64 protein-coding genes and 1 other annotated feature (2 of these 65 running past the window's edge) are annotated in these 57,039 nt (G+C 40.9%); of the genes, 48 read left to right on the top strand and 16 right to left on the bottom strand.

The genetic code is table 11. The features are described from left to right. From AC3ISB_RS21810 to AC3ISB_RS21775, 8 genes are all read left to right on the top strand, one after another. Window positions 1–904: the final stretch of an efflux RND transporter permease subunit gene (locus tag AC3ISB_RS21810; RefSeq protein WP_489274265.1), read on the top strand. The gene continues 2,132 nt to the left of window position 1, outside the view; 904 of the gene's 3,036 nt are visible here — the last part of the coding sequence; its start codon lies off the left edge, out of view; the stop codon is at window positions 902–904. Between the two features lie 253 nt (window positions 905–1,157). Beyond that, window positions 1,158–1,808: a DsbA family oxidoreductase gene (locus AC3ISB_RS21805; RefSeq protein WP_141994526.1), complete on the top strand. Its 651-nt coding sequence runs from the start codon at window positions 1,158–1,160 to the stop codon at window positions 1,806–1,808. A gap of 54 nt (window positions 1,809–1,862) precedes the next feature. Continuing rightward, window positions 1,863–2,465 carry a nitroreductase family protein gene (locus AC3ISB_RS21800; RefSeq protein ID WP_144549017.1) on the top strand — a complete coding sequence of 201 codons (603 nt, stop codon included), beginning with the start codon at window positions 1,863–1,865 and terminating at the stop codon, window positions 2,463–2,465. Between the two features lie 249 nt (window positions 2,466–2,714). Then, window positions 2,715–3,326, top strand: a complete 612-nt coding sequence (locus AC3ISB_RS21795) for a flavodoxin domain-containing protein (protein ID WP_144549019.1) — start codon at window positions 2,715–2,717, stop codon at window positions 3,324–3,326. Beyond that, the gene (gene fbpA / locus AC3ISB_RS21790; RefSeq protein WP_489276993.1) at window positions 3,295–3,375 is read left to right on the top strand and encodes a Fur-regulated basic protein FbpA; all 81 of its coding nucleotides are present in this window, start codon (window positions 3,295–3,297) and stop codon (window positions 3,373–3,375) included. Before AC3ISB_RS21795 ends, fbpA begins: the two co-directional genes overlap by 32 nt. A 31-nt stretch (window positions 3,376–3,406) precedes the next feature. Continuing rightward, entirely contained in the window at window positions 3,407–3,556 is a 150-nt protein-coding gene (locus AC3ISB_RS21785; RefSeq protein ID WP_098372439.1) for an FbpB family small basic protein, read from the top strand. Between the two features lie 161 nt (window positions 3,557–3,717). Further along, window positions 3,718–3,996, top strand: a complete 279-nt coding sequence (locus tag AC3ISB_RS21780; RefSeq protein WP_489274262.1) for a hypothetical protein — start codon at window positions 3,718–3,720, stop codon at window positions 3,994–3,996. 226 nt (window positions 3,997–4,222) lie between these two features. Then, on the top strand, window positions 4,223–4,468 hold the full coding sequence (locus AC3ISB_RS21775) for a hypothetical protein (protein WP_489274260.1): 246 nt from the start codon (window positions 4,223–4,225) through the stop codon (window positions 4,466–4,468). A 38-nt stretch (window positions 4,469–4,506) separates the two neighbouring features. Here the strand turns inward: AC3ISB_RS21775 and AC3ISB_RS21770 are convergent, their stop codons facing one another. After that, the gene (locus AC3ISB_RS21770) at window positions 4,507–5,139 is read right to left on the bottom strand and encodes a DUF2238 domain-containing protein (protein WP_489274258.1); all 633 of its coding nucleotides are present in this window, start codon (window positions 5,137–5,139) and stop codon (window positions 4,507–4,509) included. A gap of 89 nt (window positions 5,140–5,228) precedes the next feature. Then, entirely contained in the window at window positions 5,229–6,002 is a 774-nt protein-coding gene (locus tag AC3ISB_RS21765) for an alpha/beta fold hydrolase (protein ID WP_489274257.1), read from the bottom strand. A gap of 219 nt (window positions 6,003–6,221) precedes the next feature. On the opposite strand from AC3ISB_RS21765, the gene AC3ISB_RS21760 reads away from it, so the two are divergent. Both AC3ISB_RS21760 and AC3ISB_RS21755 read left to right on the top strand, forming a co-directional pair. Then, a complete protein-coding gene (locus AC3ISB_RS21760) occupies window positions 6,222–6,389 on the top strand; it encodes a hypothetical protein (RefSeq protein WP_489274255.1) in 168 nt (55 codons plus the stop codon). 227 nt (window positions 6,390–6,616) lie between these two features. Further along, entirely contained in the window at window positions 6,617–7,165 is a 549-nt protein-coding gene (locus AC3ISB_RS21755; protein WP_480339728.1) for a peptidoglycan-binding domain-containing protein, read from the top strand. A 566-nt stretch (window positions 7,166–7,731) separates the two neighbouring features. Here AC3ISB_RS21755 and AC3ISB_RS21750 read toward each other — a convergent pair. Further along, window positions 7,732–8,178 carry a hypothetical protein gene (locus AC3ISB_RS21750; RefSeq protein WP_480339729.1) on the bottom strand — a complete coding sequence of 149 codons (447 nt, stop codon included), beginning with the start codon at window positions 8,176–8,178 and terminating at the stop codon, window positions 7,732–7,734. A gap of 212 nt (window positions 8,179–8,390) precedes the next feature. Here AC3ISB_RS21750 and AC3ISB_RS21745 point away from each other — a divergent pair, with 212 nt between their 5' ends. Next, on the top strand, window positions 8,391–9,818 hold the full coding sequence (locus AC3ISB_RS21745) for a phospholipase D-like domain-containing protein (RefSeq protein WP_480339730.1): 1,428 nt from the start codon (window positions 8,391–8,393) through the stop codon (window positions 9,816–9,818). A gap of 132 nt (window positions 9,819–9,950) precedes the next feature. Continuing rightward, a complete protein-coding gene (locus AC3ISB_RS21740) occupies window positions 9,951–10,802 on the top strand; it encodes an MBL fold metallo-hydrolase (protein ID WP_141994515.1) in 852 nt (283 codons plus the stop codon). Window positions 10,803–10,889: 87 nt separating this feature from the next. On the opposite strand, the gene AC3ISB_RS21735 is transcribed toward AC3ISB_RS21740, so the two are convergent. The 6 genes from AC3ISB_RS21735 to kynU all read right to left on the bottom strand — a co-directional run bounded on the left by AC3ISB_RS21735 (window position 10,890) and on the right by kynU (window position 16,528). Continuing rightward, a complete protein-coding gene (locus AC3ISB_RS21735; protein ID WP_489274252.1) occupies window positions 10,890–11,252 on the bottom strand; it encodes a hypothetical protein in 363 nt (120 codons plus the stop codon). A gap of 157 nt (window positions 11,253–11,409) precedes the next feature. Further along, a complete protein-coding gene (locus tag AC3ISB_RS21730; protein ID WP_141994514.1) occupies window positions 11,410–12,042 on the bottom strand; it encodes a LysE family translocator in 633 nt (210 codons plus the stop codon). Window positions 12,043–12,204: 162 nt separating this feature from the next. Beyond that, window positions 12,205–12,831, bottom strand: coding sequence for an arylformamidase (gene kynB / locus AC3ISB_RS21725; protein WP_489274250.1), 627 nt, complete (start codon window positions 12,829–12,831; stop codon window positions 12,205–12,207). A gap of 40 nt (window positions 12,832–12,871) precedes the next feature. Next, entirely contained in the window at window positions 12,872–13,717 is an 846-nt protein-coding gene (gene kynA / locus AC3ISB_RS21720; protein ID WP_141994559.1) for a tryptophan 2,3-dioxygenase, read from the bottom strand. A 58-nt stretch (window positions 13,718–13,775) separates the two neighbouring features. Continuing rightward, window positions 13,776–15,197: an amino acid permease gene (locus AC3ISB_RS21715; protein ID WP_489274248.1), complete on the bottom strand. Its 1,422-nt coding sequence runs from the start codon at window positions 15,195–15,197 to the stop codon at window positions 13,776–13,778. Between the two features lie 89 nt (window positions 15,198–15,286). Next, window positions 15,287–16,528, bottom strand: coding sequence for a kynureninase (gene kynU / locus AC3ISB_RS21710; RefSeq protein ID WP_377408668.1), 1,242 nt, complete (start codon window positions 16,526–16,528; stop codon window positions 15,287–15,289). A 209-nt stretch (window positions 16,529–16,737) separates the two neighbouring features. Here kynU and AC3ISB_RS21705 point away from each other — a divergent pair, with 209 nt between their 5' ends. Further along, the gene (locus AC3ISB_RS21705) at window positions 16,738–17,352 is read left to right on the top strand and encodes a TetR/AcrR family transcriptional regulator (protein WP_141994511.1); all 615 of its coding nucleotides are present in this window, start codon (window positions 16,738–16,740) and stop codon (window positions 17,350–17,352) included. After that, a complete protein-coding gene (locus tag AC3ISB_RS21700; RefSeq protein ID WP_489274246.1) occupies window positions 17,352–17,603 on the top strand; it encodes a hypothetical protein in 252 nt (83 codons plus the stop codon). Before AC3ISB_RS21705 ends, AC3ISB_RS21700 begins: the two co-directional genes overlap by 1 nt. On the opposite strand, the gene AC3ISB_RS21695 is transcribed toward AC3ISB_RS21700, so the two are convergent. After that, entirely contained in the window at window positions 17,575–18,009 is a 435-nt protein-coding gene (locus tag AC3ISB_RS21695) for a hypothetical protein (protein ID WP_489274244.1), read from the bottom strand. The two genes, AC3ISB_RS21700 and AC3ISB_RS21695, sit on opposite strands and share 29 nt — an antisense overlap. A 135-nt stretch (window positions 18,010–18,144) precedes the next feature. Here AC3ISB_RS21695 and AC3ISB_RS21690 point away from each other — a divergent pair, with 135 nt between their 5' ends. From AC3ISB_RS21690 to AC3ISB_RS21665, 6 genes are all read left to right on the top strand, one after another. Next, a complete protein-coding gene (locus AC3ISB_RS21690) occupies window positions 18,145–18,492 on the top strand; it encodes a lmo0954 family membrane protein (protein WP_098373729.1) in 348 nt (115 codons plus the stop codon). 19 nt (window positions 18,493–18,511) lie between these two features. Beyond that, on the top strand, window positions 18,512–19,147 hold the full coding sequence (locus AC3ISB_RS21685) for a PspA/IM30 family protein (RefSeq protein ID WP_098373728.1): 636 nt from the start codon (window positions 18,512–18,514) through the stop codon (window positions 19,145–19,147). A 157-nt stretch (window positions 19,148–19,304) separates the two neighbouring features. Next, window positions 19,305–20,051 carry a cell wall-active antibiotics response protein LiaF gene (liaF, locus tag AC3ISB_RS21680; protein ID WP_480339737.1) on the top strand — a complete coding sequence of 249 codons (747 nt, stop codon included), beginning with the start codon at window positions 19,305–19,307 and terminating at the stop codon, window positions 20,049–20,051. Beyond that, entirely contained in the window at window positions 20,048–21,094 is a 1,047-nt protein-coding gene (locus tag AC3ISB_RS21675; RefSeq protein WP_098373726.1) for a sensor histidine kinase, read from the top strand. The genes liaF and AC3ISB_RS21675 overlap by 4 nt, the downstream gene beginning before the upstream one ends. Then, window positions 21,087–21,728, top strand: coding sequence for a response regulator transcription factor (locus AC3ISB_RS21670; RefSeq protein WP_144528334.1), 642 nt, complete (start codon window positions 21,087–21,089; stop codon window positions 21,726–21,728). The genes AC3ISB_RS21675 and AC3ISB_RS21670 overlap by 8 nt, the downstream gene beginning before the upstream one ends. 98 nt (window positions 21,729–21,826) lie before the next feature. Further along, window positions 21,827–22,156, top strand: a complete 330-nt coding sequence (locus tag AC3ISB_RS21665) for a hypothetical protein (protein ID WP_352925267.1) — start codon at window positions 21,827–21,829, stop codon at window positions 22,154–22,156. A 60-nt stretch (window positions 22,157–22,216) separates the two neighbouring features. On the opposite strand, the gene AC3ISB_RS21660 is transcribed toward AC3ISB_RS21665, so the two are convergent. Continuing rightward, a complete protein-coding gene (locus tag AC3ISB_RS21660) occupies window positions 22,217–23,380 on the bottom strand; it encodes an MFS transporter (RefSeq protein ID WP_144528205.1) in 1,164 nt (387 codons plus the stop codon). 204 nt (window positions 23,381–23,584) lie between these two features. Here AC3ISB_RS21660 and AC3ISB_RS21655 point away from each other — a divergent pair, with 204 nt between their 5' ends. The 4 genes from AC3ISB_RS21655 to AC3ISB_RS21640 all read left to right on the top strand — a co-directional run bounded on the left by AC3ISB_RS21655 (window position 23,585) and on the right by AC3ISB_RS21640 (window position 28,015). Continuing rightward, window positions 23,585–23,815, top strand: coding sequence for a hypothetical protein (locus AC3ISB_RS21655; protein WP_480339738.1), 231 nt, complete (start codon window positions 23,585–23,587; stop codon window positions 23,813–23,815). A gap of 317 nt (window positions 23,816–24,132) precedes the next feature. Continuing rightward, window positions 24,133–24,369, top strand: a binding site (T-box leader). Between the two features lie 59 nt (window positions 24,370–24,428). Next, window positions 24,429–25,778 carry an amino acid permease gene (locus tag AC3ISB_RS21650; RefSeq protein ID WP_141994023.1) on the top strand — a complete coding sequence of 450 codons (1,350 nt, stop codon included), beginning with the start codon at window positions 24,429–24,431 and terminating at the stop codon, window positions 25,776–25,778. 229 nt (window positions 25,779–26,007) lie between these two features. Beyond that, on the top strand, window positions 26,008–26,664 hold the full coding sequence (locus AC3ISB_RS21645; protein WP_098373721.1) for a phosphatase PAP2 family protein: 657 nt from the start codon (window positions 26,008–26,010) through the stop codon (window positions 26,662–26,664). Between the two features lie 148 nt (window positions 26,665–26,812). Further along, the gene (locus AC3ISB_RS21640) at window positions 26,813–28,015 is read left to right on the top strand and encodes a hypothetical protein (RefSeq protein ID WP_489274239.1); all 1,203 of its coding nucleotides are present in this window, start codon (window positions 26,813–26,815) and stop codon (window positions 28,013–28,015) included. Window positions 28,016–28,151: 136 nt separating this feature from the next. On the opposite strand, the gene AC3ISB_RS21635 is transcribed toward AC3ISB_RS21640, so the two are convergent. Beyond that, a complete protein-coding gene (locus tag AC3ISB_RS21635; RefSeq protein WP_144528202.1) occupies window positions 28,152–29,540 on the bottom strand; it encodes an L-cystine transporter in 1,389 nt (462 codons plus the stop codon). Window positions 29,541–29,836: 296 nt separating this feature from the next. Here AC3ISB_RS21635 and AC3ISB_RS21630 point away from each other — a divergent pair, with 296 nt between their 5' ends. The 5 genes from AC3ISB_RS21630 to AC3ISB_RS21610 all read left to right on the top strand — a co-directional run bounded on the left by AC3ISB_RS21630 (window position 29,837) and on the right by AC3ISB_RS21610 (window position 33,927). Next, complete coding sequence (locus tag AC3ISB_RS21630; RefSeq protein WP_489276990.1) at window positions 29,837–30,346, top strand: GNAT family N-acetyltransferase; 510 nt, start codon at window positions 29,837–29,839, stop codon at window positions 30,344–30,346. Window positions 30,347–30,468: 122 nt separating this feature from the next. Further along, a complete protein-coding gene (locus tag AC3ISB_RS21625) occupies window positions 30,469–30,948 on the top strand; it encodes a VOC family protein (protein WP_144549048.1) in 480 nt (159 codons plus the stop codon). A gap of 42 nt (window positions 30,949–30,990) precedes the next feature. Then, window positions 30,991–31,845, top strand: a complete 855-nt coding sequence (locus AC3ISB_RS21620; RefSeq protein WP_489274236.1) for a pentapeptide repeat-containing protein — start codon at window positions 30,991–30,993, stop codon at window positions 31,843–31,845. A gap of 352 nt (window positions 31,846–32,197) precedes the next feature. Next, complete coding sequence (locus AC3ISB_RS21615) at window positions 32,198–32,935, top strand: MerR family transcriptional regulator (RefSeq protein WP_489274235.1); 738 nt, start codon at window positions 32,198–32,200, stop codon at window positions 32,933–32,935. Window positions 32,936–33,072: 137 nt separating this feature from the next. Beyond that, entirely contained in the window at window positions 33,073–33,927 is an 855-nt protein-coding gene (locus AC3ISB_RS21610; protein ID WP_339200635.1) for a putative protein N(5)-glutamine methyltransferase, read from the top strand. Window positions 33,928–34,076: 149 nt separating this feature from the next. On the opposite strand, the gene AC3ISB_RS21605 is transcribed toward AC3ISB_RS21610, so the two are convergent. Continuing rightward, window positions 34,077–34,757 (bottom strand): copper homeostasis protein CutC, encoded by a 681-nt coding sequence (locus AC3ISB_RS21605; RefSeq protein ID WP_489274233.1) that lies wholly within the window; start codon window positions 34,755–34,757, stop codon window positions 34,077–34,079. Between the two features lie 287 nt (window positions 34,758–35,044). On the opposite strand from AC3ISB_RS21605, the gene AC3ISB_RS21600 reads away from it, so the two are divergent. The 5 genes from AC3ISB_RS21600 (at window position 35,045) to AC3ISB_RS21580 (ending at window position 37,286) form a co-directional block, all read left to right on the top strand. Continuing rightward, window positions 35,045–35,311 (top strand): transporter suffix domain-containing protein, encoded by a 267-nt coding sequence (locus tag AC3ISB_RS21600; protein WP_309487140.1) that lies wholly within the window; start codon window positions 35,045–35,047, stop codon window positions 35,309–35,311. A gap of 156 nt (window positions 35,312–35,467) precedes the next feature. Next, complete coding sequence (locus AC3ISB_RS21595) at window positions 35,468–35,680, top strand: NUDIX hydrolase (protein ID WP_489274231.1); 213 nt, start codon at window positions 35,468–35,470, stop codon at window positions 35,678–35,680. Window positions 35,681–35,732: 52 nt separating this feature from the next. Beyond that, window positions 35,733–35,867, top strand: coding sequence for a hypothetical protein (locus AC3ISB_RS21590; RefSeq protein WP_489274229.1), 135 nt, complete (start codon window positions 35,733–35,735; stop codon window positions 35,865–35,867). Window positions 35,868–36,284: 417 nt separating this feature from the next. Further along, window positions 36,285–36,758, top strand: coding sequence for a YjfA family protein (locus tag AC3ISB_RS21585; protein ID WP_141994032.1), 474 nt, complete (start codon window positions 36,285–36,287; stop codon window positions 36,756–36,758). A gap of 84 nt (window positions 36,759–36,842) precedes the next feature. Further along, window positions 36,843–37,286, top strand: a complete 444-nt coding sequence (locus AC3ISB_RS21580) for a DUF2690 domain-containing protein (RefSeq protein ID WP_181762279.1) — start codon at window positions 36,843–36,845, stop codon at window positions 37,284–37,286. Between the two features lie 60 nt (window positions 37,287–37,346). Here AC3ISB_RS21580 and AC3ISB_RS21575 read toward each other — a convergent pair whose 3' ends face one another. Both AC3ISB_RS21575 and AC3ISB_RS21570 read right to left on the bottom strand, forming a co-directional pair. Next, a complete protein-coding gene (locus AC3ISB_RS21575; RefSeq protein WP_144549054.1) occupies window positions 37,347–37,871 on the bottom strand; it encodes a methylated-DNA--[protein]-cysteine S-methyltransferase in 525 nt (174 codons plus the stop codon). Further along, complete coding sequence (locus AC3ISB_RS21570; RefSeq protein ID WP_489276988.1) at window positions 37,861–38,457, bottom strand: bifunctional transcriptional activator/DNA repair enzyme AdaA; 597 nt, start codon at window positions 38,455–38,457, stop codon at window positions 37,861–37,863. Before AC3ISB_RS21570 ends, AC3ISB_RS21575 begins: the two co-directional genes overlap by 11 nt. 218 nt (window positions 38,458–38,675) lie before the next feature. Between AC3ISB_RS21570 and AC3ISB_RS21565 the strand changes: the two genes are divergently transcribed. Together AC3ISB_RS21565 and AC3ISB_RS21560 are read left to right on the top strand one after the other, a co-directional pair. Further along, window positions 38,676–39,584 (top strand): DNA-3-methyladenine glycosylase family protein, encoded by a 909-nt coding sequence (locus AC3ISB_RS21565; RefSeq protein WP_489274227.1) that lies wholly within the window; start codon window positions 38,676–38,678, stop codon window positions 39,582–39,584. Window positions 39,585–40,539: 955 nt separating this feature from the next. Further along, window positions 40,540–40,959 (top strand): collagen-like protein, encoded by a 420-nt coding sequence (locus tag AC3ISB_RS21560; protein ID WP_489274225.1) that lies wholly within the window; start codon window positions 40,540–40,542, stop codon window positions 40,957–40,959. On the opposite strand, the gene AC3ISB_RS21555 is transcribed toward AC3ISB_RS21560, so the two are convergent. After that, complete coding sequence (locus tag AC3ISB_RS21555; RefSeq protein ID WP_489274223.1) at window positions 40,946–41,359, bottom strand: hypothetical protein; 414 nt, start codon at window positions 41,357–41,359, stop codon at window positions 40,946–40,948. The two genes, AC3ISB_RS21560 and AC3ISB_RS21555, sit on opposite strands and share 14 nt — an antisense overlap. A gap of 172 nt (window positions 41,360–41,531) precedes the next feature. Here AC3ISB_RS21555 and AC3ISB_RS21550 point away from each other — a divergent pair, with 172 nt between their 5' ends. The 12 genes from AC3ISB_RS21550 to AC3ISB_RS21495 all read left to right on the top strand — a co-directional run. After that, window positions 41,532–43,109, top strand: a complete 1,578-nt coding sequence (locus tag AC3ISB_RS21550) for an ATP-binding protein (protein ID WP_489274221.1) — start codon at window positions 41,532–41,534, stop codon at window positions 43,107–43,109. 11 nt (window positions 43,110–43,120) lie between these two features. Beyond that, on the top strand, window positions 43,121–43,810 hold the full coding sequence (locus tag AC3ISB_RS21545; RefSeq protein ID WP_489274219.1) for a response regulator: 690 nt from the start codon (window positions 43,121–43,123) through the stop codon (window positions 43,808–43,810). A gap of 135 nt (window positions 43,811–43,945) precedes the next feature. Continuing rightward, on the top strand, window positions 43,946–44,827 hold the full coding sequence (locus tag AC3ISB_RS21540; RefSeq protein WP_489274217.1) for a helix-turn-helix transcriptional regulator: 882 nt from the start codon (window positions 43,946–43,948) through the stop codon (window positions 44,825–44,827). Between the two features lie 249 nt (window positions 44,828–45,076). Then, window positions 45,077–46,369 carry a CitMHS family transporter gene (locus tag AC3ISB_RS21535; protein ID WP_098373766.1) on the top strand — a complete coding sequence of 431 codons (1,293 nt, stop codon included), beginning with the start codon at window positions 45,077–45,079 and terminating at the stop codon, window positions 46,367–46,369. A gap of 201 nt (window positions 46,370–46,570) precedes the next feature. Beyond that, window positions 46,571–48,514, top strand: coding sequence for a PTS mannitol transporter subunit IICBA (locus tag AC3ISB_RS21530; RefSeq protein ID WP_489274214.1), 1,944 nt, complete (start codon window positions 46,571–46,573; stop codon window positions 48,512–48,514). A gap of 86 nt (window positions 48,515–48,600) precedes the next feature. Further along, complete coding sequence (locus AC3ISB_RS21525; RefSeq protein ID WP_489274212.1) at window positions 48,601–50,691, top strand: BglG family transcription antiterminator; 2,091 nt, start codon at window positions 48,601–48,603, stop codon at window positions 50,689–50,691. Window positions 50,692–50,696: 5 nt separating this feature from the next. Then, window positions 50,697–51,839, top strand: a complete 1,143-nt coding sequence (locus AC3ISB_RS21520) for a mannitol-1-phosphate 5-dehydrogenase (protein WP_489274210.1) — start codon at window positions 50,697–50,699, stop codon at window positions 51,837–51,839. Window positions 51,840–52,724: 885 nt separating this feature from the next. Beyond that, window positions 52,725–54,254, top strand: coding sequence for a nickel ABC transporter substrate-binding protein (nikA, locus tag AC3ISB_RS21515; protein ID WP_489274208.1), 1,530 nt, complete (start codon window positions 52,725–52,727; stop codon window positions 54,252–54,254). Next, entirely contained in the window at window positions 54,255–55,208 is a 954-nt protein-coding gene (gene nikB, locus AC3ISB_RS21510; protein ID WP_144549074.1) for a nickel ABC transporter permease, read from the top strand. Then, a complete protein-coding gene (gene nikC / locus AC3ISB_RS21505) occupies window positions 55,199–56,038 on the top strand; it encodes a nickel transporter permease (protein ID WP_098373596.1) in 840 nt (279 codons plus the stop codon). The genes nikB and nikC overlap by 10 nt, the downstream gene beginning before the upstream one ends. Continuing rightward, window positions 56,035–56,832, top strand: a complete 798-nt coding sequence (locus tag AC3ISB_RS21500) for an ABC transporter ATP-binding protein (RefSeq protein WP_489274205.1) — start codon at window positions 56,035–56,037, stop codon at window positions 56,830–56,832. Before nikC ends, AC3ISB_RS21500 begins: the two co-directional genes overlap by 4 nt. Then, window positions 56,829–57,039: the 5' end (the start) of an ABC transporter ATP-binding protein gene (locus AC3ISB_RS21495; protein WP_141994847.1), read on the top strand. It continues 554 nt past the right edge of the window; only the first 211 of its 765 coding nucleotides appear in the window; it begins with the start codon at window positions 56,829–56,831; its stop codon lies beyond the right edge, outside the window. The genes AC3ISB_RS21500 and AC3ISB_RS21495 overlap by 4 nt, the downstream gene beginning before the upstream one ends.

Raw genomic sequence — 57,039 nt, 5'->3', positions numbered from 1 at the left:
TAAAACGCCTATCGGAAATATAACTTTACAGGATAAGCAGACACCTGTCGTCCTTGAACCAATCTTAGATCCTAAAAAACCAGAGGATTTAAAAAGTATTCCGATCATGACAGATGGCGGTCTAGCCCCAGTCTCAAAGGTCGCTTCTTTAAAGAGCGAAGAGAGTGCAACAACGCAGTTCCATAAAGATGGGGAAACATATCTTCAATTGACGGCAACGGTAGATCCGACTAAGCTTTCCGATATTGCAAGTAAAATAAATCTTGAGATATTTGGAGATAAGGAGAACAAAGGTCTTGATATTCCGAATGATGTAGAAATTTTAGTCGGGGGAGCCAGTGCTCAGCAGACAGATGATTTTTCCGATTTGTTCCTTACGATGTTAATATCAATCGGCATTGTCTTTTTAATCATGGTTATAACATTCAAATCGATCAAAGCACCGATCGCCATTCTATTTTCCTTGCCATTCGCTGCCATTGGAGCGGTATTAGGATTGGTTATCAGTCGAATTCCAGTCGATATTACAGCACTGCTGGGTGCTCTCATGTTAATTGGAATTGTTGTGACAAACGCGATTGTGCTTCTGGATCGAGTCAAACAAAACGAAGAAAAAATGATTATCCGTGATGCGATCGTCGAAGCGACAGCTACAAGGTTCCGTCCGATCATTATGACGGCTGTAGCAACGATTTGTGCCATGCTGCCACTTTTATATAAAAAAGCGGAAACAGGAAGCTTGGTTTCACAAAGTTTAGCGATCGTTGTCATTGGCGGGCTAGCTGTGTCTACACTGCTCACACTTATCGTCATTCCATGTATATACGAATTGCTGCACTATAAAAAATCGAAAAAACAGAGAAAGAAAAAGAGAGAACCCGTTAACGAACAAATCGAGATGTAATAATAAAAAGTTTGTAGTGAAAGTAACGCTTTCTCTACAAACTTTTTTTCTAAAATAGTACATGGTTTTACGTTTTTTAAAAATAATGGTTGACTTTCTTTTGACCTGTAACTAAAATGGTTACAGCAGGGGATGATATAATCGGCTGTGCAGTTACTAATTGCAATGTTCTTATATTAATATTTTTTTTGGTCTGTGTTGTAACTGATTCGATTACAAGTTTAGCCAATGATGAAAAGTGAGGGAATATATGATGACAGTGAAAATTAAAGCGTATTCTGATTTTATATGTCCATTTTGTTTTTTAGGTAAAGGTCCTTTGGACGAAATCGTGGAGGAAAAGGATGTAGAAGTGGAATGGATGCCATTTGAATTGCGACCAAGTCCATATTCCAAAATTGATCCATGGAATGAACCCGATAAGTTGAATTCATGGGATTCTTACATTCTCCCAGTTGCGAAAAAACTAGGAGTGGATATGCGTTTACCCCGTGTCTCCCCGCATCCATATACACATTTGGCGTTCGAAGGGTGCCATTTTGCAAAGGAGCACGGAAAAGGGAACGAGTTCCACAACAGAGTATTTACAGCGTTTTTTCAAGAGGAACAAAATATTGAAGATATTGAAGTATTGACAAAATTAGCGGGTGAAGTTGAACTTCCTGTAGATGCTTTTAGAGAAGCATTAGTGTCACGAAAGTATCGGGAAGTGCACCAAGAGGCACTAAAACATGCTTATGAAGAAGCAGACATCAGAGCTGTCCCGACGTTTATTATTGGTGATGAAGTCATTCAAGGACTAGCCAGCAAAGAAAGGTTAGCGCAAGTCATTGAGAAGGAAGAAGCAAAAAATAAACGGAATGAATTTGATGGCTTGCAATGTGATGGTAAGGGGAATTGCTAAAAACCTTTTGAGGATTAAATGAAATTAAATAAATCATAATTTGGAGGAATCAACATGTCAGCAACTACAACAAATTTAAAAGAAGCAATTATCAACCGTCGTTCCATCCGTAAGGTGAAAAAGAACGAAAATATTACGAAAGAAAGAATTAATGAAGTATTAAAAACGGCTTTACATGCACCAACTTCATTTAATATGCAAAGTGGTCGAGTGGTGGTAGTGATGGATGACGAGCATGAAAAGTTCTGGGATATTGTAAAAGAAACACTTCGTTCCCGTGTTCCGGAAGAGAGCTTTGCGGCAACAGTAGAACGATTACAAGGGTTTCGTGATGGAGTCGGTACCATTCTATTCTTTGAAAATCAAGAAACAATAGAACAAATGCAAGTAAAAGCACCCTCCTATAAAGAACAGTTTCCATATTGGTCCCATCAAGGAAATGCTATGCTACAGTATGCAATATGGATGACTTTATCAGCGGAAGGTATAGGGGCATCTTTACAACATTATAATCCAATTATTGATGAAGAAGTGATGAAGACTTGGGATCTTCCAGGGAAATGGTCGTTGATAGCTCAAATGCCATTTGGTGAGCCGAATGAACAACCAGGAGAAAAAACGTTCCTGCCTTTCGAAGATATTGTGAAATTTTATTAATTCAAAGATTTAGGATTGGGATACTAGATTAACCAAGAGCGCGTTTACTCTTAATGAGTAAAACGTGCTCTTTTTATTTGAAGAAACGTTCCGGAAACATTACAGATACAAGGAAGGTGAAGCGAAAATATGCGTTCCTTATATTCATCCTGCATATAATAGCGGAGGCAAATAATTGACAATGAGAATCATTTTCATTTATAGTGAGATGTGTAATGAAAGTAATTCTCAATTAGGATGGTGATATAGATGAAGGTATTCATTGGTTATGTAAGTTTATCCGGTAATACCGAGAAAATGGCTATAAACATAAAGAATAGAATGAAGGCTGTCGGCTGTGAAGTATATATGGAAAGATTGGATACTGTTGAAGTTGATGCCTTAAAGGATTTTGATTTGGCCTTTATTGGTTTATATACATGGAATCTTGAAGATTTACCGTATGAAGCACACGAGTTTTATGAAGAAATTGACCAAGTGGACTTTGCTGGAGTGAAAGTCGCATTCTTTGGTGCCGGCGACTTGACCCATTCGAAACCTTTCGCCGCGATAGATATCCTTTCTGATAAAATGAAGCAATTTGGATTTGATGTATATGATCGAGTATTGAAAATACACCATGAAAGCAGTACATACGAACAATTAAGGAAAAGTGAAGACTTTGCAGAGCATGCCCTTATATGGGGAAGCAATAGGAAGAAGTGGAGATTCTTCATGTGGGATCGGATGCTAGGCAGCCCAAAATACCAAAAGTCAGCATTTTTGTTAAGGAGGGTCCTTGATGATTACCCAATTAAGTTCAAAGGCAGAAGCAAAAAAAGAGGAACTTATACAAGAACTTCTGAAATTAGGGATTTTTAAAAAATATAATAAGCAGCTATACGAGCTTCCGATAGTTGTTTTACAATAGGAATTCAATCACTTGAGAGGTGAATTAAAAAATGTCTAGAAGAAGGAAATCTTATACTGAACTGCTAAAAGAAAACCGCGAACTTCTGCTGCATGACAAAATGGAAGTGGAACGCATCTATACAAAAATCGACCAAAAAGCCATCAATGAAAAAAAGGGAAGTAAGCAAGTACAATCATAACTAGTTAAAAATGAAAACCGAAATCCTTTTTTGATTTCGGTTCAGTCGATAAAATGAGCTTCTGATGTTTTATTGAGGGTTTGTAAAATGATTTCCACTCCAGGCACTCGCTTTCCGCGGGCGGTCCGCCCTCGGCGCTCTTTGCGCCTGTGGGGTCTCCCTTGGACACGCTTTTCCCGCAGGAGTCTCGAACACCCACTCCAATCAACTGGATTGTTTTTAAAGAAAAAACTGCAGGCAAACTAGTTCTATATGTTTTTTTATTATTTTATAATCCTTATTGGATGAAGAAATTTGCGACACTCCTGCCGAATAACTGTCTAGCCGAGACCCCGGAGACGCTTGCGGTGAGGAGGCTTGGCAGACAGTCGGCGGAAAGGGAGCGGATTTCTGAAATCAAGCTGGAACGTCTTTTAAATAGAAAACTGCAGGCAAACTAGTTCTATATGTTTTTTTATTATTTTATAATCCTTATTGGATGAAGAAATTTGCGACACTCCTGCCGAATAACTGTCTAGCCGAGACCCCGGAGACGCTTGCGGTGAGGAGGCTTGTCAGACAGTCGGCGGAAAGGGAGCGGATTTCTGAAACCAACTGGCACGTCTTTTAAAAAAACTGCAGTAAAACTGACTTTTCTTAGAATTTGCCTACAATCGGAGGTTCGGAATGGTCTATCAAGACCAATGGGTAATAGTCCAGAATTATCAAGAGCGACCAATGGATGAGATAGTTAACCTTTTTTGTACCTTAAATAAGCAAATCATATATATAATAACGAATACACCAAATGATAGATTATCTAATCTTTGTGATATAGGAAATAATCAACAAAAATCATTGGAGTGGCTAATAAAAGATTATCTAGAACATATGGAACATCATATTAACAATCAAATTCTAATTAAAAAATAATGATCTATATAGATCACTATTTTTTATCGTTTTTCTTCTCAATTTTTCACTTTTCGTAACAGCTTGTCATGAAGTTTGGACAAGGTGATCAATACAAGGATAGAGCCGATTAAGGTTAACGACATATCCCATTGTGCGTCCCAAATATCACCCTGTGTTCCTAAAAATTCTTTTGAAGCCTTTCCGCCTTTTGAAATGATGGCAGCTAACCATTCGATGATTTCATATAAGGCTCCAATGGCAAGCGCAAAACTTAATGTGACAGCAAATAACCATGGTCCTTTTGTTAGTGGGGTTTTACGTATTACTATTTCTCTAATCACAATCGCAAATAAACCTTTTAGGAAATGTCCAAACCGATCATAGTGGTTCCGGTTTAGATCGTAATGATCTTTTAGCCAATTAAATAAAGGGACTTTTGAGTACGTATAATGGGCCCCGATGAACATGGTGATTGAAAGAACGGCAATAACGAAATAGGATAATGTAGTGAGGCGGAATTTATTATATGTAACAAGTACAAAAATCAGAAACACAACGGCAGGAAGTACTTCCATTGTCCATATCAAGTATCCTTCAGGCTTAATGACTGACCAAATAAAAACGGCAGTGACTAGCAATAGTAATATTAAATGAATCAGTATACTTTTATTTCTTCCCAATTTTTTCACTCCATAAATTTATGATCTGTACAATAGTATAAGATTGGAATTTTCTACATAGTACTTGATTGATTGGTTTCGTTTTTAAATAGAAAGAATCAAACAGTTTGTGTATGGATAAAACGCTTTATCCTTTCATTTAAATCATTAGCCGCTTTTGTAGGGATCTGATGCTTTGCATGATCAATGAATTTTAATTCCGTACATGGCAATTTTTCATGCAATAAATTAGCGTAATGATGCAATGGTTTATCTTTTTTACCATAGATCAGTAAAATTGGCAGGTTGATTTTCTCTAGCTGATGGGTACAGTTATAATGCAAACTATAATGGTAATACTGCTCGATATTTCTGGCATCTCCTTTTAGGGCTTCATTAAACATTTTGTTGAACAAATTTTCGGTATTTGAATTACTCCATGAAATGGATAGCGCAAGAATTGGAACTGCGTCTTTATTGGCAAGTGATATTCCTAAAGAAATCTTTTGCTTTAAATATTTATCCCTCACTTCAGACATTCCACCTATTACAATGCCTCCTAGAGCCCTATCGGCACAACTCAGCAAATATTCCAATACGATGGAGCCGCCGGTCGAGTATCCGCATATGATAGCTTTTTTTATTTTTAAATGATCCAACAAATGTTTGATATCTTCTATAATCAGGGGATAAGTTACTGGCAGTCTTGAATACTGACTTCTTCCGTGACCCCTAATATCAAAAGTGATAACTTTGAACTCTTCGGATAATTCCTCCATTTGGTATTGGAAATTCACACTTGTCAGTACTGGAGGATGAATAAAAACAATAGGAACACCGTTTCCCTTAACAGAATAATACAAGCTAATACCTTCCACATCTAACATTGGCATGAATATTCACCTCAATAATCTTAAATCATTTTCCACTAGCGCTGAAAATGAAATTCCCATTCGAGAGTGCTAATATCCCTCCTAAAAGAATTTTCCCTTTAAAACATATTTTTATTACTAATTGTGTCGGTAACAAGCATCTTGAATTTTTTGGGTTCTTTTGAACAAGATATAAGAGTTCAGGAAATGAACAAAAATATATAAAATAAGGTGATGTAAATGAAGGCAAACATGGATAAAATTTTGCCAGTTGTCGCTTCGGTCGGAGTAGGTATTGCTACTTATCAGATGTTGAGTGGGAATGGCGGGAAAATGAAAAATATGGTGCCGCTTGCCACTAACTTGATGGGCATGGGAACTGGGATGCAAGGGCAGAATCAACAATAGCCATAAAATCACTAAAACAAAATAATCCCCTTTTGGGGATTATTTTGTTTTAGACAAGAAAAGGGACCTCCATCATATAAGCTTAATGAACACCGTGGATACTATTTACCATTTTTTATAATTTAAGTAATAAAACACCAATAAAACAACTCCATACGTTATAATGAATGGGCTCCAAGGATAGTGTCAGAAACCTGCCGGAGTGATCAAATGAATGGAGGTTATATGTGTTGAAGAAAAAATTATTGGTCATTATTCCAACAGTTGCCCTGATGTTGGCCCCACTAGGAGCGGGAACTTCAATTACCCACGCAGCATCAAAGGAGAAAATCGAAACGAAGGCGGAAACGCGACCGACCCTCAGGAAAGGCTCACGTTCGAGTTATGTAAGAGACTTACAGCAAAGCCTTAAAGATGTTAAATATAATGTAGGCGTTGATGGGATTTTCGGTACCCAAACACAAAATGTGGTAAGGGAGTTTCAAGTGGATCATAACTTGAGTTCAGATGGTATCGTCGGTCCGCTGACATGGGCTGCTTTAGATGAAAATAAGGTGGAAAGAAAACAGTTTACGGAGAAAGACGCGATTGCGTTAGGGAAGAAGAAGCTGGGTAACAAGATTATATTCAGCGGTGATGGCAGATTGCTGAAAGATGGCAAAGGAAAATCATATTACAATTTTAAAGCTGCTAATAAAGATTGGATCGATCAAGGCGGCACAGGAACGATTGGGTGGTTCCACATTTATAAAGATGGCCGTGTAGTGGAACAATAAAGGGATATACATGCAAAGAATGTTCTCACTTTATGTGGGATTTTTTTTTATGTAAAGCATGGATATAATAAGAAGACTAAATACATCTATTTTTGGCTATAAATAACATGAAAATATAGATATAATAGTAAATGTACAGCAATTTGGTATAGTGGGCAGCGGTCACTCCTTTTTAGAAAGGGGGTGTCGCTGGTGATTTCTATTATGGACGGACTGATGCTAATGATTTCATTCGCCTCTTTAATCGTCGCAATAATCGCGGTTACATTAAAAAAGTAACCCCCTCCATACCATCCGGCCAGATGTATGTAGAAAAAGGGTTACTTTCATGATTGAGTAGCTACTGACTTACCACAGAAAGCCGCTGCTCTTTATGCAGTTTGCTGTTCATTAAGACGCTGGTTTAACCAGTGTCTTTTTTTTATATATGTTAGTTATCATTATTATATCCTCATTTTACCTATACATTCAACTATAAAACATGCATAGAGCATCGATTGGTTTCTTTACGTACATTCAAGAGTTGCCTGGGGAGCTCTTGGATTAACGAAGCTTTTGGTAAATAATTAGATTTTCGTTAATTTCCCGCCGGCTTCCAGTTTGAATAATTTCATTCCTTTATAAGATACAATCGAAGGAATCAAACAAAGCAAGGCCATCGGTAAACAATAAAGAAGATAGAAGTGCCCTCCGTTTTCCAGCGAGGGAATAAAGGCTAAAGCAACTAAAAGTAAAGTGAAAAAAATGATCGCGAAAATCCCGAAAGATTGATGATAGAATGCATGAATTTCCCTTCTTCGTTCCTCTTGGTTGGGTAAGGTCTTTACTTCTTTGTGCGTTCGAAGGAATAGGTACAAGGAGAATATTAGAAATAAAGCGGAACATGGTAAAGCGATCGAAAATAATGAAACGTCAAGAATGGAAAGATAAAAGCTGGATAAAAAGAAAACTTCTGACACCCCTAATGCAAAACAATAATTGAAGATACTTATTCTATCAGGTTGTTTAAGCATGAAATCCCTCCTTCTATATCATATTATGCAACTGCTTTCGCGTTCACCACTTTGTCACATTTAAAAAGAAAAAAAGTGCACCAAGAATCAAGCAAAGTGGGTTTGTGGCATCGCTCGCTAACTAGTCAGAATTATCAAGCATGCAGATGTTGAATAGAGTCTTTGCATATTACGAATAGTAATAAAATATCGCTTGAAGGGGAGAGTGCTCAATGACTGTAAAAACGGTAATAATAGGATTTCTGCTCGTTCTTCTATTATATTTGCTTTATGTAGTGGTGACGGCAGTGTTTCTTTTCCCAAAAGCAGAAAAAGAAGAAAATAGGCCGATTAAACATGTGGGTGCATATATGGGTGAGAAGGAATCCACCGTGGATCGTGTCCTGCTTCTCGAAGACGGTTATGAGTCGGGACTCGCTCGAATGCGAATGATCCAGGAAGCCCAGCATTCAATCGATATTGCCTACTATGCTTTTGGAAAAGGCAAATCAACCGAACTTATTATTGGAGCCTTGATCGAAGCGGCCGACAGAGGTGTCAAAGTCCGAATTCTTTTGGATGGAATATCTCATGGACTCAGAGGTCAATTAAGCAGTGCCCGTTATGCATTGGCTTCGCATGAAAACATTGAATTAAGATATTACGAAACCGTTAAGCCATTTAAGCCGTGGACCTGGCATAATCGCCTTCATGACAAAATCATCACTGTAGATGGAAAGTTGGGCATCATCGGAGGGAGAAATATCGCCGATAAGTATTTAGCCAGCAAGCCGCCGAGGGATTTTGTCTATGACAGGGATGTACTCATTTTCAATGCTAAAGAGGAAAAAGATAGTGTAATCGTTGAAATGAAGGACTATTTGAATGAATTATGGAACCATCCGTATACGAGCGATGTCTTTTCAGACCTTTCGAAAAGGCAAACGGAAAAAGGGAAACGTGAAAGAGATGCATTGGTGAAACAATACAGCTTAGCTTTACAAACTGAAGCTGATTTCGTTAATCCAGCCGTCGATTGGAGCAAGGCTACAACACCTACTAAAAAAGTGTCCTTCATTCATAATCCAATCGAACGTTTCAATAAATACCCTTTTGTGTGGAGATCTCTATTGGATATTGCGGCGAATGCCAATCAATCGGTATTTATCCAAAGTCCCTATATTGTTCCTGCGGATGCCTTAAAGGAATATGTACCGAAGAAGATGGATTCAAAGGCTGATTGGACGATACTTACCAACTCGACGGCATCTACCCCGAATGTGATCGCTTTTTCCGGATACTTAGAGCTTAGGGATAGTATCGTTGAGACGGGGGCAAGGCTTTATGAATATTCAAAGCCTTATTCTTTGCATGGTAAATCGGTTGTCTATGATCAACGATTAAGTGCAGTGGGTTCCTACAATTTGGATTCTCGATCTGCCTTTTTAAATACAGAATCGATGGTGGTCATCGATAGTGAAGCATTTGCAGCGCAGTTGACAGGAGCCATCGAGTCGAAAATCTCGAATAGTACACTCGTTGCTGACAATAAAAAATATATAGAACCACCTGAAGATCAGAAAAAGGAAGAGTCTTTTGTTAAAGCCACCTTTATAAATGCCCTCTCGAAAATTACGGTATATTTGAATAGGTTCATTTAAATGATGACGAAAAGACAGCAATCTGAGTAATTGTTGTCTTTTTAGCCTTTCGCGGAGTTTATCTTATGAATGCATGTGTAATTTGCTATACTTGAGCAAGCTAATCACAACTATCGTAAGGAGAACAGAAACATGCAAACACTACAGCACCTATCGAAACATATTGCCTACCTGCCGCCAGTTCAGGAAACGGATCGCCCGGTACTTGCCGCCGTTACGGGAAACAAGAAAACGCTCATCATCGATGCCGGTAACTCTGTCCGGCATGCACAGCTCTTTAAGGACGAATTGCTTCGGAATGATATAAGCGGGAATTTCCTCGTTCTTACCCATTCACACTGGGACCATGTATTCGGGCTGGAGAATATCAAGATTCCGGTGATTTGTCAGGAAAAAACATACACAAACATTAAAGATATGCAGCAGCTTTCATGGGAAGATCAAGCCCTTGATCAACGGGTCGAAGAAGGGACGGAGATTCCCTTTTGCGCCGATGCAATCAAATTGGAACATGGGACGAATAGAGAGATTACCTTCCCCCTGCCTGATATCATCTTTGAAAAAACGATGACGATCGATCTCGGCAATATAACCTGTATCATTGAACATGTTGGCGGCGACCATGCCAAAGATTCCTGCATCATTTATGTACAAGAGGAAAAAACACTATTTATGGGAGACTGCCTTTATGCCAATCTTTATGCTGAAAAATGGAATTATACGGCTGAACAGGCGTCGCTGCTCATTAAGAAAATTGAAGCCTATGATGCCGAAACATATATCCTCTCCCATCATGCTCGGCCTTGCACAAGACAGGAGATGGAGGCGGAGCTTAAGCTAATGAAAGAATGTGCCAGAACCGTGGTCGAACATCACGGAAACCGAGATTTAATGGAGCAGGAACTGGCTGAAGAATTAAAGCGGGATTTAACGGAGGACGAGCTCGAGACGATTGGCTTTTTCGTGAATGGGTATGTTGAGTGATTTAAGCACTGAAGAATACAAAAAGTTAAACACTTTATTATAAAGGTTTGGGTGGGTATGAGTTCGATATTATGGAGCTCATACCCTTTAATTTGCCCTTTTTCCGCAACAGTCCAACAATAAATCGATAATAATCGTTAACAGTACTGAAACAATAAGAATGGATAGGAAACCTGAGATAATTTTCCCTGCTTTTGCTCCTCTATCATCGGGATGAATATGACCAATGATAAAGGAGGGGATGAAAAATATAGCCGAATAGAACATTGTATAATGAATACCTGAATCTCCATTTGACCAGGCGCTAAGTCCGATAGTATTTAAAATATTATCTCCAATGCAAGGGTTACCGCCGAATTGAATGGTAAACAATATTCCGATTAAACATAGCGCAAAAGAAAGTGAACCTAAACCGATATTCTTTGTTTTCCTAACTTCAATAGTTGGCATGTCATTTTCTCCTTGTATAAAAAACCAAATTATGGTTTTTTTATTGTATCATAACTCAGCTAGTACTTAAATCGCTACACCTGTATCAGAACCAAAATATAAAAAAACTGCACCTCCAATTGTTAGAAGTTGTCTAACGATTAGGGTGCAGTTCAAATTAATTATGAGCTTTTTCCAGAGCTAGCTTAATCCCGAAACCAATCAAGACCGTACCGGTTATACCCTCGAAAATCGCTTGGGTTCTAGGCTTTTTCATAAAAGCACTGATCTGGTTCAACAGATAAATATAAAATACAAACCACAACGCAGTTAACACGGTATACGTTATGCCCATGATCAGGAACGGTAAAAACGTATCATTTCCCGGATTCACGAACTGAGGCAGGAACGTTAAAAAGAAAACGGCCACTTTAGGATTCAGCAGGTTGGTAAGGAACCCTTGTTTAAAGCAAGACTGGTTTTCGTACTTACTTTTGACGGACGTTTCAGCCGCTGCGGCCACTTGCTTATTCCTTAATCCCCATAGGGTCTTGAAGCCTATATATACCAAGTAAACGGCACCGACATATTTGAAGATGGAAAATAGTAAAGCGGATTTCACAATGATTGCTGAAAGTCCGAACACGGCAGCTGATGTATGAATAAGCAGGGCACAACATGTGCCGAACATCGTTTTAAAACCTCCCGACGTTCCCACGGTAACGGTGTTCTTTGTGGCTATTGCTGTATCTGGACCAGGTAAGATGATGAGAAGGATACACATGATGATGAAGAAATAAAAGTTTTCCATATTCGGACCTCCACTCTTGGTGATGAATTCTGAAAATTATAACATAGATGTACTTGGTTTAGGGAAAAAATTTGATAGTTAATGATTACCTCAATAGAAAGGAGGCAATAAAAAAACAAGCCAAATCATTTTTTGATCTGGCTCGTTTTTTACTGTTATATGTTAGGGTAACTTTTTCAACACAGCACGTACCGGACTTCCATCTGCTTCAACTAATGGAAGAGGGAGGGCGGCCAACTCATAATTACCCGGTCCTATACCGTCTAGTACAAGACCTTCCAAAATGTGAATTCCATGACCGGCAAGTTCATGATGTGCAGACAGTTCTTTACTATCCAATGGATCTACTGATGGTAAATCAAGACCAATAAGACGAACGCCGTGTTCTGAAAGATATGCCGCTAATTCTGGTTGGATATGAGGAATCGTTTGTGGAAACACACTCCGATTCTTCCATGCATCCGTCCGAATTAACAGACGGGTAACGCCTTGCAGGTCTATACTGGATAATTCATTGACACCGATGCTTGTCTTGTTAGGTAAATGGATAACTCGGGCACTTCCCATATATAAGTCGAGATCCAAATCAATTACTCTTTTTCCATCGTCATCAAAATGAAATGGAGCATCAATATGGGTACCGGTGTGGATACTCATATTGATTTGACCTACATTGACAGATCCACTTTCTTCTTTACTCCAATTGACTTTGTATAAGAAAGGTGTATCTCCAGGCCAAACTGCAACGTTTTCATCCAGACGTTGTGAAATATCAATCCATGTCCCCATGCACCTTACCTCCATCTCTTCTGGCTGTTTTTTGAATATCTTATAGCTTCGTTCTTAGGCTCCATAGTTCTGGGAAAAAGTGTTGATCCAGTGCTCTTTTTAAATACGTTACACCTGATGATCCGCCAGTACCTTGTTTATTACCAATAATTCTTTCCACCGTGGTCATATGATTAAAACGCCATAATTGCTGTTGATGGCCGATGTCCACTAACTTCTCGCCCAGCTCATATAAGTCCCAATATTGCTCAACATCGCGGTAAACTGTCAGCCACGCCTCTTCTACACTGGCATTTGGTTCATATCTTTGCGACCAATCCCTGCTGATGGCTTCTTGATCAATAGGTAATCCGCGCGCCACAAGTGCATTGATCGCCGCGTCATAAATACTTGGCTCATGAAGGGCCTGCTGCATTTGCTCGTATAAATCCGTTTGGTGCTGATAGACTGATAGCGTATGGACATTTTTGTTTCCTAATGCAAATTCAATCAAACGATTCTGATAAGATTGGAATCCGGAAGATTGTCCCAGTTTATCCCTGAACTCCATGTATTCTGCCGGCGTCAAAGTTGAAAGGACATTCCATGACTGGATCAATTGCTGCTGGATCCTCGAAACGCGCGACAGCATTTTAAACGAAGGTTCCAACTTGTTTTGGCGGATGGACTCAGTTGCTGCTGTCAACTCATGTAAAATGAGCTTCATCCATAGCTCACTCGCTTGATGGATAATGATGAATAGCATTTCATCATGATGATCGGAACACCTATGTTGACTAGTTAAAATCTTATCAAGGTGGAGATAATCTCCGTAAGACATCGATTTTTGAAAATCGGTTTGAATTTCTTTCTCTAAACCAGTTATTGTTTGTTCATTGTTATCCATATTCTTCATTCCGCAATCTCCTCACTTTTCCATATGAAAAACTATTTATTCCGTCATTCTATTCTATCTTCTTTTCCAGGGATTCTTCCATTACATTATGGTTAATATTTCTTCTTTTTGAAACAAAATAAGCAACAGTTAAAAATAGTAACCAAGGTATCCCGAATTGAAGCATAATCTTGAAATCTGTAAACCATGTTGTAATCATTAAGCTGAATAGAAGAACGGCTCCCAGTATCGTTAAATATGGAAAACCGATCATCCTTACCGGTAATTTGCGTCCGCCGGTTTTCTCCCATTTAACCCTGAAAAACAAATGGGAAATGAAGATCATGAGCCATGTGAACATGGCACCGAACATGGAGATCCCCATCATGAATGCATAGGATGAACCAGGAAGTAACGCATGAACGCCTGCCGCAATGAAAATCCCAGTTGTAGAGACAGCAAGTGCTTTTCCCGGAACGCCCCTTTTGTTTAGCTTTCCTAAAAAGCTAGGTGCATGTTTTCCGCGAGCCAATGAAAACATCATACGTGTTGAAGCATAGAGCTGGGCATTCATGGCAGATACTGCAGCCGTTAAAATAATAAAGTTCATGATCCCGGATGCACCAGGAATGTTCAAGATTTCCATTACTTTGACGAATGGACTTTCCTCGATCCCAGCCGTTTTCCACGGAACGATCATCAACATGATGCCGATTGTCAACACATAGAAGGTGGATAAACGGAACACGGTCGCTTTTAAGGCTTTTGGAACAGCTGCATCCGGATCTTTTGCTTCTCCTGATGTAACCGCTATCATTTCAGTTCCAAGAAAGCTGAATAAAGAAATAAATACGGCTACCCACATTCCCCACCCGCCAAATGGGAAAAAACCGCCTTCATTTACAAAGTTCTCAGGTCCTATATGCGGCTGATCGGAAGAACCGAATAGTACATAGGATCCAAGAAGGATAAAACCAACAATGGCACTAATTTTAATGAAGGAGAACCAATACTCAAATGTAGCGAATGTATTCACGCTAGTAGCATTTACATAAATCAGGGCACCTGCAAACACCAAAATCCATACGATTCCCGGCACGGTCGGAAACCAATACTTCATATACACGCTGACTGCACTTACCTCAACCCCAACAGCCAAAACATTGGCAATCCAATAAGAATAGCGGACAAGATAGCCAGCCATCGGAGTCATGTACTTTTCAGCAATGGCCCCAAAAGATCCTGAAGTGGGATGGGCAACCGTCATTTCGGCTAAACAGCCCATCAACAGTAAAACAATGAACGCCCCGAGTGCATAGCTGAGCAATACACTTGGCCCTGCCGCTTGAATGGCAAGCCCGCTGCCAAGGAATAGCCCTGTCCCGATGGCACAGCCCATTGCGATCATTGAAAGCTGATTTGTTTCCAGCTCACGTTTTAATCCTTTTTCTGGCTCATCTTTAAAGTTCAATTGAGTTTTTTTGTTCTCCATAGTTCATCCCCTTTTTATCAAAAAAGATTTTATCCTGCCTTAATTAACTAACCATTTGAGGGATGAGCCCCATCTGGCGGAATCCCATGTTATGCGACCACTTCACGCTCATTCTTGAATTTTTCATATTGTTTTTCTGACATGATTTTCTTGAGTATTTGTACAACTTCCCAAACTTCTGCGTAGGAAGTATATAGTGCAACCGGAGCGAGACGAATGATGTTAGGTGCTCGGAAATCGGGAATGACACCGTTCTCTTTCAATGCCTTGCATATCCGTGCAGCTTCTTTATGCTCAAGGCTTACATGGCCTCCGCGGCGTATGTCTTCTCTAGGAGTTCCAATGAAAAACCCCATGCCTGCCAATTCGGATTCGACTAAATCCATTAAATATTGGTTGATTTTCAGGGATTTTTCGCGAATATTCTCGATTCCCGCTTCAATAAAAATGTCCAAAGACCCAATCAAAGGTGCGCAACTTAACACATGCGGCGTGCCGATTTGATACGCGCCTGCTGATTCAGCTGGTGTTAACGTATGTTCCATATCGAATTGTTTATCTTTTTTGGAGCCGAACCATCCAGCCAATCCAGGCATCGTTCCAAAATGTTTTCGATTTACATATAAACCGCCAACACCGCCAGGACCGCCATTTAAATGTTTATAATTGCACCAATAAGCAAAATCCACATCCCATTCGCTGAATGAATGCGGAATGGCACCGATAGAATGACATCCGTCAAATCCGATTACTATTCCTCTTTTATGAGCTTCAGCAGTTAATCGTTTCATATCCAATATTTGACCGCTGCGATACAGGACTGTTGGCAAGATGATCAATGCGATGTCATCTGTCATTGCTTCGATTATGTCATCCTCTTCAAGAAATCTGCCATCCGAGCTTTTGACGCGGATGAGATCGGTTTCCGGATCGTATCCATGTGTACGCAGTTGACTTTGAAGAGCATAAATATCAGTCGGAAAGGTTAATTCATCTGCTAAAATTTTTGTGCGCGTACCTTCAGGTTTATAAAAAGTGGCAACAAGCTGATGCAGATTTACAGTTGTGGAGCCGGTTACGATAACTTCCTCGGGAGAAGCTCCGACCAATGGGGCCATCTTCGCACCCAATTTCTCAGCCATGAAAAACCATGGGTGATTCCCTTGCGTCCATCCATCAATCCCATGTTCCTTCCAATCTTCCAAAGATTCCAAAAGAGTACGTTCAGCCCTCTTCGAAAGAAGCCCCAATGAATTTCCATCCATATAGATGGAATCCGGCTTTAAATAAAACTCTTCTCGAAAACCTTTAAGTGTATCTTTCTCATCCATTTGTTTAGCGTGATCCAATGTGTATTCAGAAACCATAATCATCCTCCTATATTAGTATTCTAAATAATTCTAGGAGAATCGTACCAAAGAATATGACATCATGTCAATAAGTTAATTCAGAAAATTATAAACATTAAACCGAACTTTCCAACAAATGTTTTTTATTTTATGGAAATCCTTTATGCTAGAAGATAAGGGGAGGAATAAGCATGGAGAATGGCAAAGTAGGGGATAAACGGCATTTACGCTCGATCATGACACGGCAAAAGTTATTAGAAGCTGCAAAGGAAACATTTCTTGAAGAAGGTTATCAAGCTGCGCTTATTTCCCAAATGATCAAAAGGGCAAACATTGGATACGGAACGGCCTATGTTCATTTTAAAGGAAAAGAGGATCTGTTAATTGTATTAATGGAAAATGTAATGGAGCAATTTTATGAAATTGCCGAGACCTCTTTCTTTCCAAAATCAAAAGACGAAGCAAAACATATCATAAACAGACAAGCTAATGCTTTTTTGAAAATGGCAGAAGCTGAACGCAATATGATGCAAGTTTTCGAACAGGCCATTGGGATCTCAACCATTATTTCAGATAAATGGAAAGCGATCCGCATGAAGTTCATTCAGCGAATTTCAAAGGACGTCGACTATGCACAGCAAAATGGGCTGGCAAGAGCTGAACTAAACCATGAGCTAGTGGCAAGAGGGTGGTTTTTCACAAATGAAATGTATCTATGGGAAATTGTCCGAAACGAACATCAAAGTTCTGTCGAAGAAATTGCTCAAACCATCACCTCAGTTTACGTCGAAGGCTTGTATTTGTAATGATAATAGCAATTCACCAATCTTCCGGTTATATCGGAAGATTTTTTTATATTCAAGGCTTTACAGCATTAAGCATTCATCACAAAAACACTAAATTCACGAGTAAACCGGCGGAATTCACGAGTAAACCGACCAAACTCACGAGTAAAGGCGCAGAATTCACGAATAAACCACCCAAACTCACGAGTAAAGGGGCAGAATTCACGAGTAAACCAGCAGAATTCACGAGTAAACGCCAAACTCACGAGTAAAACCGAAAAATTCACGAGTAAACCAGCAGAACCCACGAGTAAACGCCAAACTCACGATTAAACCGGCGGAATTCACGAGTAAACCGGCAGAATTCACGAGTAAACCGGCGGAATTCACGAGTAAACCGACCAAACTCACGAGTAAAGGCGCAGAATTCACGATTAAACCGGCAGAATTCACGAGTAAAGGCGCAGAATTCACGATTAAACGCCAAAACTCACGAGTAAAGGCGCGGAATTCACGAGTAATTCGACCAAACTCACGAGTAAACCGGCAGAATTCACGAGTAAACGCCAAATTCACGAGTAAAGGCGCGGAATTCACGAGTAAACCGCCCAAACTCACGAGTAAGCCGGCAGAATTCACGATTAAACGCCAAAACTCACGAGTAAAGCACTCAAACACATGATCAAAACGCCCTCATTAGCGTGGGACTTACAGCGTCTACGCCTTAAGTCTTACTAGAAAATATAGCTAAGGCTCATTATACGAAGTTGTAAAAGTAGATAAGATATAAACAAGGAAAGGAGGACGAAAACAATGAAGAAATTTGGTTTATTTATTGTAGGACTGATCGCCTTATTTTTTTTACTGGCGAATGTTGGTCCATTGATCAGTCTGGCGATTTGCTTGGCGATCCTATACTTTGGATTCAAGCAGTTCATGAAGTCCGAATCGACAGGGGCCAAGATTGCATGGGGGTCCGTCTCCATTATCGTGCTGATCATTTCTATTTCCCATATCCCGGCAATATTGGGATTGGTGGCAGCTTATGTTCTTTACCTAGTCTATAAAAAATGGAATGAAAATGATGAAAGTGCATCATCGAAAGAAAATGACCCATTCTCAAATTTTGAAAGAGAGTGGAAAGAGTTGAATAAGAACTAATAGAAGGGATGTAATTGGAATGGGTAATTTATTTTCAAGAATGAAACAAACGATTTCAGCGGATTTTCACGACTTGTTGGATAAAAAGGAGCAAAAAAATCCAATTGGAATGTTAAATCAATATTTGCGTCAATGTGAGCAGGAGGCGGAAAAGGTCGGTAAGCTGCTTGAACGTCAATATCTTTTGAAAGAAGAGTTTACGCGTGAATATAATCAAGCGCAAAATCTGGCTGAAAAACGTAAGCATCAGGCTGAGATTGCCAAGCAGTCGGGAGAAACGGATTTAATGGAGTTTGCTGTAAAGGAAAGCCTGCACTATGAAGAGCGAGCGCTAAGTTTGAAGGAGGCGCATAAAAGTGCAGAGGTTCAGTTGGCTGAACTGGAGCGGAAATATGAAGAAATGAAGCATAAGCTGAAGGATATGCATCTAAAGCGTCTGGAGCTGATGGGCAGGGAAAATATTGCCCGGGCAAACAACCGGATCAATCGGGTTTTGGATGGGGGCAGATCCGAAGCCAAACCGGTAGCGATGTTTGAAGAAATGGAGCATTATATCGATCGCATCGAGCACCAGGTCCATACTGATTATAATCGGCATACGATCGATGCCAGGATTGTCCAGCTTGAAAAAGAATTGGAACAGAAAGAAGCGTAAAGTTTTTTTTAGGCATCGCTGTTATCCCCTGACCTTTTGGAATGGAGGGCGGGGGAAAACGGGCTGTCAGAACATGATAATTTCATGGTATTCTTAAAAGGCACGGGTTCCTGTGCCTTTTAAGAATATCGTGATCATATAAAGGGGAGGCGAACCGATGTTGAACAAGATGAAGACGGACTATATGGGATGGATACTTCTCATCGGAGTCGTCCTGATTTTTTTAGAGATTGCATTTAAGGGTGGAGGTCTCCTTTTTTCCTTCGCTTTTTCAATAGGATGCATCTATTTAGGCAGGAAATTCACAAAACGGACAATCGGGAAAATCCTATTTTTTATAGGGTTGATTTCGCTTATCATCAATGTCTTGAATATGTTCGTCTTTAAATTTTTCCTAATGGCGATCCTCATTTATCTTTTGTTTTTATATTATCAGTCTAAAAAGAATCCTGATTGGGTCAGTCCCATTTTAATCAATGATGATTCGGACGAAGAAAAGATCAATAAGGAACAATTGCTGAAAACCGAGTACCTTTTTAAAAATAAGTTTTTCGGTCATCAACAGACGGCCGAGCAAGTATATGAATGGAATTCCGTGAATGTTCAGGGCGGGGTCGGTGATACGGTTATCGATTTAAGCAAAACGATTTTACCGAAAGGCGACGCTGTCATTTCCATCAGGAATATCATTGGCAATATCACTGTTCTCGTACCATATGGCATCGAAATCAGGGTCCATCATTCTGTCATTGCAGGCAGAGCGAGGATTTTTGAAAATAAGCCTGAATCCAGGGTCTTTAATCAAATTTATTCCTACCAAACGGAAGGGTTCAATGAAACGGATCAAAAGGTTCATATCATCACTTCAATCTTAGTTGGGGATTTAGAGGTGAAGCGGATATGAGTATACTGACACGGCAGATATTGACTGCCCTTGGTGTTGCTTTCGTTCTTTCCCTTGCCTTGCCGGCGGCGGTTTTCTTCATCTTTCCTTTATCCGACTGGAGCTTATTGTGGGAGAAAGTGGTCATGGGCTTACCCTTCGTCATATTCCTGCCAAGTCTGGTCATGACGGTAGGGCTGATTTATGGAGTCGTTTCGGGAATGTTTTGGAAGAGGCAGCTGGAAAGGGTGGATGAAGGGCTGTACTTACTTGAACAGGGCCGCTTACCTTCGCAACAGGAGACGTATCCGGTCCAAGAGATGGCTAAAATGGTGGAAAGGATGCATCTAATCCATAAGCAAATCAATGAACAGACAAAATTATCACAAAAAATGGCGAATGAAAAGGCCATTGATCAGGAGAAACAGATTCAGGAAATCGTTTCCCAGGAACGAAACCGTTTGGCGCGGGAACTGCATGATTCAGTGAGCCAGCAATTGTTTGCCGCTTCGATGTTCATGTCGGCCATCACTGAGTCACAATCCGATATGGAAAAAACGGAAATGAAACAATTCAAGGTAGTGGAAGAAATGATCCATCAATCCCAGCTTGAGATGAGGGCGTTATTGCTTCACTTGAGGCCTGTTGCATTAAAGGGAAAATCTTTACATGAAGGAATGAAGGAGCTTCTTTTGGAATTGGCCCAAAAAGTGACGATGGATATAAATTGGAAGATGGAGCCCGTCACTCTGGATAAGGGGATTGAGGACCATCTGTTTCGGATTTTACAAGAATCGATTTCCAATACACTGAGACATGCAAAAGCGAGCTCGCTTGAAGTGCTATTGATCGTTCGTGATGGGCTGATCATTTTACGGATAACGGATGACGGCATCGGCTTTAACGTCGAGGAGTCAAAAACGGGATCATATGGTCTGCAAAACATGCATGAACGGGCTGTTGAATTAGGCGGGACGATGCAACTTGTAAGCGTTCCGAATAAAGGAACGAAACTTGAAGTGAAAATCCCATTATTAAATGCTGGAGGTGATCATGATGATTAAAGTATTATTTGTCGATGACCATGAAATGGTAAGGATAGGGGTATCGGCTTATTTATCTGCACAGCCGGATATCGAAGTGATCGGGGAAGCGGACAATGGCTTGAAAGCTGTCGAACTGGCATTGGAATTGCGTCCGGATATCATTTTGATGGATTTAGTGATGCCGGAAATGGACGGCATAGAAGCGACGAAACGAATTATCGAAAAATGGCCTGAAGCAAAGATCATCATTGTGACAAGCTTCCTGGATGATGAAAAAGTGTACCCGGCATTGGAAGCCGGAGCGACGAGCTATATGTTGAAAACATCAAAGGCCAGCGAGATTGCGAGAGCCGTCCGTTCCACTTTCCAGGGACAAAGCGTACTTGAACCTGAAGTGACGGGAAAAATGATGGAGAAGTTACGTCGCCCAAAGATTACCCAGCCTCATGATCAATTGACAAACCGAGAAATGGAAATTTTGCTGCTGATGACACAAGGGAAAACGAATCAGGAAATTGCGGATGAACTATACATAGCCCTGAAAACAGCCAAAGTGCATGTCAGCAATATATTAAGTAAGCTTGCCGTACAGGACCGCACGCAAGCAGTGATTTACGCATTTAAACATTCGCTCGTTCAAGAAGAGCAGTAAAGAGCGTCTATTTACCAATAGAGGAAAGTTTGCTATATTTAGGTAAATATCCCATCCTGTAAAGTTCATTCAAGGTTGCTGATTGCAGCCTTTTTTTTATGGATAACGGGAAAAAGGCAGGTGAAATGATGTTAAGAGTTATCTTAGAATTATTCCGTATAATCACCATTATTTTCGTTATTGGAATGATAATGGGGTTCATCATTAATTCAATCTATGCGATTTTTGGTATAACCGTAGAGAATACCGCAGGCGGATGGATTGTTGGTATGGCAATTTTCCCATTACTTTATGTACTCTATAAAAACCGGCTTCAATTTTCAGGGTTCTATAAAAATGGTGGACAAGTAAAACTCTCAAACAGGACAACTACTATACTGCTTTGCTTCTCTGTGCTAATGTTAACGGTTGCCCCTTTATTTCGCTAACGGAATGCAAAAAGAGCATGTTTTGATCAAAACATGCTCTTTTTTATACGATTTTTTTGATTATACGGCTTCCTCTGCGGTATCGAGCCTCTTGCCGTAAATCCGATAAAGAACCAGGGCAAATACCATTCCTATAAAGGAGATGGAGGAGATGAACAGGTAAAGGGTCTTGCCGCCGTAAGCCCCATATATGGCTCCGCCTATATAAGAAGCAATGATTCCCGAAACCCCGAAGAATAGCAGCGCCAGTACGGTCTGGCCTGTGGCACGCCATTCCACCGGAACGATCCGATACAGATATTGGATGGCCGCCGAGTAGAAAATCGGGAAAGTCAATATCTGCATGACTTGCAAATAAGCTAATAGTTGTGGATCGGTAATCCACGCAGAGATGAAATAACGGATAAAGAAAAACGCTGCTGCAAACGAAATGATGATGATTTCCTTACCCTTGCGAAGCCACCAAAAGCTTAGTGCGAACACAATGATTTCACTTCCGGCCGCTAAGAACCAGGTCAAGCCTACAAGCTTGGCACTTCCTCCAAGTTCCCGGATATACACTCCAAGGAAAGTATCGTTCATCCTTGCTGGAACAGCACAGATAAAGACTAATAACAGAAAGAGAAGCGTCTCTTTATTGCTGAAAAAATGCTTCAGGCTGCTTAAGGTGACTGGTTTTCCCGAAACGGGTGCATCAGGCATCATCCAGCTGATAATGAAACTGATCAATCCTATGCCCGCAAAAAGAAAGGCCAGGCTGTTCGCTCCGAAATATGACATAACATAGCCGGTGATCAGCGATATGACCGCATAACCCAATGCACCATATGTCCGGATGGAACCATAACTGATCCCGGATTTCTCTGCCATCGTAAAGTTAAGGCTTTCCGTCAGGGGATCGATCGGCATCAGAAAGAAATATAGCAGCATGGCAAACAGGATGAGCTGAAGATAACTGCTTGAATCATAGAGGAAATAACCGATTACGCTCGAGAAAAAGATGAGTAACAACAGAACTTTTCGTATCGTCCTTGTTTTGTCGCTGATCATTCCCCATAAAGGCTGGGTGATGAGGGTGACAAAACCTCCTGTACCGATGATGAACCCGATTTGGGCTGGACGCAAACCTTGATCAGCCAGATAGACTGGGAGAAACGGAATGAAAATGGCAAGCAGTCCAAAATATAAAAAGTTAAAACCCTTTAATAATCGTATTGCTTTCATAAAAAATATGATACCTCACGTGTTCTATAGATTGATTTCAACCTTGTTATTGTATCATTTATGACAGAATTTGAAAAAATAGTTTTAATTTTTATGGATGAAAATAGAATGATAGAGTTGGTTTCGAGGTTAAATTTCACTTTTTAAAAATGGATGTTAATGATAGGATTAACGCTTATTGTTAATTAGAGGGGGTGATATTTAATGGATCAAGACACAAAAGTGATTCAGGAGTTGCAGGAACTGAAGCAAAAAGTAGGTCATCTTGAAGACTTATTAACGCAGCAGAATAAAAGGGGAAAAGCAGGACTCTTTCGAACCTTCATGGATGCAGTAGTCTCATTGCTATTTGGATTAATTGTTGTAGGACCGGTTATTGTGATTGTCGTTGGTGTCCTGATGGTGGCTGCATCATGGTTAGGGATGGAGTTTTAAAAGTTAAGGAGAGCCTGGGCTTGTGTTAATTGTTGGTTATTCCAGCGGGGGTTAATGATGAAAAAGCCACGGTTTTGCTTTGATGGGGAAGGAGACCGTATGATTCATTTCTTATTGAACCTAATTACAGATATGGGTAAAGCACTTGCATCAACTTTATCTTAAATAGTATTTTACGGATTACATATGGCTGGCTCAACACGATTTCCGATGATTGTTTCTTTTGAAATATTATCCTAAGAAAGTTATTGACAAATTTACTTCGAGTCCGTATAGTATTGGATATTATTAAAAATATTCAGATATAATTTAATTTTTGAAACGCAATGATCAGGAGTAGTAAAAGCACATTATTCGGTAAAGAGAGCTGCGGGTTGGTGCAACGCAGTCCAATGATACTTTGAACTTGCCTGGGAGTGGTAAAGCGAAAGATAGGAATTATCCATTCTTTTGTTTTAACGATTGACCTTCGTTACAAGGTTTTTAAAGCAGGGTTCTAGAAAAGAGCCAATAAGAGTGGTACCGCGGTAAGCTTAAGGCATATCGTCTCTTTCTTCATTTGATTATGAAGGAAGAGACGATATGCTTTTTTTGATTTTTGGGAGGTAAGGATATGGAGACGGACAAACGGAATTTACAGAGGACAATGACTTCAAGGCATATTACGATGATGGCATTAGGCGGTGCCATCGGGGCAGGTTTATTTAAAGGAAGCAGTTCAGCCATTGATATGGCAGGCCCTTCCGTAATCATTGCGTACTTGATAGGGGGCATCATCCTATTATTCATCATGCAAGGTTTAGCTGAAATGGCGGTCCGCAATAGCGGTGCACGAACATTCAGGGATTTGGTCCAATCGATTTTAGGAAAGTATCCTGCCTATTTCCTGGATTGGATCTATTGGAAAATGTGGGTATTGAATATCGCGGCCGAATCAGTGGTTGCGGCGATTTTCCTTCAATATTGGCTGCCGGGATATCCAATCTGGATACTGGCATTAGCTGTTTCGGTTTTAGTTACTGCGGTTAACTTGCTGTCGGTTAAGGTTTTTGCTGAAACGGAGTACTGGCTTGCTTTAATTAAAATAACCGTCATCATTGTGTTCATCATGGCTGGATTATTGTTGCTGCTCGTTACTTTTGGTGATCATACAGCCGTCGGTTTTTCTAACTTGACTGAGCATGGCGGTTTCTTTCCGAATGGATCGACAGGTTTGATCACGGCGATGCTGGTGGTAATCTATTCATATGGCGGTACGGAAATCATCGGGGTCACATTAGCTGAAACGAAAAATCCTGAAAAAGTGGTTCCAAAAGCCGTTCGCAGTACATTGATCAGGATCATTTCTTTCTATATCATTCCTTTTTTCATCATCGTTAGCTTAATTCCTTGGAACGAAGTAAACGGGGTGCAGGAAAGTCCGTTTGTAATGGTCTTTCAAATGATTGGGATTCCTGGTGCCGACCATATTATGAACGCCGTTGTTCTATTAGCGATCATTTCATCGATGAACTCCGGGTTGTATGGTTCATCCCGCGTTCTGTATACACAAGCCGTGGATGGTCGCATTCCGAAAATCTTTTCCCGTTTATCCAAGAAGAAAGTACCTGTTCCCGCAATATTAATGTGTACTTCCGCTTTATATGGCGGTGTACTGATTTCCTTATTTGCTGGAAGCAAGACCTTCGATTTCCTAATGGGTTCGCTGGGATATACCGTATTATTCATCTGGTTGATCATAGCTTTCGCCCATTTGAAATCACGTAAACAACAGTCCCAAAAAACAAGTGCCTATTCGGTAAAATGGTTCCCGTATACGACTTGGGCTGCGATCATCGCTTTAATAACGATCCTGATCGGAATCATTTTCACGACATCCATAATCGTTACGATCATTACACTTTGCATCTACATCTTCATATCATTGACGTTTGTATGGAAAAAACGCCATAACAAAATCTAGAGAAAGCGTGGGTATCGCTTTTGCCTTCTCGCATAGAAGTTTCAGTTTCAAGCCATGGTAGCATGCCATGGCTTTCGTTATGTATTATTGGTCTGGTGAAAAGTAAGAGATATCCATTTTACTAGTTCATGGGAATCATTAACTTTAGCAATTAAAGAGTTAATCTAGTGAAAAATGTTGTATAATAATCTTTGGAAAAAAACCAATATATTGAAAGCCGGAGCGAGCTATGAAAAACAATTCCATACTATCCTTTCACCCGTTATATTATTTATTACTTTTGGTGATTACTAGTTCCATCTATTCAATCATCAATCAATCTTCAGGTCATGCTGTCGATGTTACGACTATAATAGATAGGGAGATTCCCTTTATTAAAGAATTTGTCGTTCCTTATTTACTTTGGTATCCGTATATTTATGGATTGCTGATTTACTACTGTTTTGTTGACCGAAAGCACTATTTCGTAGGATTAGGCAGTTTGGTATCGGGGAAACTACTCTGTTTTCTTGTATATTGCCTTTGGCAATCGACAGTCCCGCGTCCAGAAGTGGTGGGCAACGATATCTTTGCCCATTTAATGAGAATCGTCTATAGTCATGATCAACCTGTCAACTGTCTTCCCAGCATTCATGTACTGACTACATTCATCATGATGATCGTCGCCCATAAGCGGAAAGAACAGCACAAATGGGAGTATGCAAGTGTCACTGCATTCGGAACTCTGATTATCCTTTCCACACTATTTACGAAACAGCATGCTGTATTGGATGTACTAGCAGGGATACTTCTTGCATGTGGGGTATATGCAGCTGTCCAGTATATGTTCCAAGCCCTATCGGCTTATCAGGCCAATCATTACGCAGCAAGGCAAATTAAAAAATGAATCACAGTTAAGCCACTGTAAGAATATTAGCTCCCATGAGCTGATAAGTTACAGTGGTTTTTTGTGTATTAAAAATTTGGATATTTATGTTAAATTATATATGATATTATTTTTTTAGTCGAATTGAAACAATGGCGGGAGGAAAAGAATGCCACATCATCTTAATCGAATTGCTGAAGACTTGGTTAAAGCGAAGTTGGAAAATTATTGGTCGGGTTTTGAACTTGTTGCTTATGCATTATATGATAAGAGAAATGTTTATCTATTCAATCATCCCAAATTCAGTAACAATCCACATTGTGCATATCATACTTTAAAGTGGGATGTACATTTTACTGGCGACACAATTATTTTGTATGAAGAATATCCCACTGCAATTGTTAATATGGATTCGTATGAGGATTATGAAGATTTGTATTCAATAGTGGTTCACGAATTATTTCACGGCTATCAGTATATTAAAGATGAAAAACGGTTTCCTGATGAAATGATGGGAATCACATATCCGTTGTCAAAAGAAAATGTGGAATTGCGAAATCAGGAAAGAACAAATCTTTATCATGCGTTGTTGGAAAATAACATAATTAAGAAGAAACAATGTCTTAATGCTTTCATTGCACTAAGGGAAAAAAGAGCAGCTAAGGTTGAAGAGTACCTAACATATGAAAAATTGATTGAAACCATTGAGGGACCTGCGTGGTATGTCGAATTAAGGGCTTACTCCGAAAAAGGCCCGCTTGATTACCATTCAGTTTTAAAAAAGTATGCACAACAACTAATAAACAAATATGAATCTACTTCTAGTATTAGAAGTAGTTGTTATAGTTCCGGTTTGTTTATGTGTTTGTTACTTGAGGAGCTTTCACCAGGCTGGATGGAAAGTTTTTTTGATAGAGAAGAAACATTATATGACCTATTAAAACAGCATACCGGTGACTATATGGAAGATTCAATAGCTGATGTGAAGATAAGTTCTGAAACAGAGGAAGTCGTTAATTTTGCCATAGAAAAGAGAATAAAAGCATTTGAAGAGTTTAATGAACAAGCAGGAATTCATCTATATATTGAAGGGGAAATAACTGCTGAATCCTTTGACCCGATGAATATCATCCTATTAGAAGATAAACTTTTACATAAGAGCTTTATAAATGTAAGAATGAACAACCAAGATTTTCTTATTCAACAACCTGTTATTGCCCATGTTGGCAATGGAATTAAAAACATAAATAAATTACACCTGATATTAGGGAAAGCACCCATTGAAAACATTGATTCGCTTACAATTGATGATGTTGGAGAAATAAAGGGAAGATATAAGAAACAAGAAAATATCTGGCATGTACTTATTTAAAATGAATTACATCGGTGCTTAAAATGAAGCATGGAGATCAATACCCCGTTTGGGGGGTGTCTGCTAACATAAATTTGATACCGACATAAAAAAAAGCATCGAACCTCCCATACAGGAAGTCCGATGCTTTTTTCTTTTACATTTCAGCTTCAATTTTCAAAGACGATTCTTCGCTGAACTGTTCCTTATCTAGGTCGCCTGTTATTTTACTAGTAAGAATACCGGAAGTCATGCTTCCGCTGACATTCACAGCCGTTCTTCCCATATCGATCAATGGCTCGACGGAAATCAACAATCCGGCCAAGGCGATTGGCAAGTTCATTGCGGATAATACCAGGATGGCAGCGAATGTTGCTCCTCCGCCTACACCTGCAACCCCGAAAGAGCTAATGGCCACGATGGCAATCAACATGGCGATAAATGAAGGCTCCAGTGGGTTGATTCCAACCGTTGGAGCAATCATGACCGCTAACATGGCCGGATAGATTCCGGCACAGCCGTTTTGACCGATCGACAAGCCGAAGGATCCGGCAAAGTTGGCAATACCTTCCGACACCCCTAGTTGTTTCTGTGTTTGGATGTTCAATGGAAGAGCTCCTGCACTTGTTCTTGAAGTGAAGGCAAACGATAATACCGGGAACGCTTTTCTTAAATATACGATTGGGTTCAATCCTGCAAGCATCAGCAATAGCAAATGGATGAGGAACATGACAATCAGGGCGACATAAGAGGCTCCCACGAATTTCCCCAATTTCAGGATGGCATCCAAATCACTCGTAGCTACCGTCTTCGTCATGATCGCCAAGATCCCGTAAGGTGTTAAACGAAGGATCAATGTTACGACACGCATGATGATGCTGTGCAATGTATCTACTATTTTAGCAAAAAATTCAGCATGTTCAGGCTGCTTCCGTTTGACTCCTAAATAGGCAATCCCAAGAAATGCAGCAAAAATTACAACGGAAATCGTTGATGTCGGACGTGCTCCCGTTAAATCAAGGAACGGGTTGGATGGAATCAATTCAAGGATTTGCTGCGGCATCGTTTTATCCTGAATCGTACCGTATGTTTCCGATATTTGATCCCCGCGGCTTAACTCCGCTTCCCCTTGCTCAATTTGAACGGCCTCCAAATTGAATACAGTTGCCGAGGTGATCCCGACAGCTGCTGCAATCGCAGTCGTTCCAAGCAGGATTCCGATGATCAGGACACTGATCTTTCCAATATTGCTAGTCAGTTTCAATCTTGTGAATGCTGATAAGATCGAAATGAAGACAAGCGGCATGACGATCATTTGCAGGAACTTGACATAGCCGGAACCTACAATGTTAAACCAATCGACCGATTTAACGATCGCTTCTGACTGAGGTTCATAGAAATACTGCAAAAGAAGTCCGAATACGATCCCTAAACCAAGTCCAGTAAAGACCCTTTTTGTAAAGGAAACATGCTTCTTATTCATGTAAAATAAAACGCCTAAAAGAACGAGCATTATGGCAAGATTTAAAAACACATAACCAATCATATATATTCCTCCTAATTCCGATTAACCAAATAAGAATAATAAATATCTGAAGACTATGATACATCATCCGTTGATTTTTTACCAGAAGAAAATAATTTATTTTTGACTTTTCAAGTAATTCATGTATATATCTCTATTCACGAACTGGGTTAGAGGGAACAATAAAGAGGAGGCTGGAACAAACTAGGTACAAATCTTCCATTATATACATTTAACAGGGAGGATAATCCCTTGGTTTTCTTGAATGATATATCAGGTCGCATATACTTAGCATTTTTTGAGAGGATGAAGGAATGATGGATATATACATTCACATGCTAAATGAACAGGATGCACAAGCGTTATTTGCATTTGAATGCAATAATAGAAGGTTTTTCGAGCAAACGGTGCCAGGCCGGGGAGATGATTATTATAGTTTTGGAACGTTTGAGATCAGGCATAAGGAATTATTAAAAGAACAAGAAGATGCCATCTCCTCTTTTTATTTAATTAAGGATGGTTCAGGCATAATCGTGGGCAGGATTAACCTTGTGGATATCGATCCCATTAATGGTACGGCTCATGTCGGTTACAGAATCGGTGAAAAGTTTACGCAAAAGGGGATAGCGAATGAAGCTTTAAGGCTTTTGGTTAATCTGGCGCCGGAATTGAATGTGACTCAAATACAAGCCAAAACGACAAGCGACAATATTGCCTCCCAAAAGGTTTTAGTGAAAAACGGTTTTGAACGGATTTCGATTAATGAGGAAATTAGTGCGGATTCGGGTCAAAAGCTAATGTTCTACCATTATAGTAGGAACCTTTAAATCCATTTTCTTCTATTAATAGACCGCATAAAGTGAAAAGGATTTAAGAGATGAAGAAATAATCTCAAGATATTTTCGCGGCAAAAGATTTCATTACTTAAAAGGAGAAAGGATAATATAATATGATAGAAGGTTTATATGAAGCCCATCTACCCGTCAAGAACCTGGCCATCTCTATGGTTTTTTATAAGAAAATAGGCTTGAAACTAGCTTGGAGGGATGAAGATACTGCCTTCTTTTGGATAGAAGAAAACAAAAGCTGGGTCGGATTATGGGAAGGGAAAGAATATCAAACTCCATACCACCCTTCAATAAGGCATATCGCATTTCGGGTATCTTATGAAAATATGAAAAATGCATTAACTTGGCTCCAATCCCTAAAAATTGAAGTGGTCCCTTTTGGAAAAAGGACATCGATTGAACCTTTTGTTCGGCCGAACCAAGGAAACGCTTCCGTCTATTTCAATGACCCGGATGGAAATAGTCTCGAACTCATGTGTTCGGTAGAAGTCCCTGATGCATATAAGCATATGACTGAAAAACTTTCAATTGAAGAATGGGAAGAACTAAATTCTATAGAAGAAAACAAAAAAATCTACTAGTATGAAACGATTGGTTTTATTTAATAGAAGGAAGTGTAAGTATTGTTTAATCAATTAACGAATAACGATAGTATTCTTAATCATTTACGTGCAGACTGTGAGAATTGTTTTGGTTTGTGCTGTGTAGCTTTGCCTTATGCAAAATCAGCAGATTTTTCATTTGATAAAAATGGAGGTACACCATGTTCAAACCTGCAATCGGATTATCGTTGCGGCATCCATGAAAATCTCAGAGCAAAGGGATTTAGGGGCTGCACGGTATATGAATGCTTCGGTGCCGGTCAAAAGGTATCTCAACTCACATATGATGGAAACGATTGGAGAGACAACCCAGCGTCAGCAAAGGAAATGTTCGATGTGTTTCCTATTATGCAACAACTTCATGAAATGCTTTGTTACTTAAATGAAGCACTGAATTTAGAAGATGCGAAACCTCTTTATCAAGATTTGCAGGCTGCTTTTGAAGAAACGGAATATCTCACTAAGCAAAGTCCAAAGTCCATCATGGACCTGAATGTACCAGCTCATAGAGCGATCGTTAATGATTTACTTCTGCGCACAAGTGAACTCGTACGTGCAAAGGTATCATTTAATAAAAATAAAAATCAGAAAAAACAGAACAAAATAGGGAGGGGAAGTGACCTTATCGGTGCAAAGTTGAGAGGTGCTGACCTTAGGGGAGCGAACTTAAGAGGAGCTTTACTTATCGCATCCGACCTCAGAGAAGCTGACATGAGAGTGACGGATCTTATCGGTGCAGACTTTAGGGACGCTGATTTAAGCGGTGCCGATCTCACCGGGAGTTTCTTCATCACACAAGCACAGATTAACTCGGCTAAAGGTGATACGAAGACAAAATTACCGCTCACATTAAACATTCCCGATCATTGGAGGTAGAAGTAAAGCCAAGATCGGAAGCTAACTTTCATGCAGCGTAAACGCATCATGAATGAAAATGGTTTAATTCACGAGTAAAAGGCGCAAATTCACGAGTAAAAGCGTCAGACTCACGAGTAAAAAGCACACATTCACGAGTTAAGGCGTCAAATTCACGAGTAATGGGGAAATTTAATACATAGATTTAGCTTTAATCCTAAGCTTTTACAAAAAGTGAACTCTATACTAACATGCGATTCTTCATTAGGAAGGATCGTCTTTTATAATTGGGCGGAAAACTTTCATTTTTCCATTTGACTCTGACGTTGCGTAATACCTTAAAGTAAATGATATCGAAAGGAGGTAAGAAGCAGTGGCAATGAAAGTGAAAGAGCTAGCCGATTTAGTTGGCATTAGTGTGCGGACACTGCATTATTATGATGAAATCGGGTTATTATCTCCAGAGGAAATAACAGATTCAGGTTATCGCCTTTATTCGAATGATAATCTTGAGATGTTGCAGCAAATCCTGTTTTTCAGGGAACTTGGCATGCCGTTAAAGGAAATAAAGCAAATGATAAGCAGCTCTTCGTTTGATAAACAAGATGCGTTAAAGCAACATCAAAAAATGTTACTGGAGAAACGCAGTCAGCTCGATAAATTAATTGAGACGGTCGAAAAATCGATTAAGCATATGAAAGGGGAAATTCAAATGACAAATAAAGAAAAATTTGAAGGATTTGACTTCAGTCAGAATCCATATGAAGAAGAAGCCCGCAAGCTTTGGGGGGATAAAGCTGTCGATGAATCGAAGGCTAAAGTGGCGGGCATGTCCAAGGATGCACAGAAAATTGTATCGGATATCTATATAAAACTTGCTTCAATCCGAAAAGACTCTCCCAAGTCGGAGGAGGCACAAGAGCTAATTAAAGAATGGTATGATTGTTTGAACAATAACTTCGGCACATACTCACTGGAAGCTTTCAAAGGATTAGGTCAAATGTACGTGGATGATCAACGCTTCACCAAAAATATCGACAAATACGGTGATGGTTTAGCAAAATTCATGTGTGATGCGATGGGGCATTTTGCTGACGCTAACAAAAATTGAATCGCCAGATTAGATGGAAGGTTGCTCCGGCAACCTTCTTATTTTATGGCTAAAGGGACAGGCAGTTTAAGAAGCTGTATACTATAGTTATGGTAATATTTATAATATTCCGATTTATAGAGAATAGGGGGAAACTTATGGAGTTTAGGAATGCCGCCTTTAACCTCGGGAAAATCAATGATGTTGATGGAAGTAAAGTGGCTGTTTTTAATGGAGATGCCATTTATACAAGCATCGTCACTAAACTTCGGGCCGCAGGTTGTGTTTTCGCCGAGGAAGAGGCCCGGTTGCTCATCATCGCAGCAGGGACAACGGCCGAATTGGCCGGGATGGTGGATAGACGGATAGCGGGTTTACCCCTTGAGCACGTCATCGGCTGGGCGGAATTCTGCGGTATCCGGATAGAAGTTGACCTCGGAGTCTTCGTACCCCGCAGACGGACCGAGTTTTTAGTCCGCCAAGCGGCAGCACTCGCTATGCCAGGAGCAGTTGTGGTGGACTTGTGCTGCGGCACGGGCGCGGTTGGCTCCGCTGTGGGCGATGTTCTCGAAGAAATCGAGTTGTACGCCGTCGACATTGACCCAGCCGCGGTGCGGTGCGCGCGTCGTAACGTCACTTCAGTCAATGGTCAGGTATACGAAGGGGACCTCTATGAACCGCTTCCGGCCAATTTACGGGGACGTGTTGACGTACTGGTCGCAAACGCACCATACGTCCCTACTGAGGGAATCGGTCTTTTACCCCATGAAGCGCGCATGCATGAGGCGAGGGTGGCATTAGATGGCGGGTCGGACGGGCTTGATGTCCAGAGAAGGGTGGCGGCTTCGGCAACACTTTGGCTGGCACCGGGCTCCCATTTGTTAGTCGAGACCAGTGAGCGGCAAGCGATGCAGACCGTAGAAATCTTTGCTAGATACGGGGTGATGCCACGGGTGGTAAAGTGTGAAGAACTGGACGCCACTGTCGTAATTGGAACAAGACCCGCACTCTAAAGAAATGTTTTTAGAGGCGCTTTTTCTTATAACGATTGGAACAAAGAAGTTATGTGCGGCATTATTTTTTTGGTTTTAGGACTCGGTCTATTAACAAAAAAAGAGATCTGCATCATAAAAGGGACCAAAGAAGAGGTCCCTTTCCGACATTATTTCTTTAGCATGTTTACGATTTCCTTAGCTTTTTCTAATGTAACTCCTTCAATGATACTGTTGTTTTTTCGAACAGCCGTACCGAAATGATAGTGACCGGTATGCAGTTCGGAATGGATAGCAAGGATATTATCCTTATTTAGACCGCTTCCAACCAGTATCGCTATGTCGCCGCAGACTCTTTTCATTTGTTGAATCGTTTTCATGCGGCTGGGGAATTCCCCATGCCCACCTGACGTCAATATCGTTTTGATTTCTGGATATTGTGCCAGCGTTTCAGCTGAAATGACTGGGTCGTTTGTTTCATCGATGGCTCGGTGGAATGTAATCTCCAAACCTTCACATACCGACAATAATTCTTCGAGGTAAGGTCGATTGATTTCATTTTTTTCATTTAATACACCCAATACGACCCCGTTCGCACCGAGTGAACGAATGATTTGGATATCCTTTTTCATAATTCCCAAATCTTTTTGAGTATAACAAAACGACTGGCTATGAGGCCTCACCATCACGTTGACTGGTATCTTTACTGAATGGACGACAGCTTCTATCAAGGCGTGGCTGGGAGTTAATCCCCCCTCGGCCAAAGAACTGACAAGCTCGATTCGGTCTGCGCCGGATTCTCCGATTAAAATGGCATCTTCTATCGTTGTGGCAATGAATTCAATGTACATTGGATTTTCCTTCCTGCATGCAAGTGTTATAAGAATAGCTTGTATAAGATTATTAAATCCATTAAGAATAGGAAAGTCAATTCATTAATAGATATCATGACCTCTCATCAAATACCTGCACTAGTTTTCCTTAGCTTTTCTCAAATGGAATTTCTTTATTTCTCATATTTATGAAACGAAATGAACATTCGAACGTATAAAAAAAAGAATATATTCAATCGTATATTTGAAACTGGAATGTCTGGCTAGGTAATTAAATGAAAATCATCATGACGGAGGTTATTTAATTGGATAAAGAAAGTAAGGAAGTAAAGAAATCGAGGTTTTACAAAGTAGGGATGGGATTCCTGATCATTTCCCTTCTCACTTGGATCATTCCTGTCGTAGCTCCTTTTACGCCATTTTCAACTGCGGCTAAAGCGGGGGTCATAACAGGTGCGATCGTCTTTGCGGAAGTCATGTTTTGGGCAGGCGCGCTTTTGGTCGGGAAAGAAGTGGCTGCTAAATATAAAGGTTATTTAAACCCGAAGAATTGGAGAAAAGAAAAAGGGTGAAGCAGTTTTTTATAAAAAAGGGCTGGTAGTGAAGCTCCATGGAAACTGAGTTGTTGAAAGTTTTCGATTCCGATCGCATACAAGCAGGTGTGGCTTCAAGTGAGGAAGTACATAGATTAGGGCATTGGCCTGTTGGTTTTCAGTAGGGAAGCGGACGTGGATTATCTATATCTTCAGCATCGCTGTGCGATGAAAAAAGATTATCCGAATCTACTGGATATTACGGCTGCCGGCCATTTACTCGCTCATGAAACGGTATACGACGGATTCAGGGAGATTAAAGAAGAAATAGGCATTGACGTTTCCTTTGACGAGTTGGTTCCAAGAAGATTTCATCAACAAAGAACAGGCAAACGTCTTTCTATATGAAAGTGCACATAGCTTCGATGATTTCACACTGCAGCCAGAAGAGGTTTAGGGAATGGTGAAGGTTGCGCTGAATGACTTCGAAGGGCTATGGACCGGAGCGGAGGACAAAGTGAATATTAAGGGATTTGAAATGAATCACGAAGGCCGTATGATGATGATCGATCGATCGGTTTGTTGGGCGGGATGAGTTCGTTCAGCATGATCTTTCCTATTATGAAAGCATCATTAGATTGATCAGGGAAAACCTCGCTAAATGAAAATGAAGCCCCGACAAAACGATTCGAGTTTTGTCGGGGCTTTTTTAAGATTAAGTACTTCGACCTGTATCTTTTCCGGGGAACCGCAGCCTATTGGCTCGTTTTGTCACAGTTTGATACGCATATGTCCTTAGTTGTTACCTTATTTGTCCTGAATTGCTCATAGGGATATTGACTTTGTCTCTGTGGTGATTCAGTTGATAAAGCGAGACATACCAGACTGTAATAGTGATGGCAGGCTGCAAGTTAAAGAAGGTTTATGTAGTTTTTCATGAACTAGGGAATTTATCACTTGTAAGAATATTACAAAATTGTAAGATGAACAGTGTACAAATTTTGTTAAGGGGATGAGTGAAATAATGAAAAAAATGGTTTTAAGCATTTCATTTTTTGTAGCTTCTTTAGTCCTTTTTGGCTCCCTTGATCTTTTTGCCAGCAAAGCATCAGCAGAAACACACACCTATGATGGAAAAAGTCCTTACTATAATAGTTGTGCGAATAGCGCAGTCACGAAGAAGTCCGTGAAAATTTATGCCAACGGCGGCTCTGCCAATTTGGAGTTGAAATTCAGCACAACATGCAAAACGGCTTGGGCAAAGATAACTCTTAGCAGACCGGCTAAAATGGATGGGGAGGCAACGGCATTGGTTGTTCGAAATACTGATAATAAACAATTCAGCTGTGCATCTCCTGGAGGAAATGGTGAAATAAATAAAGGTCAAACGACTTGCTATACACCAATGGTATATGATTTAGATCCGCGAAAAGCAAAAGCGGTCGCTTTTTGGCCATATACAGCAGGTGAAACCGGCTGGTATTAATGAAAAAGGAAAAGCCTTCATCTATTTTTATGGAAAGAAAGGATGAATGAATTGAATAAAAAGCTTAAAATGATAGGTTTATCCATGGTGATGACACTGTCGATGTTTCTTGTCGACTTTGGGTTTGGAAAAAATCAGGCTCTGGCCGAAACACATACTTATGATGGAAAAAGTCCATTCTATAATAGTTGTGCAAGTTCGGCGGTAACGAAGGATAAAAAATGGATCGATTCAAATTCGTACGTAGAATTGAAATTCAGCACTGTCTGTAAAACCGCTTGGGCAAAAGTGACCGTGACACGCCCCGCCGTATACAACCATGAAGCGGACGCCAGGATTGTCCGAAGTACTGATGGTAAGGCCTATACATGTGCCAGTTCTGGGGGCAATGGTGTTGTGAACAAAGGGCAGATCTCGTGCTATACACCAATGGTATATGATTATGACCCGCGTAAGGCACAGGCCCAAGGGATACATGCAATCCCTAATAGTGATGCATATAATAAAGCTGTGACCATTTGGTACTAAAAAACAAAGGCAAAAAAGCATCCGTATGGTCGGATGCTTTTTTTTGCGTTCAGTTTGTACTCACACTTTCATTTCCGCTTCCAAATGAAGTAGATATTGTTTCATCTCCGTACCTCCACGGTAACCGGTAATGTTCCCGTTTTTTCCGATAACCCGATGACATGGTACCGTGATCAGAACAGGATTGGCACCAATGGCCGTACCGACCGCCCGAACAGCTGCAGGTCTTTGGATGATTTGGGCAATATCGGAATAGGAACAGGTTTTTCCGTAAGGTATTTGATTCAGCGCTGCCCAAATTTCTTGTTGAAAGGGCGTGCCCTTTACATCTGTCGGAAGAGAGAAAGTCTGCCTGGTCCCTTCGAAATATTCTTGGAGTTCTTTTAGATAGGGTGTTAATGCTTTTTCATTTTCAAAAAGTCTCGCATTTGGAAAGCGTTTTTGTAGCCAAGACTCCAGTTCCCCGTACGTTTGACCGGGAGAGCCTACATAGCAAAGCCCTTTTTCCGTTTTGGCCACATATAACTGCCACCTATCATAATGCAATATGGCCCAATCAATGGTTTGTTCTTTATCATTCTTCACTTTCTTCACGCTCCAAAGCTTGAGTTTTGAGATAAGCTTTCCGATATTCTGAAGGAGTATTCCCCATTTTCCTTTTGAATAGCGTCATGAAATAGGGTGTACTGGAGAACCCGACAGCCAAGCCTATTTCATTTATCGGCTGTCCGGACTTTTCCAGCAGCCACGTTGCTTTTTCAAGGCGTAGGCTTTGGATGTATTCAGTGGGCGATATCCCCTTCACACGCTTGAATGATCGTTGTAAATGATAGGGGCTGCCGTGGGAAATATCCGCCAATATGTTCAGTGTGAGAGGTTCGCTGTAATGGGTGTCGATCCATTCGGCAATTTGTTCAACCCATTCTTCTGTCGGCAAATTCAATCCTTCCGGCTTACATCGTTTACAAGGCCGGAAATCTTCTTCCAAAGCCATCATGGCATTTTTGAAAATCTTCACGTTTTCCTTATTAGGCACCCTGGATTTACAGGAGGGCCTGCAAAAGATGCCCGTCGTAATTACTCCGTATAAAAAATGATCATCATATGCTGCATCACAATCTATAATAGCTCTCCAATATTCATTCGGGAAATCTGCTTTTTTTGGATTCAACATATCACCTCTGTTTTTAGTATACAAGAAAGGGGTGATATACAAACATATTGATAATATAAAAGCAAGATAACGAAATGATTCAATAATTGAAAAGTTTTGGGAGATGACTATGGATAGGGTTGCTCTGTTAAAATAAGGGAGTTAAATGAAAGCGCAAGATAACGTATCCATTTTTCATTAGAATAAAGAGAATAGGACAAAGGAGGACATTATCAATGGATGAAGGCATGCTTGAATTGAGGATTCATGCACCAAAGGAGTTTAGTTTTTCGGAAAATCTTAAATACCTATCAAGATCCTCCAATGAATGTCTGTTCGATATTGTTGATCAAAAAATTTATCGAGCACTTGTTGTCGAAAACGAGACACTCCTAGTGGAAATCAGTGCGATGGATGAAACGAAACTGACCGTTCGGTTTCCAGGACGAACTGCACCGATGGATAATCAGGTAAAGGATGCTGTTTCCCAATACGTTCGTCATTGGTTCGATCTTGAGACAAACCTGCTTCCTTTTTATGAGCTGGCCCAAAATGACCCTTTATTGCACAAGCCGGTAAGCCAATTCTTCGGTTTGAGAAATATGGGCATCCCGGATTTATTTGAAGCGATTGCCTGGGGAATACTTGGACAGCAGATTAACTTGACATATGCCTATACCTTGAAACGGAGGCTTGTGGAGGGATTTGGTGATTTTGTTGAATTCGAAGGAAAGCAATATTGGCTGTTTCCAAAGCCTGATGTGATCGCGAAATTGACGGTCGAGGATTTTGCCGATTTGAGGATGACGGTGAAGAAGTGTGAATACTTAATAGGAGTTGCTCAACTGATTGCAGAAGGGGAACTTACTATAGAAAAGCTGTTAAATGCAAAGGATGTAAAAGAGGCCGAAAAAATGCTGACCAAAATACGGGGAATCGGTCCGTGGACAGCGAACTATGTCTTGATGCGCTGTTTGCGTTTTCCCGCAGCCTTTCCCATCGATGACGTCGGGCTGCATAATTCCATGAAACTGGTCATGGAAACGGAAGCAAAACCAACGAAAGCGGAAATCCTGAAACTATCGGAAGCGTGGGCCGATTGGGAATCCTATGCGACCTTCTATTTATGGAGATTGCTATATTGACTTCGTATATATCTCTATAATCGGAGATAAAACAGTAAAATTCGTCGATATATCTCTAAATTCGGAGATAAAACAGTAGGTTTCGTCGATATATCTCTAAATTCGGAGATAAAACAGTAGGTTTCGTCGATATATCTCTAAATTCGGAGATAAAACTATAGGTTTCGTCGATATATCTCTAAATTCGGAGATAAAACTATAGGTTTCGTCGATATACCTCTATTCGGAGATAAAACTATAGATTACGTCGATATATCTCTATATTCGGAGATAAAACTATAGATTACGTCGATATATCTCTATTCGGAGATAAAACTATAAATTACGTCGATATATCTCTAAATTCGGAGATAAAACTATAGGTTTCGTCGATATATCTCTATTCGGAGATAAAACTATAGATTACGTCGATATATCTCTATTCGGAGATAAAACTATAAAATTCGTCGATATATCCCTAAATTCGGAGATAAAACTATAGATTTCGTCGATATATCCCTAAATTCGGAGATAAAACAGTAGATTACTTCGATATATCTCTAAATTCGGAGATAAAACAGTAGGTTTCGTCGATATATCTCTAAATTCGGAGATAAAACTATAGATTACGTCGATATATCTCTATATTCGGAGATAAAACTATAAAATTCGTCGATATATCTCTATTCGGAGATAAAACAGTAGATTACGTCGATATATCTCTAAATTCGGAGATAAAACTATAGAATTCGTCGATATATCTATATTCGGAGATAAAACAGTAGATTACGTCGATATATCTCTAAATTCGGAGGTAAATCAGTAGATTACGTCGATATATCCCTAAATTCGGAGATAAAACAGTAGATTACGTCGATATATCTCTATATACGGAGATAAACTGCATTTCCTGCCCAAACACCTTGAGTCCATATATCATAACTTATTACATTCAATCTTATAGAGGTGAATGACCATGTATATGTACCCAACGTATCATTATGAAGATCAAGTTTTTCTTGAACGGCAGTTTCCCGGTCTATCCGGCATTCCAGGCATACCAGGATCACAGGGCTTTCCAGGCCAACCCGGTTTTCCCGGTGCGCCTCAATTTCCAGGTCAACCAGGACCACCGCCGAGTTCGCAAGCACCAACAGCTCCCCCGCCAGCGTTTATCCCTCAACAGCAATCGGCTTCAACATTTGCCGTAGATCCAGGTGCCATTTCGTTTTGTCTGTTCAGGAATACTTTTATATGGCTAAACAATGGTGCGAGTTTCTGGTATTACCCCATTTTCGTCGGTCCGCGTTCTGTTGCCGGCTTCAGGTGGAATGGCAGGTTCTGGACGATTTTTGGTATCGATACAAGACAAATCAATTCATTTAGCTGTTTTTGAAAAAATGCTCAAAGGAGATGTTTCCTTTGAGTATTTTATGTTTCAGATTGTTTTGCTTTCTTCCAATACAAAAGGTATGGCAGCAAGACAGAAGCAGCACTATCCAAAGAAAAAGATCATTAAGGGAAATGCCTATCGTTGATCGACCCCCTAAAGCGGTCAACACACCGACTAGGGAAAGGAGATACATGGTGTAAAACAACTGCGCCTTGATCCTCACATCATGATCGGTGTGACCATCTTTCTTAAATAGGACACTGAGAAATAAACCGATCATAACTCCAAGAAGTACCTCGGGTGAAACGATATGAGATAGAAAACTTACTGAAAAAAAATCATTAATAAGCAAAAGGGTGATGATGATCATATAAATCATTTGAAAAGGAATCAAGAAATTCATTTAGCACTCCTTTTTTGTTAAATTATACCTTGTTTTGTTATTTAAATCCTTTCATTTTTGAATGTGGAGAAATAAAAGGCCAACAATGTTCAATATTTAATAGAAATGGTAAAATCATTATGCTCCTATAAAATTTAGTGAATGAAAATGAAAATAGAGGATGCTGTTGAATATGAGGAAAGTATCGATTGAAACCAAGATTCTCGGGTTAGTCTTATCGTTGAGCCTGTTTTTGATTATTTTATTGACGACTACTTTTTCCTATATGGAAGGAAGGCAAATAGCGAAGGATAAAGGTCAATTGGCGTTGGAACTTTCAAAGACGATTAGCTTCATGCCTACTGTTACAGAGGCCTTTGAAACGGATGATCCCGCTAGGACAATTCAGCCGATTGCCGAAAAGATCCGCAGGGAAACAGGGGCTGAGTTCATCGTTGTCGGGAATAAAGAGGGAATTCGCTATTCCCATCCGCTTGCTTCCGAAATTGGGAAGCGGATGGAAGGCGGGGATAATGCAAGGGCCATTCAGGAAGGCGAATATTATGTTTCCGAAGCGGCAGGATCCCTCGGTCTTTCCATTCGGGGGAAGTCACCGGTATTCGATGCGGATGGAAAAATAATTGGAATCGTCTCCGTCGGTTTTTTAGTCGACGATGTCCGCGCCCAAATTTTCAAGGACTTGTCCAAAGAGATGATTGTATCTTTAGTGGCCATCATGATATCGATCATTGGCAGTTATATGCTGGCAAGGAGCATACGTAAAGATACTTTGGGGCTGGAACCATTTGAAATCGCCAATTTATATAAAGAAAAAAATGCAGTGCTTCAATCGGTAAAAGAAGGGATTCTGGCCATTGACCAAAATGGGTTGATTACCTCGATGAATCAGCCGGCAAAAAAATTGCTGGATATTCAAGAGTCCGTTCGCCATTTGAATGTGGATGGCCTATTTCCTTCGAAATATTTATTCGAAGTGCTGAAGTCCGGTGAACCGCAAGTGGATAAGGAGATTTCATGGAAAGATAAATCCGTTATCGTCAATTGTACGCCAATCTTCGATAGTGAAGGGGTAAGCGGTGTTGTCGCTTCGTTCCGTGATCGAACGGAAATTGAGGAAATGGTCAACACATTATCGGAAGTGAAGATGCATTCAGAGGATTTAAGGGCACAAACCCATGAGTTCACCAATAAACTATACGTCCTTTCAGGTTTGATACAATTAGGCGAATATGATGAAGCAATAGATATGATTCAAAGCGAAACATCCGAATTGCATTCCCTGAACCGTGTCGTGTTCGAACAGATAAAAGATACAAAGGTACAAGCCCTTTTACTTGGAAAGATAGGGAAAGCATCGGAGAAGAAGATCATCTTTGAAATAGACGCACAAAGTTACCTAGAGAAACTGCCGGATCATATAAAATTGTCACAACTAACATTGATTCTAGGCAATATTATCGATAATGCACTTGAAGCGGTTTCAAGCATGGAAGAGCCGCTCGTGAAATTTTTCGCCACAGATATCGGAAATGATATGGTATTTGAAGTGAGTGATAACGGAAAAGGAATACCTGAGGATGCCATCGCCCATATTTTCGATCGGGGTTTCACTTCGAAAAACAGCGGAAGTCCGAGTGGTTATGGACTTTCGAATGCTGATCATGTCGTCAAAGAGCTGGGCGGCATCATCGAAGTTTACAGCGAGGATGGAAACACCATATTCACCGTGTATCTTCCTAAAGAACAGTGAGGAGGGAAAGAATGCTGAAGATAAGAGCAGTCATCGCAGAAGATGATTTTCGTGTAGCGGATATCCATGAAAAATTCTTAAAAAACTTTGATGAAATAGAAGTGGTCGGAAAAGCTGTCAATGCAAAAAAAACGCTTCGGATCTTGGAGCAAAAAAGCCCGGATCTGCTTTTGCTTGATGTTTATATGCCGGATCAACTTGGTACAGACCTTCTTCCGGACATACGGGAAAAGTTCCCGAATGTGGATATCATCATGATTACCGCGGCAACGGATAAAGACCAACTTGAAAAGGCGCTTCACTATGGTGTAGAGAATTATTTAATTAAACCAGTGGAAATGAAGCGTTTCAACCAAGTTATCGAAGAGTATCTGAAGAAAGTCCATCTGATGAAATCCAAACAAGAGATAGATCAGGATTTTGTTGATCTCATTTTGAATAAGGGAACTGCGATTGCGGAAACGAACGATGGGCCGGCCTTACCGAAAGGGGTCGACGAAATCACTTTGGCGAAAGTGATCGAGGTACTTAAAGCAAGCGATATCGGTTTGTCTGCTGAGCAAGTGAGCGGCCAGATCGGCGCTTCCAGGACAACCGCGAGACGCTATCTGGAATATTTGATATCCGTTAAGAAATGTAAAGCGGAAGTCGTATACGGGGTAGTGGGAAGACCTGAGCGAAGATATTATAAAATTCAATAGAATTAAGTGTGAAGCACCTTCAAGATTGGAGGTGTTTTTTTTATGCATGCAAGAATTGAAAGATTTCAAAAAAAGCAATATATGTCAAAAAAACGATGTTTTAATCTGTTATCTTATTCTTAAGGAGGTTCGGAAATGAGATACAGTCCCATCATCCAAAAAACGATTGAATATATAGAGAATAGCTTACAAGAGGAATTGTCCTTGGAGAACATCGCACGATTCGCAGGTTTTTCGAAATTTCATTATCATCGTATTTTTCGCAAGGAGGTTGGTGTGACCGTATCAGAATATATTCGATATCGAAGGATCGCCAATGCAGCTAACATGCTGCTTTATACAGATGAAAAAATAATCGACATTGCTTTTTATTACCGCTTTGAAACACAAGAATCCTTTACTCGTTCATTTAAGAAATATTATGAACTGCCGCCAGGGCAATATCGGAAACTCGTAAGTAAATTAACCTTGCAAAAGGAGGAAATGACGATGAAAAACGAACAATTATTAAAAGGGTGGAATTTAAGCGGGAGTCATCCATTCAATTATAAAATGGGAATTGACCGGGAGACTTTCCATAAAGGCCAGGCATCAGGTTACCTGAAATCCGTCACTGCGGAATCCAAGGAGGAATTTGCAACGATGATGCAACAATTCAATGCGGAAAATTACCTTGGTAAAAGAATGAAACTGTCGGGTTTTATAAAATCAAAAGATGTTGATGGATTTTGTGGTTTATGGATGAGGGTGGATAATGCCCTTCATGATGTTTTGCAATTTGACAATATGGGGAATCGGCCCATCGTTAACGATACGGAATGGAACCATTATTATATTGTCTTGGATGTACCTGAAAACAGTGCAATCATTTCATTCGGGGTCCTTCTTTCAGGGCGTGGCAAAGTATGGATCGATGAACTGGAATTCGAGGAAGTCAGTAAAGATACACCAACGACCAATATAGATTACGGAAGTGACCTCTTGGATGGACCGGCAAATCTATCTTTTGAAGAATAAATGCGCAGTAGCATGCCTTTGCCGGCGATAAAGATATAGTCAAAGTTTTCTTAATAATTGCAATCATTTCTTTAAAGAACCCGCCATTCAACCCGGGGAGTGGCGCCGGTTCAGCCTCGAAAAATCGCTTCCGTGAACACAATGAACAAAAATAACAAAATAGTTTTAAAACACAATAAATTGAGAACGCTTACAAATGAAGCGGTTTCATATACAATTTACCTTATTAGAAGATAAGGAGTGATTGATATGCTCGCTTTATTAGGATACTTAATGATAGTAGCGTTTATGATTTTAATTATGACAGGGCGACTTTCAGCCATGATAGCTTTGATTGCAGTACCAAGTGCCTTTGCACTTATTGGCGGGTTTGGCGGTAAAATGGGTGAGATGGCGCTGGAAGGGATCAAAGACGTTGCGCCAACGGGAATCATGATTTTATTTGCGATCCTTTTCTTTGGCATTTTGATCGATGCTGGCGTTTTTGATCCGATCATCAATACGATACTTAAAGTTGTAAAAGGAGATCCAGTGAAAATTGCGATCGGCACGGCAGTTCTGGCTTTGCTGATTTCCTTGGATGGAGATGGTACAACCACATATATGATAACGATTTCAGCCATGCTTCCGCTATATAAACGGATTGGTATGAGACCGCTTGTATTGGCCGGTATTGCCGTTTCGTCATCTGGAGTCATGAACCTTCTTCCTTGGGGAGGACCTACAGCACGGGTGATGACCGCTTTAAAACTTGAAATGTCCGATGTTTTCACTCCTGTCATCCCAGCGATGATCGGCGGAGTCCTGTTCGTCCTTTTCATGGCATATTGCCTGGGTAAAAAAGAAAGAAAAAGGATCGGGATCATAGAAGTCGATTATCATGTTATGGCACAGCAAGCGGCTGCAACGGAAGATGCTTATCTTAAGCGTCCTAAAATGATTATATTCAATTACGCATTGACTCTTACATTGCTGGTGGCGCTGATTATGGAACTTATGCCTTCAGCGGTTCTGTTCATGATAGGTTTTGCCATTGCCATTACGGTTAATTATCCGAAACTTAGTGATCAAAAAGAGCGTGTGGCAAACTATGCGGACAATGCTTTATCTGTAATTTCGATGATTTTTGCAGCAGGTGTCTTCACTGGAATCCTTGCCGGTACGGAAATGGTCGATGCCATGGCAAACTCTTTGATTCAGCATATTCCAGAACAAATGGGTGCGCATTTTGCTGTCATCACAGCCATCATCTCAGCACCTTTTACGTTCTTCATGTCTAATGATGCATTTTATTATGGTGTGCTCCCATTGCTTGCTAAAGCGGGAGCTGCTTATGGAATTGACCCTGCCCTGATCGGCAGAGCTTCACTATTAGGGTTGCCCGTCCATCTATTAAGCCCGCTTGTTCCATCTACCTATCTATTGGTTGGAATGGTAGGGGAAGATTTCGGTGCATTGCAGCGTACCTTCCTGAAATGGGCATGCGGATCGACGCTTGTCATGATAGTGGTATGTGTCCTATTGGGAATCATCCCGCTATAAAGACCTAAAGAGTCCCGTTCGCCAAGATGCGAACGGGACTCTTTTTTGTCTTTATCAAGCACTGAATAAATCTGGAAAAGTGAGATACATTATGTTTGTCTTCTCTTTCGCGACAAAGTTAGCTTTTACTTTTATTGAATGCGGAAGGTACGTACCTTAAGATTAAAGGAAACTATATTAATATGAAGGGAAGAGTGCAAAATGGCTCACTTTAATATAAAAGTTACAGTTCAAAAGTTCGGTAACTTTCTAAGTTCAATGGTCATGCCGAATATATCAGCTTTCATAGCATGGGGGCTAATCACTGCCCTATTCATCCCATCTGGTTTCCTGCCAAATGAAAGCCTTGCCAAAATGGTTACACCGATGGTTACGTTTTTACTGCCGCTTTTAATTGGGTATACGGGTGGTAAGCTAATCCATGACCACCGTGGCGGCGTAGTCGGTGCCATTGCGACAATGGGAGTCATCGTCGGATCTGATATCCCGATGTTCCTTGGCGCCATGATAATGGGACCGTTCGGCGGATATGTCATCAAGAAATTCGATCAATTGATTGAAGGGAAAATAAAAGCCGGTTTTGAAATGCTTGTTAATAATTTCTCAGCGGGGATAATTGGCGGCTTATTGTCCATTCTATCCTTCTTGGCCATCGGGCCTGCTGTAGACGTATTTACAGGCTGGCTTGTAGCAGGAGTCGATTGGCTTGTCGGTACAGGTTTACTGCCGTTGACAAGTATCCTGATCGAGCCTGCCAAGGTATTGTTCTTGAACAATGCCATCAATCATGGTGTACTATCACCAATCGGTGTAGAGCAAGTTAAACAAACAGGGGCTTCAATCCTGTTCCTGCTGGAATCGAATCCTGGACCGGGTATCGGCGTATTGCTTGCCTATTGCTTTTTTGGAAAGGGAACGGCGAAGAAATCGGCTCCAGGAGCTGCCATCATTCATTTCTTCGGCGGGATCCATGAAATTTATTTCCCTTATATCCTAATGAAGCCGATGTTATTTTTAGCCGTCATTCTTGGAGGCATGAGTGGGGTTTTCACATTGGTCCTACTAGGCGGAGGATTGTTCGCTCCTGCTTCTCCAGGCAGCATACTTGCCATTACAGCAGTAACTCCGCATAATGCGGGCGCATATATTGCTAACTTTGCAGGCGTGATCGTAGCCGCCCTTGTTTCATTCATCGTCGGTGCATTCATCCTGAAAACAGGAAAGCAATCTGAAGAGAATATTGAAGATGCCGCGAAAAAAATGCAAGAAATGAAAGGCAAGAAAAGCTCTGTTGCCGATGTATTCGCTTCAGATCCGGGAACGATGCCAACGAACGTCAGCAAAATAATATTTGCCTGTGATGCTGGGATGGGGTCAAGTGCGATGGGAGCTTCGCTGCTTCGCAAGAAGGTGAAGGAAGCCGGATTGAATATCACCGTTACCAATACGGCGATCTCGAACATTCCTGCTGATGCACAAATCGTCATAACACAGGAAGAGTTAACTCCAAGGGCACAGAATAAAGTGCCGAATGCTTATCATGTATCCGTCGATAATTTTCTATCGAGCCCTGAATACGATTCATTGCTTGCACGGCTTCAGGACGATGGCACCGATGAGCTGCATGAAATCGTCGAAGATGCTGAAGAGAAGGTTCCCGGTGTTCGTGAACATTCAATCGAGCCTGGCATCAACGTTGATGAGCAGGATGATAATGAATTGCTTCGCGAAGAAAACGTCTTCCTTAATCAACAATTCGCCAATAAGGAAGAAGCGATCCGCTTTGCGGGAAGAGCTTTGGTCAATGCAGGTTACGTTAAGGAAAGCTATATTGAAGCAATGATTGCCCGTGATGAATTGACTTCAACCTATATGGGGAATGATGTAGCCATTCCGCACGGAACCGAGGAAGCTAAGAAAGATGTCCTTAAATCTGGATTTACCGTTCTACAAATTCCTAATGGAGTCGACTTTGATGGCCAAAAGGCACGATTGATATTCGGCATTGCCGGCAAGGACGGTACACATCTTGAAATTCTATCTGGCATTGCAGTTACCTGCTCTGAGATGGAAAATATCGAAAAGATGGTTAAAGCCACATCAGCCAGGGAATTGATGGATATTATAAATGTCGGAAATAATTAAATAAACTTAACCAAGAATAGAAAAGCGTTTTACGCTTTTCTATTCAGTATTTTCTCGTGTTACTCCACCAGAAATGAGTTGGTAGCATGTATATTACTTCAAGGGAAAAAGCAATCATAGAATTGATCATAAAAACTTCTGGAAAACATACAGCCTTATCCATTGCGACACAATTGAATGTTAGTGTCCGGACTGTTCAACGTGATCTGAAGTCCATAGAAAAAATCCTGCAATCATTTGAGTTGCATTTAACACGAAATACACATGAGGGACTGACCATCGACGGGAAGAATGAACAAGTCTTTCGGCTTGTACAGCACCTGATGGGCAATCATCCAATCGATCAAACGCCACAAGAAAGAAAGTTGCATCTCCTGTTAGCTTTACTGCAGGAAGAATCATATAAAACTCAAGTTCTTGCGGGGGATCTCGGTATAAGCATTACGACTCTTACAACCTATTTGGACGAACTGACTGAATGGTTAAAGAATTTTAATATCGTGATTACGAGAAAAAGGGGAGTCGGAATAGAGCTTGCCGGCACTGAAGAAAATAAACGGAAAGCACAGGCCGCCTATTTTTTGCACTTTTTTAATGAAGAGCTGATTGAAAGTTTATTTTTGTTGCAAGAAGGAAAATTCCCAGAAGCGAAAATCCTCGACTATTTCGATCCCGAATATCTTCAGGCTATCGATGGGGTGCTGTTTTCCACTTTTAACAGTGTCCATTCTCGATTGGCGGATAGCGGGTATATAGGGTTAATTGTACATATTTATGTAACCCTGCAAAGGAATGAAAGCCAATTTTTTTTGGAGAAGGACTTCAAGAAAATAAGCGAACTTTCCGATGAGAATAATCTCATGAATAAAATAGGCAAGGAACTCAGCACCATGCTGGAAGTCTCTTTTACCATCGATGATATAAGCTACCTGGCAGCCATCCTTAAAGGTTCCAAGCTTCATGCGGCGGATGCTGTTCCATATGACAGTGTGTTGCTTGGCCAGCTGATAAGAAACCTGATAAAAGATGTTTCGGCACAACTGCAAATCGATTTGACCAAGGATTTCCCATTGTATCAAGGGCTCCTTGCCCATATGGAACCATCGCTTTTCCGGATCAAACAGGAAATGGGATTGTACAACCCCTTAACCGAAGATATTAAACGAAAGTATCCGGTTCTCTTTTTGGCAGTAAAGACCAGTCTGGAAAAGGGATTCAAAGAAATAAGAGAATTTCCCGAAGATGAAATAGCCTTCATCGTCCTGCATTTCGGATCTGCATTAGTGCTACGGGAGGAAGAAATATCAATAAGGGCACTCATCGTTTGCCCGACAGGTATCGGCACGTCGAAGATGCTTGCAAGCCGGATCAAAAAAGAAATCATCGAAATCGAGACTGTAGAAATCAAGACGATCAAAGACATCCAGCAGCAGGGCAGCCTGAAAAACTATGATGTGATCATTTCTACCGTCCGGCTTCCGTATATCGATAGTGATTATATTCTTGTATCCCCTCTTTTGAGTGAAGAGAATATATTGAACATCAGGAATTATTTAAGGAAGAATATCGAAAACTTCACGAAGAATAAGCGTTATGGCAGTCATTCAGCCCATAAGGATACCGTGACCAAAAAAGAGGATGGCGAATTGAAAGAAGTGCTGCAGGAATTGAAAGATGCCCAGCAGAGCATCGAGTCAATCATGGATAATTTCCGGTTTTATCGGCTGCCGCATCTTAAAGGACATCCAGAGATCATCGAAGAAATGGTCAGAATGGCTGAAAATGAATCACTGCTAATGGGTGCGGATGATGTAATCGAATCCTTGAACGAACGGGAAAAAAAAGGTGGTTTAGGCATTCCTGGCACTGGAATGGGCCTTTTCCATACGAGACACAAGAATGTGAAAGAACTGATATTTCAGGTGGCCCACCTGGAGGAATATCGACTGGTCAAAGGTATGGATGGAAATGAAGTCCATATGAAAAATTTACTGCTGATGCTGGCACCTGAAGAATTGAGTGTGAAGCAGCAGGAAATCGTCAGCTTAATAAGCTCAAGCTTAATTGAAAGCAATGAATCCATCATGATTTTTTCATCTTCGGACGAGGAAATGATTAACAGAAGGCTGGAAGCCATATTTTTGGATTATTTATATACTAACTTGATAAAGGGATGATTGTAATGAAACAAGCAGTACATTTCGGTGCAGGAAACATTGGAAGAGGATTTATCGGAGCACTCTTTTCACAATCTGGATATCATGTGACTTTTGTGGACATAGCCGATCAAATCATCGATCAGTTAAATGATAAAAAGCAATACCAAGTCAAACTGGCTACTGATCAACAAGAATCCGTAACAGTAGAAAATGTTTCGGGTTTAAACAGCTTAAAGCAGGAAGAGGAAATCATTAAAGCAATTTCCGAAGCAACCTACCTCACTACTGCTATCGGTCCCAATATTTTGCCTCATATCGCGCCTTTAATTGCAAAAGGATTAGCCTCAAGGGTAAAGGAAACCGATGAAAAATTATATGTGATCGCTTGTGAAAACCAAATATCGGCAACAGACCTTTTAGAAGGCTACATTCTAGAAAACTTGGATCAAGATACAAAAGAAAAACTAGCCGATAAAGTATACTTCTTTAACTCAGCAGTCGATCGCATCGTTCCTATCCAAAATAACGAAGGATCACTCGATGTTTTGGTGGAACCTTATTATGAATGGGTCGTTGAAACGAATAAAAGCATTCCTGCCGTGGAAGGGATGACCATTGTAAAAGAACTCGCTCCGTTCATTGAGAGAAAACTGTTCACCGTTAATACAGGACATGCCGTCATTGCTTACCTCGGTTATCTCAAAAATAATAAATCGACGATTGACCAATCATTGGAGGACGCAGGCATTGTAGAGCAAGTCAAGAAAACCTTAGGGGAAACGGGCGCTTATTTAATAAAGCAATACGGTTTGGATGCAGATGAGCATCAGCAGTATATCGAAAAAATCATTAATCGATTTAAAAACTCCTACCTGAATGACTCGGTGAATAGAGTCGGCCGTTCACCGCTGCGCAAGCTCGGGCCAAACGACCGCCTCGTGCGCCCTGCCGTAGAAGCTAAAAAAGCCGGACTTTCCTATACTAATCTGGCGAAAGCGATAGCCGCCGCTTTACTCTTTGATTTTAACGAAGATGAAGAAGCCCTTAAACTGCAAACGATGATCAAAGAACACGGTATAGCTACAGCACTTAAAGAAGTTAGCGGATTGGACGAAAATAGCGAAATAACCAAAGAAGTTTTCAACCACTACAACAACTTGAAATAAAAGCCGAAAACTCCTGAAATCTTTTTTCAGGAGTTTTTTCTTAATCAAAAAGCCAATTATATATCAGATAAACTTTAAAACTTAAAAAAACCTTGTAAACAGTAATCATTACGTTTTATAATGAAAGACAGTCAAGATAAGAGGGTTTATTTAAGGTATAAATCGTAATCATTATGATTTGTTTGAAAGGAGCTTTTTTATGAGATTAGGTTTTACAAAATGCGGATTAGTGCAGTAAATCAAAAGTTAGTTGTTATTTCTTAAGATTTTGGGTGCTATTGCACGAGATTTAAGCTGTTACTCACGGGTTTAGAGCCGTTACTCGTGAGTTTGGAGCATTTACTCGTGAGTTTGGAGCGTTTACTCGTGAGTTTGGCGCATTTACTCGTGAGTTTGACGCAAATACTCGTGAATTGGTGTTCAAACACGAGTTGGTTGATTTTACACAAGATTTTGAAGGGGATTGCACGAGATTTAAGCTGTTACTCACGGGTTTAGAGCGTTTACTCGTGAGTTTGATGCATTTACTCGTGAGTTTGGAGCGTTTACTCGTGAGTTTGGAGCGTTTACTCGTGAGTTTGGCACAAATACTCGTGAATTGGTGTTCAAACACGAGTTGGTTGATTTTACACAAGATTTTGCGGGTATTGCACGAGATTTAAGCTGTTACTCACGGGTTTAGAGCGTTTACTCGTGAGTTTGATGCATTTACTCGTGAATTAATGTTTACTCTCAAGGAGCATTACATAGTTTGATTTCGGATAGCTACTGGCAGTGCGTTGCCTGGTTTGTCATGATAGTAAAGCAAAGCTGCGTTCTAAATCGTAATCAATACGATTTTGCAACAGCCATTAAAAATAGTTGAGGTAATGGAGGAAATCTATCGTGTTCAGAAAATGTAAATCGATTTTTATTGTATGTTTTTCATTCTTTCTTTTGGCTGCTTGTTCCACCGAGTCTGCGAATGATGAAGTGGGAGGGGAGAAGGGAGTGAACTTGCTTTTTAATTTTGCGGCTAGCTCGCTTGATCCGAATGTTGATACTAGTTATGTGTCACTAAGGGCTGGGATCACTGAGACATTGGTGCATCTCAATGATGAGGATTTGACCATCGAACCTTGGCTGGCGAAAAGCTGGGATAGCAAGGAGGGTCAGTTATGGAATTTTGAGTTAAGGGAGGGTGTGACTTTTCAGAATGGAAAGCCGATGGATGGCGAAGCGGTAAAGGCTTCCTTGGAGAGGGCGATGAAGGATAGTCCGGCGATAAAGAATGCTTTGCGCATTGAATCGATTGAAGCGAATGGGAATGCGCTGACCATTAAGACGGAGGTTCCCTTTCCTGAGTTTCCTTCTGAATTGGTCCATCCAAATACATCGATTATTGATGTGAAGGAACGTGACTATATAAACAAGCCGATAGGAACAGGGCCATTTGCCGTTTCGAAATTCATACCTGGTACGGCTGTTGATTTAATACGGTATGAGTCTTACTGGGATGGAGCCGCAAAGCTAGAGAGAGCCAGGTTTTCGTTTAATGAAGATGCCAATGCACGGTCCCTTGCCCTTGAATCGGGAGACGCCGATATTGTTTTCCGTCCGGAAGTGGAAAGCCTGGGAAATTTAGAGGCGATAGATGGTGTGAAGGTTGAATCGACATCCACTTTCCGAGTACATCAAATGACGATGAATTTGGAACGTAAAGCACTGCAGGACATACAAGTCCGAAAGGCGATAGATGCCTTGATCGACCGTTCATCCATTGCTGATACGATTTTACATGGTCATGCAGAAGTGGCAACAGGGCCATTTCCGTCCACTTTCTCTTTTGCTCCGGACTATCCGAAAAAAGTGAATGGAATGGAAGCGGCTAAGGGGTTTCTTGATCAGGCGGGATATAAAAAAGTTGATGGTGTCATGCAAAAAGACGGCAAACCGTTAACGTTTACACTTCTTACATACAGTTCACGTGCCGACCTGCCGTTAATTGCCCAAGTTTTTCAATCTGATGCCGGCCAGTTGGGGATTGATGTGAAAATCAAGCAAATAGAAATCCCTGAAGAGTATATGGCTGCCAATCGCGATTGGGATTTAACGACCTACAGCAATTTAACGGCTCCGCGCGGGGATGCCGGCTATTATTTAAATGCTACCTATCATCCAAAGGGAGCCTTGAACTTCAGTGGGGCCGATGATGATCACCTGACGTCCCTGATTGATAAGCTGAACGTAACGGTCGAGCAGGAGAAGCGCTCGGATTTAGCTGAGGATATTGCGATGTATGTTGATGAACAAGTGTATAATTCTTTCATTTTACATCCGAATACACTTGTTGCTTATGATGCTGATAAAGTTAAAAACTGGATTACTTCGAGAAGCGAATACTACATGCTGACGAATGAACTGGATGTGAAGTGAATGTTCAGCATCTTAGTGCGGCGATTCATGGAGGTCGTGATTTTTGTCCTTGTGATTACATTCATCTCTTTCCTTTTTGTTCGGCTTGCTCCAGGGGACCCGGTTCTCTCGATACTTCAAGTGGATGATGTGTCGATCACAAACGAACAAGTCAATGAGCTTCGTGAAGAATTGGGGTTCAATGATCCGCTGTTAGTGCAGTATGGCGATTGGTTTAGGGACTTTATCCAATTGGAATTCGGTAATTCCTATCTGACGAATCAGCCTGTGATGGAGATGATCATGAGCGGGCTGCCTGCAACACTTGAGCTGGCGGTTGGCGCTTTGTTTGTGATGCTTGGTATAGCCATTCCATTAGGTTCGCTTGCTGCCTTGTACAGGGGAAGCTGGATTGATCAGATAAGCCGTGCTGTTTCTTTGTTGGGCGCATCCATTCCTAGCTTTTGGCTGGGACTGCTCTTGATGGATTTATTTGCGGTACGGTGGGGGGCCCTTCCAACAATGGGCAGGGACGGATTTCGTTCTTTGATACTGCCATCAGTCACGTTGGGGCTGGCCATCACAAGTGTGTACGTCCGTTTGCTGCGTTCGAGTTTGATTGATTCCCTCAGTCATGATTTCATCAGGGCTGCCCGATCAAGGGGGATTTCGGAAATGCGGATATTCTTTGCCCATGCATTTCGTTATAGCCTGCCCCCGGTCATTACCGTATTCGGTGTCAGCCTCGGCAGCCTGATCGGCGGTGTAGTGGTGATCGAAGTGATTTTTGCCTATCCAGGCATAGGTAAGATGGTCGTGGACTCGATTCGTTCACGGGATTATCCAGTCATCCAAGGATACCTGTTGGTCATGGCCATCATTGTATTCATGGTTAATAGCGCCGTGGATTTATCTTATCGCTATTTAAATCCGGAGCTAAGACTGAAGGAAAGGAAGCATGGAAAATGGAGTTAGTTATCAAAAAAAAATCCAAAAGGCGCTGGAGAATGACCATCCTTTTTACGGTGATGGCTGCAGTCCTTGCCGTTTCGGCTTACACCTTTCTTATCCTGAAACATGATCCCGCACTGGTCAATCTCGGAGAAAGGCTATGGCCGGCGAGCATGGAACATCCGTTAGGGACGGATCATCTAGGGCGTGATGTATTGACACGTCTTCTGCTTGGCGCCCAGCTGACGGTTGGCTACGGTCTCTTATCTCTGTTTGCCGCTGTTATCATCGGCGTCCCGTTCGGGGTGATTGCCGGTTTTAAAGGAGGTCTTATCGATCGGACCTTCATGCGCATTGCAGACGCATTTCTCGCATTCCCTGATACGATCGTTGCCATTGTGCTTAGTGGCTTATTAGGGCCAGGAATCGAAAATCTCCTGTTGGCAATCGTTCTAGTGAAATGGGTGAATTATGCCCGGCTTGTGCGAAGTACGGTGATCACCGAACGTCGGAAGGATTATGTCACTGCTGCTAAAATCAATGGATTAAGTTCATTTGGGATTATGCGGAAGCATCTATTTCCGCACCTTATCGGGAACGTGCTTGTATTGGCTAGCCTTGATTTAGGAAAAATCATTTTGCTCATATCTTCCTTATCCTATATCGGGCTCGGGGCGCAGCCGCCGGCACCAGAGTGGGGAGCCATGCTGAATGATGCCCGTCCATACTTTCAATCGAATATGTTGCTGATGATTTACCCGGGGCTCGCCATCGTATTTGCCGTCCTGCTATCCAACATACTCGGTGATTATTTGCGCGATGCATTCGATGTGAAAAAGGAGGTGGGATCATGAGCATTTTATCCGTGAGGCAGCTAAATATCATGGGAAAGCAAAATCATATCGTCAAGGATCTTTCATTAGATGTGCAGGAAGGTGAGTGGTTCGCACTTGTCGGACAAAGTGGGAGCGGCAAAAGCATGACGGCCATGGCAATATGTCAGCTGCTGGCACCCAATCTCCAAGCGAAGGGGGAAATTTGGTACGTGGAAAAGAATCTTTTAACGCTATCTTCCTCTGAAATCAGGAAGATTCGCGGAAAGCGCCTGGCATATATTTTTCAAGATTACCAGGGTTCATTCACACCGTTCCTTACTATCGGTCAACATTTCGACGAATATCAGCGAACACATTTGAACCTTTCCAAAAAGGCAAGGAGGCAGCAGGCGGTCAAGGCGCTCATATCGGTGGGCCTGAATGAAGATATCTACGGCAGATATCCTTTTCAATTAAGCGGTGGGCAGCTTCAGCGCGTATCCATTTCGATAGCCCTGCTGCTTGAACCGGATATTTTGATAGCGGATGAACCGACCACAGCCTTGGACAGTGTATCTTCCTTTAAGGTCTTACAGCTGTTATCAAGGCTCCAAAAAGAAACCGGATGTGCGGTCTTATTCATTACCCACGATTTACGTCATGTCAGGAAGTATGCGGATCGCATTGCGGTCATGAGAGACGGTGCCATCATTGAGACCGGTGATAAAAATCAGGTATTAAATCATCCGCAGCATGCTTATACGAATAAACTGATTCAATCATCGCCATCATTGAGCAGAATTCCATTTAAGCTTGAAGGAGTGTCAGGATGACTTTATTAGACGTGCGAAATGTCCATAAAAGCTATGATAACGGAGTGGAAATACTAAGGAACGTGAATTTCAGCATCGAAAGGAAGGAATGCCTCGGGTTAGTGGGAGAGAGCGGCTGCGGAAAAAGCACACTGGCAAGACTCATCCTTCAGATTGAATCTTTTGACCAGGGCAGCATCCTATTTGAAGGAACCGCGCTGCAAAACA

The sequence above is a fragment of the Peribacillus sp. GL_122 genome (assembly GCF_057835005.1).
Note: the sequence above shows the minus strand (reverse complement) of the source record. Positions and strands in the feature narration are given on the sequence as shown.

Bases quoted from the DNA above. Each gene is read 5' to 3' on its own strand.
- AC3ISB_RS21805 (WP_141994526.1), top strand. From the start codon at position 1,158: ATGACAGTGAAAATTAAAGCGTATTCTGATTTTATATGTCCATTTTGT.
- AC3ISB_RS21800 (WP_144549017.1), top strand. From the start codon at position 1,863: ATGTCAGCAACTACAACAAATTTAAAAGAAGCAATTATCAACCGTCGT.
- AC3ISB_RS21795 (WP_144549019.1), top strand. From the start codon at position 2,715: ATGAAGGTATTCATTGGTTATGTAAGTTTATCCGGTAATACCGAGAAA.
- AC3ISB_RS21785 (WP_098372439.1), top strand. From the start codon at position 3,407: ATGTCTAGAAGAAGGAAATCTTATACTGAACTGCTAAAAGAAAACCGC.
- AC3ISB_RS21775 (WP_489274260.1), top strand. From the start codon at position 4,223: ATGGTCTATCAAGACCAATGGGTAATAGTCCAGAATTATCAAGAGCGA.
- AC3ISB_RS21765 (WP_489274257.1), bottom strand. From the start codon at position 6,002: ATGCCAATGTTAGATGTGGAAGGTATTAGCTTGTATTATTCTGTTAAG.
- AC3ISB_RS21760 (WP_489274255.1), top strand. From the start codon at position 6,222: ATGAAGGCAAACATGGATAAAATTTTGCCAGTTGTCGCTTCGGTCGGA.
- AC3ISB_RS21750 (WP_480339729.1), bottom strand. From the start codon at position 8,178: ATGCTTAAACAACCTGATAGAATAAGTATCTTCAATTATTGTTTTGCA.
- AC3ISB_RS21745 (WP_480339730.1), top strand. From the start codon at position 8,391: ATGACTGTAAAAACGGTAATAATAGGATTTCTGCTCGTTCTTCTATTA.
- AC3ISB_RS21740 (WP_141994515.1), top strand. From the start codon at position 9,951: ATGCAAACACTACAGCACCTATCGAAACATATTGCCTACCTGCCGCCA.
- AC3ISB_RS21735 (WP_489274252.1), bottom strand. From the start codon at position 11,252: ATGCCAACTATTGAAGTTAGGAAAACAAAGAATATCGGTTTAGGTTCA.
- AC3ISB_RS21730 (WP_141994514.1), bottom strand. From the start codon at position 12,042: ATGGAAAACTTTTATTTCTTCATCATCATGTGTATCCTTCTCATCATC.
- kynB (WP_489274250.1), bottom strand. From the start codon at position 12,831: ATGGGGACATGGATTGATATTTCACAACGTCTGGATGAAAACGTTGCA.
- kynA (WP_141994559.1), bottom strand. From the start codon at position 13,717: ATGGATAACAATGAACAAACAATAACTGGTTTAGAGAAAGAAATTCAA.
- AC3ISB_RS21715 (WP_489274248.1), bottom strand. From the start codon at position 15,197: ATGGAGAACAAAAAAACTCAATTGAACTTTAAAGATGAGCCAGAAAAA.
- kynU (WP_377408668.1), bottom strand. From the start codon at position 16,528: ATGGATGAGAAAGATACACTTAAAGGTTTTCGAGAAGAGTTTTATTTA.
- AC3ISB_RS21705 (WP_141994511.1), top strand. From the start codon at position 16,738: ATGGAGAATGGCAAAGTAGGGGATAAACGGCATTTACGCTCGATCATG.
- AC3ISB_RS21700 (WP_489274246.1), top strand. From the start codon at position 17,352: ATGATAATAGCAATTCACCAATCTTCCGGTTATATCGGAAGATTTTTT.
- AC3ISB_RS21690 (WP_098373729.1), top strand. From the start codon at position 18,145: ATGAAGAAATTTGGTTTATTTATTGTAGGACTGATCGCCTTATTTTTT.
- AC3ISB_RS21685 (WP_098373728.1), top strand. From the start codon at position 18,512: ATGGGTAATTTATTTTCAAGAATGAAACAAACGATTTCAGCGGATTTT.
- liaF (WP_480339737.1), top strand. From the start codon at position 19,305: ATGTTGAACAAGATGAAGACGGACTATATGGGATGGATACTTCTCATC.
- AC3ISB_RS21675 (WP_098373726.1), top strand. From the start codon at position 20,048: ATGAGTATACTGACACGGCAGATATTGACTGCCCTTGGTGTTGCTTTC.
- AC3ISB_RS21670 (WP_144528334.1), top strand. From the start codon at position 21,087: ATGATTAAAGTATTATTTGTCGATGACCATGAAATGGTAAGGATAGGG.
- AC3ISB_RS21665 (WP_352925267.1), top strand. From the start codon at position 21,827: ATGGATAACGGGAAAAAGGCAGGTGAAATGATGTTAAGAGTTATCTTA.
- AC3ISB_RS21660 (WP_144528205.1), bottom strand. From the start codon at position 23,380: ATGAAAGCAATACGATTATTAAAGGGTTTTAACTTTTTATATTTTGGA.
- AC3ISB_RS21655 (WP_480339738.1), top strand. From the start codon at position 23,585: ATGGATCAAGACACAAAAGTGATTCAGGAGTTGCAGGAACTGAAGCAA.
- AC3ISB_RS21650 (WP_141994023.1), top strand. From the start codon at position 24,429: ATGGAGACGGACAAACGGAATTTACAGAGGACAATGACTTCAAGGCAT.
- AC3ISB_RS21645 (WP_098373721.1), top strand. From the start codon at position 26,008: ATGAAAAACAATTCCATACTATCCTTTCACCCGTTATATTATTTATTA.
- AC3ISB_RS21640 (WP_489274239.1), top strand. From the start codon at position 26,813: ATGCCACATCATCTTAATCGAATTGCTGAAGACTTGGTTAAAGCGAAG.
- AC3ISB_RS21635 (WP_144528202.1), bottom strand. From the start codon at position 29,540: ATGATTGGTTATGTGTTTTTAAATCTTGCCATAATGCTCGTTCTTTTA.
- AC3ISB_RS21630 (WP_489276990.1), top strand. From the start codon at position 29,837: ATGGATATATACATTCACATGCTAAATGAACAGGATGCACAAGCGTTA.
- AC3ISB_RS21625 (WP_144549048.1), top strand. From the start codon at position 30,469: ATGATAGAAGGTTTATATGAAGCCCATCTACCCGTCAAGAACCTGGCC.
- AC3ISB_RS21610 (WP_339200635.1), top strand. From the start codon at position 33,073: ATGGAGTTTAGGAATGCCGCCTTTAACCTCGGGAAAATCAATGATGTT.
- AC3ISB_RS21605 (WP_489274233.1), bottom strand. From the start codon at position 34,757: ATGTACATTGAATTCATTGCCACAACGATAGAAGATGCCATTTTAATC.
- AC3ISB_RS21590 (WP_489274229.1), top strand. From the start codon at position 35,733: ATGGTGAAGGTTGCGCTGAATGACTTCGAAGGGCTATGGACCGGAGCG.
- AC3ISB_RS21585 (WP_141994032.1), top strand. From the start codon at position 36,285: ATGAGTGAAATAATGAAAAAAATGGTTTTAAGCATTTCATTTTTTGTA.
- AC3ISB_RS21580 (WP_181762279.1), top strand. From the start codon at position 36,843: ATGGTGATGACACTGTCGATGTTTCTTGTCGACTTTGGGTTTGGAAAA.
- AC3ISB_RS21565 (WP_489274227.1), top strand. From the start codon at position 38,676: ATGGATGAAGGCATGCTTGAATTGAGGATTCATGCACCAAAGGAGTTT.
- AC3ISB_RS21560 (WP_489274225.1), top strand. From the start codon at position 40,540: ATGTATATGTACCCAACGTATCATTATGAAGATCAAGTTTTTCTTGAA.
- AC3ISB_RS21555 (WP_489274223.1), bottom strand. From the start codon at position 41,359: ATGAATTTCTTGATTCCTTTTCAAATGATTTATATGATCATCATCACC.
- AC3ISB_RS21550 (WP_489274221.1), top strand. From the start codon at position 41,532: ATGAGGAAAGTATCGATTGAAACCAAGATTCTCGGGTTAGTCTTATCG.
- AC3ISB_RS21545 (WP_489274219.1), top strand. From the start codon at position 43,121: ATGCTGAAGATAAGAGCAGTCATCGCAGAAGATGATTTTCGTGTAGCG.
- AC3ISB_RS21540 (WP_489274217.1), top strand. From the start codon at position 43,946: ATGAGATACAGTCCCATCATCCAAAAAACGATTGAATATATAGAGAAT.
- AC3ISB_RS21535 (WP_098373766.1), top strand. From the start codon at position 45,077: ATGCTCGCTTTATTAGGATACTTAATGATAGTAGCGTTTATGATTTTA.
- AC3ISB_RS21530 (WP_489274214.1), top strand. From the start codon at position 46,571: ATGGCTCACTTTAATATAAAAGTTACAGTTCAAAAGTTCGGTAACTTT.
- AC3ISB_RS21525 (WP_489274212.1), top strand. From the start codon at position 48,601: ATGTATATTACTTCAAGGGAAAAAGCAATCATAGAATTGATCATAAAA.
- AC3ISB_RS21520 (WP_489274210.1), top strand. From the start codon at position 50,697: ATGAAACAAGCAGTACATTTCGGTGCAGGAAACATTGGAAGAGGATTT.
- nikB (WP_144549074.1), top strand. From the start codon at position 54,255: ATGTTCAGCATCTTAGTGCGGCGATTCATGGAGGTCGTGATTTTTGTC.
- nikC (WP_098373596.1), top strand. From the start codon at position 55,199: ATGGAGTTAGTTATCAAAAAAAAATCCAAAAGGCGCTGGAGAATGACC.
- AC3ISB_RS21500 (WP_489274205.1), top strand. From the start codon at position 56,035: ATGAGCATTTTATCCGTGAGGCAGCTAAATATCATGGGAAAGCAAAAT.